Source organism: Seohaeicola sp. 4SK31 (assembly GCF_028802875.1).
Lineage (GTDB): Bacteria > Pseudomonadota > Alphaproteobacteria > Rhodobacterales > Rhodobacteraceae > Seohaeicola.
The window spans coordinates 1-56,845 of sequence record NZ_JARAMP010000005.1; the positions used below are offsets into that span (position 1 = coordinate 1).

General features: G+C 62.9%; 51 protein-coding genes and 1 pseudogene (1 of these 52 cut by a window edge). 27 read left to right on the forward strand and 25 right to left on the reverse strand.

Annotated features, from left to right (window positions below; translation table 11 throughout):
- The first annotated feature begins 125 nt into the window (after positions 1–125).
- Positions 126–1,496 carry a hypothetical protein gene (locus PVW27_RS05420; RefSeq protein WP_274555824.1) on the forward strand — a complete coding sequence of 457 codons (1,371 nt, stop codon included), beginning with the start codon at positions 126–128 and terminating at the stop codon, positions 1,494–1,496.
- 677 nt (positions 1,497–2,173) lie between these two features.
- Complete coding sequence (locus tag PVW27_RS05425) at positions 2,174–4,765, forward strand: UvrD-helicase domain-containing protein (RefSeq protein ID WP_338019942.1); 2,592 nt, start codon at positions 2,174–2,176, stop codon at positions 4,763–4,765.
- A 41-nt stretch (positions 4,766–4,806) separates the two neighbouring features.
- Here PVW27_RS05425 and PVW27_RS05430 read toward each other — a convergent pair whose 3' ends face one another.
- The 3 genes from PVW27_RS05430 to PVW27_RS05440 all read right to left on the reverse strand — a co-directional run bounded on the left by PVW27_RS05430 (position 4,807) and on the right by PVW27_RS05440 (position 6,554).
- Entirely contained in the window at positions 4,807–4,959 is a 153-nt protein-coding gene (locus tag PVW27_RS05430; RefSeq protein WP_274555825.1) for a hypothetical protein, read from the reverse strand.
- Positions 4,960–5,024: 65 nt separating this feature from the next.
- On the reverse strand, positions 5,025–5,696 hold the full coding sequence (locus tag PVW27_RS05435; protein WP_274555827.1) for a flavin-containing monooxygenase: 672 nt from the start codon (positions 5,694–5,696) through the stop codon (positions 5,025–5,027).
- 222 nt (positions 5,697–5,918) lie between these two features.
- Positions 5,919–6,554: a TetR/AcrR family transcriptional regulator gene (locus tag PVW27_RS05440; RefSeq protein ID WP_274555828.1), complete on the reverse strand. Its 636-nt coding sequence runs from the start codon at positions 6,552–6,554 to the stop codon at positions 5,919–5,921.
- A 251-nt stretch (positions 6,555–6,805) separates the two neighbouring features.
- Between PVW27_RS05440 and PVW27_RS05445 the strand changes: the two genes are divergently transcribed.
- Positions 6,806–7,633 (forward strand): alpha/beta hydrolase, encoded by an 828-nt coding sequence (locus tag PVW27_RS05445; RefSeq protein WP_274555829.1) that lies wholly within the window; start codon positions 6,806–6,808, stop codon positions 7,631–7,633.
- A 307-nt stretch (positions 7,634–7,940) separates the two neighbouring features.
- Here the strand turns inward: PVW27_RS05445 and PVW27_RS05450 are convergent, their stop codons facing one another.
- The 3 genes from PVW27_RS05450 to PVW27_RS05460 form a co-directional block, all read right to left on the reverse strand.
- Positions 7,941–8,216, reverse strand: coding sequence for a hypothetical protein (locus PVW27_RS05450; protein WP_274555831.1), 276 nt, complete (start codon positions 8,214–8,216; stop codon positions 7,941–7,943).
- Between the two features lie 303 nt (positions 8,217–8,519).
- Complete coding sequence (locus PVW27_RS05455) at positions 8,520–10,001, reverse strand: DUF6538 domain-containing protein (RefSeq protein ID WP_274555833.1); 1,482 nt, start codon at positions 9,999–10,001, stop codon at positions 8,520–8,522.
- A complete protein-coding gene (locus PVW27_RS05460; RefSeq protein WP_274555834.1) occupies positions 9,998–10,147 on the reverse strand; it encodes a hypothetical protein in 150 nt (49 codons plus the stop codon). The genes PVW27_RS05455 and PVW27_RS05460 overlap by 4 nt, the downstream gene beginning before the upstream one ends.
- Positions 10,148–10,315: 168 nt before the next feature.
- On the opposite strand from PVW27_RS05460, the gene PVW27_RS05465 reads away from it, so the two are divergent.
- Complete coding sequence (locus tag PVW27_RS05465; protein WP_274555836.1) at positions 10,316–10,900, forward strand: chromate transporter; 585 nt, start codon at positions 10,316–10,318, stop codon at positions 10,898–10,900.
- 265 nt (positions 10,901–11,165) lie between these two features.
- Here the strand turns inward: PVW27_RS05465 and PVW27_RS05470 are convergent, their stop codons facing one another.
- Positions 11,166–12,281 (reverse strand): Do family serine endopeptidase, encoded by a 1,116-nt coding sequence (locus tag PVW27_RS05470; RefSeq protein WP_274555838.1) that lies wholly within the window; start codon positions 12,279–12,281, stop codon positions 11,166–11,168.
- A 179-nt stretch (positions 12,282–12,460) separates the two neighbouring features.
- Between PVW27_RS05470 and PVW27_RS05475 the strand changes: the two genes are divergently transcribed.
- Positions 12,461–13,132 carry a winged helix-turn-helix domain-containing protein gene (locus PVW27_RS05475; RefSeq protein WP_274555840.1) on the forward strand — a complete coding sequence of 224 codons (672 nt, stop codon included), beginning with the start codon at positions 12,461–12,463 and terminating at the stop codon, positions 13,130–13,132.
- The gene (locus PVW27_RS05480; RefSeq protein WP_274555841.1) at positions 13,129–14,496 is read left to right on the forward strand and encodes a sensor histidine kinase; all 1,368 of its coding nucleotides are present in this window, start codon (positions 13,129–13,131) and stop codon (positions 14,494–14,496) included. The genes PVW27_RS05475 and PVW27_RS05480 overlap by 4 nt, the downstream gene beginning before the upstream one ends.
- A 261-nt stretch (positions 14,497–14,757) precedes the next feature.
- Here PVW27_RS05480 and PVW27_RS05485 read toward each other — a convergent pair.
- Positions 14,758–14,886: pseudogene (locus tag PVW27_RS05485) on the reverse strand (transposase domain-containing protein); the annotation flags it as partial.
- A gap of 557 nt (positions 14,887–15,443) precedes the next feature.
- Here PVW27_RS05485 and PVW27_RS05490 point away from each other — a divergent pair.
- The 7 genes from PVW27_RS05490 (at position 15,444) to PVW27_RS05520 (ending at position 22,795) form a co-directional block, all read left to right on the forward strand.
- Positions 15,444–16,163, forward strand: coding sequence for a hypothetical protein (locus tag PVW27_RS05490; protein ID WP_274555843.1), 720 nt, complete (start codon positions 15,444–15,446; stop codon positions 16,161–16,163).
- Positions 16,164–16,171: 8 nt separating this feature from the next.
- Positions 16,172–16,405 carry a hypothetical protein gene (locus tag PVW27_RS05495; RefSeq protein ID WP_274555845.1) on the forward strand — a complete coding sequence of 78 codons (234 nt, stop codon included), beginning with the start codon at positions 16,172–16,174 and terminating at the stop codon, positions 16,403–16,405.
- A gap of 276 nt (positions 16,406–16,681) precedes the next feature.
- Positions 16,682–17,299, forward strand: coding sequence for a TetR/AcrR family transcriptional regulator (locus PVW27_RS05500; protein WP_274555847.1), 618 nt, complete (start codon positions 16,682–16,684; stop codon positions 17,297–17,299).
- The gene (locus PVW27_RS05505; protein ID WP_274555848.1) at positions 17,296–18,891 is read left to right on the forward strand and encodes an acyl-CoA carboxylase subunit beta; all 1,596 of its coding nucleotides are present in this window, start codon (positions 17,296–17,298) and stop codon (positions 18,889–18,891) included. The genes PVW27_RS05500 and PVW27_RS05505 overlap by 4 nt, the downstream gene beginning before the upstream one ends.
- 3 nt (positions 18,892–18,894) lie before the next feature.
- Positions 18,895–19,689, forward strand: a complete 795-nt coding sequence (locus PVW27_RS05510; RefSeq protein ID WP_274555850.1) for a crotonase/enoyl-CoA hydratase family protein — start codon at positions 18,895–18,897, stop codon at positions 19,687–19,689.
- Positions 19,686–21,653 (forward strand): acetyl/propionyl/methylcrotonyl-CoA carboxylase subunit alpha, encoded by a 1,968-nt coding sequence (locus PVW27_RS05515; protein WP_274555852.1) that lies wholly within the window; start codon positions 19,686–19,688, stop codon positions 21,651–21,653. The genes PVW27_RS05510 and PVW27_RS05515 overlap by 4 nt, the downstream gene beginning before the upstream one ends.
- Positions 21,650–22,795, forward strand: coding sequence for an acyl-CoA dehydrogenase family protein (locus PVW27_RS05520; RefSeq protein WP_274555854.1), 1,146 nt, complete (start codon positions 21,650–21,652; stop codon positions 22,793–22,795). The genes PVW27_RS05515 and PVW27_RS05520 overlap by 4 nt, the downstream gene beginning before the upstream one ends.
- A gap of 71 nt (positions 22,796–22,866) precedes the next feature.
- On the opposite strand, the gene PVW27_RS05525 is transcribed toward PVW27_RS05520, so the two are convergent.
- The 7 genes from PVW27_RS05525 to acs form a co-directional block, all read right to left on the reverse strand.
- Positions 22,867–24,291 carry a 3'-5' exonuclease gene (locus PVW27_RS05525; RefSeq protein WP_274555855.1) on the reverse strand — a complete coding sequence of 475 codons (1,425 nt, stop codon included), beginning with the start codon at positions 24,289–24,291 and terminating at the stop codon, positions 22,867–22,869.
- A gap of 3 nt (positions 24,292–24,294) precedes the next feature.
- Positions 24,295–24,816, reverse strand: a complete 522-nt coding sequence (locus tag PVW27_RS05530) for a hypothetical protein (RefSeq protein ID WP_274555857.1) — start codon at positions 24,814–24,816, stop codon at positions 24,295–24,297.
- Between the two features lie 55 nt (positions 24,817–24,871).
- Positions 24,872–26,707 carry a DUF294 nucleotidyltransferase-like domain-containing protein gene (locus PVW27_RS05535; protein ID WP_274555859.1) on the reverse strand — a complete coding sequence of 612 codons (1,836 nt, stop codon included), beginning with the start codon at positions 26,705–26,707 and terminating at the stop codon, positions 24,872–24,874.
- 125 nt (positions 26,708–26,832) lie between these two features.
- Positions 26,833–28,650, reverse strand: coding sequence for a sodium:solute symporter family protein (locus PVW27_RS05540; RefSeq protein ID WP_274555861.1), 1,818 nt, complete (start codon positions 28,648–28,650; stop codon positions 26,833–26,835).
- 21 nt (positions 28,651–28,671) lie between these two features.
- Positions 28,672–28,932 carry a DUF4212 domain-containing protein gene (locus tag PVW27_RS05545; protein WP_274555863.1) on the reverse strand — a complete coding sequence of 87 codons (261 nt, stop codon included), beginning with the start codon at positions 28,930–28,932 and terminating at the stop codon, positions 28,672–28,674.
- Positions 28,933–28,998: 66 nt separating this feature from the next.
- Entirely contained in the window at positions 28,999–29,682 is a 684-nt protein-coding gene (locus tag PVW27_RS05550; RefSeq protein WP_274556121.1) for an adenylate kinase, read from the reverse strand.
- A gap of 5 nt (positions 29,683–29,687) precedes the next feature.
- Positions 29,688–31,652: an acetate--CoA ligase gene (gene acs, locus PVW27_RS05555; protein ID WP_274555864.1), complete on the reverse strand. Its 1,965-nt coding sequence runs from the start codon at positions 31,650–31,652 to the stop codon at positions 29,688–29,690.
- Between the two features lie 479 nt (positions 31,653–32,131).
- Between acs and PVW27_RS05560 the strand changes: the two genes are divergently transcribed.
- A complete protein-coding gene (locus PVW27_RS05560) occupies positions 32,132–33,376 on the forward strand; it encodes a cytochrome P450 (protein ID WP_274555866.1) in 1,245 nt (414 codons plus the stop codon).
- A gap of 3 nt (positions 33,377–33,379) precedes the next feature.
- On the opposite strand, the gene PVW27_RS05565 is transcribed toward PVW27_RS05560, so the two are convergent.
- Positions 33,380–33,892, reverse strand: coding sequence for a winged helix DNA-binding protein (locus PVW27_RS05565; RefSeq protein WP_274556122.1), 513 nt, complete (start codon positions 33,890–33,892; stop codon positions 33,380–33,382).
- A 228-nt stretch (positions 33,893–34,120) separates the two neighbouring features.
- Between PVW27_RS05565 and PVW27_RS05570 the strand changes: the two genes are divergently transcribed.
- From PVW27_RS05570 to PVW27_RS05600, 7 genes are all read left to right on the forward strand, one after another.
- The gene (locus PVW27_RS05570; protein WP_274555867.1) at positions 34,121–35,098 is read left to right on the forward strand and encodes a TRAP transporter substrate-binding protein; all 978 of its coding nucleotides are present in this window, start codon (positions 34,121–34,123) and stop codon (positions 35,096–35,098) included.
- Between the two features lie 78 nt (positions 35,099–35,176).
- Positions 35,177–35,701, forward strand: coding sequence for a TRAP transporter small permease (locus PVW27_RS05575; RefSeq protein WP_274555869.1), 525 nt, complete (start codon positions 35,177–35,179; stop codon positions 35,699–35,701).
- Between the two features lie 5 nt (positions 35,702–35,706).
- Complete coding sequence (locus tag PVW27_RS05580) at positions 35,707–37,020, forward strand: TRAP transporter large permease (protein WP_274555870.1); 1,314 nt, start codon at positions 35,707–35,709, stop codon at positions 37,018–37,020.
- A 2-nt stretch (positions 37,021–37,022) separates the two neighbouring features.
- Positions 37,023–37,955, forward strand: a complete 933-nt coding sequence (locus PVW27_RS05585) for a hypothetical protein (RefSeq protein WP_274556123.1) — start codon at positions 37,023–37,025, stop codon at positions 37,953–37,955.
- 4 nt (positions 37,956–37,959) lie between these two features.
- Positions 37,960–38,718, forward strand: a complete 759-nt coding sequence (locus PVW27_RS05590; RefSeq protein ID WP_274555871.1) for a 5-oxoprolinase subunit B family protein — start codon at positions 37,960–37,962, stop codon at positions 38,716–38,718.
- The gene (locus PVW27_RS05595) at positions 38,715–39,731 is read left to right on the forward strand and encodes a biotin-dependent carboxyltransferase family protein (protein ID WP_274555872.1); all 1,017 of its coding nucleotides are present in this window, start codon (positions 38,715–38,717) and stop codon (positions 39,729–39,731) included. Before PVW27_RS05590 ends, PVW27_RS05595 begins: the two co-directional genes overlap by 4 nt.
- Before the next feature lie 12 nt (positions 39,732–39,743).
- Positions 39,744–40,520: a LamB/YcsF family protein gene (locus PVW27_RS05600; protein ID WP_274555873.1), complete on the forward strand. Its 777-nt coding sequence runs from the start codon at positions 39,744–39,746 to the stop codon at positions 40,518–40,520.
- Between the two features lie 46 nt (positions 40,521–40,566).
- Here PVW27_RS05600 and truA read toward each other — a convergent pair whose 3' ends face one another.
- Positions 40,567–41,337, reverse strand: a complete 771-nt coding sequence (truA, locus tag PVW27_RS05605; protein ID WP_274555874.1) for a tRNA pseudouridine(38-40) synthase TruA — start codon at positions 41,335–41,337, stop codon at positions 40,567–40,569.
- Between the two features lie 178 nt (positions 41,338–41,515).
- Here truA and PVW27_RS05610 point away from each other — a divergent pair, with 178 nt between their 5' ends.
- The 3 genes from PVW27_RS05610 to PVW27_RS05620 are packed head-to-tail and all read left to right on the forward strand — an operon-like array spanning position 41,516 to position 44,423.
- Positions 41,516–42,931 (forward strand): YcjX family protein, encoded by a 1,416-nt coding sequence (locus tag PVW27_RS05610; protein WP_274555875.1) that lies wholly within the window; start codon positions 41,516–41,518, stop codon positions 42,929–42,931.
- Positions 42,928–43,386, forward strand: a complete 459-nt coding sequence (locus PVW27_RS05615; protein ID WP_338019940.1) for a GNAT family N-acetyltransferase — start codon at positions 42,928–42,930, stop codon at positions 43,384–43,386. Before PVW27_RS05610 ends, PVW27_RS05615 begins: the two co-directional genes overlap by 4 nt.
- On the forward strand, positions 43,383–44,423 hold the full coding sequence (locus PVW27_RS05620; protein WP_274555877.1) for a YcjF family protein: 1,041 nt from the start codon (positions 43,383–43,385) through the stop codon (positions 44,421–44,423). The genes PVW27_RS05615 and PVW27_RS05620 overlap by 4 nt, the downstream gene beginning before the upstream one ends.
- Positions 44,424–44,509: 86 nt before the next feature.
- Here the strand turns inward: PVW27_RS05620 and PVW27_RS05625 are convergent, their stop codons facing one another.
- Both PVW27_RS05625 and PVW27_RS05630 read right to left on the reverse strand, forming a co-directional pair.
- Positions 44,510–44,917, reverse strand: a complete 408-nt coding sequence (locus PVW27_RS05625) for a group III truncated hemoglobin (protein ID WP_274555879.1) — start codon at positions 44,915–44,917, stop codon at positions 44,510–44,512.
- 176 nt (positions 44,918–45,093) lie between these two features.
- Positions 45,094–45,336, reverse strand: a complete 243-nt coding sequence (locus PVW27_RS05630; protein ID WP_274555881.1) for a hypothetical protein — start codon at positions 45,334–45,336, stop codon at positions 45,094–45,096.
- 390 nt (positions 45,337–45,726) lie between these two features.
- Between PVW27_RS05630 and ileS the strand changes: the two genes are divergently transcribed.
- Positions 45,727–48,663, forward strand: a complete 2,937-nt coding sequence (gene ileS, locus PVW27_RS05635) for an isoleucine--tRNA ligase (protein ID WP_274555883.1) — start codon at positions 45,727–45,729, stop codon at positions 48,661–48,663.
- A gap of 92 nt (positions 48,664–48,755) precedes the next feature.
- Here ileS and PVW27_RS05640 read toward each other — a convergent pair whose 3' ends face one another.
- The 4 genes from PVW27_RS05640 to fsa are packed head-to-tail and all read right to left on the reverse strand — an operon-like array spanning position 48,756 to position 51,797.
- Positions 48,756–49,454, reverse strand: a complete 699-nt coding sequence (locus tag PVW27_RS05640) for a CDP-alcohol phosphatidyltransferase family protein (RefSeq protein ID WP_274555885.1) — start codon at positions 49,452–49,454, stop codon at positions 48,756–48,758.
- A complete protein-coding gene (locus tag PVW27_RS05645) occupies positions 49,451–50,395 on the reverse strand; it encodes a tyrosine recombinase XerC (protein ID WP_274555886.1) in 945 nt (314 codons plus the stop codon). The genes PVW27_RS05640 and PVW27_RS05645 overlap by 4 nt, the downstream gene beginning before the upstream one ends.
- Positions 50,392–51,099, reverse strand: a complete 708-nt coding sequence (locus PVW27_RS05650) for a DUF484 family protein (RefSeq protein ID WP_274555888.1) — start codon at positions 51,097–51,099, stop codon at positions 50,392–50,394. Before PVW27_RS05650 ends, PVW27_RS05645 begins: the two co-directional genes overlap by 4 nt.
- Before the next feature lie 44 nt (positions 51,100–51,143).
- Positions 51,144–51,797 carry a fructose-6-phosphate aldolase gene (gene fsa / locus PVW27_RS05655; RefSeq protein ID WP_274555890.1) on the reverse strand — a complete coding sequence of 218 codons (654 nt, stop codon included), beginning with the start codon at positions 51,795–51,797 and terminating at the stop codon, positions 51,144–51,146.
- Positions 51,798–51,887: 90 nt separating this feature from the next.
- Here fsa and PVW27_RS05660 point away from each other — a divergent pair, with 90 nt between their 5' ends.
- Positions 51,888–54,077, forward strand: a complete 2,190-nt coding sequence (locus PVW27_RS05660) for a primosomal protein N' (protein WP_274555892.1) — start codon at positions 51,888–51,890, stop codon at positions 54,075–54,077.
- A gap of 359 nt (positions 54,078–54,436) precedes the next feature.
- On the opposite strand, the gene purU is transcribed toward PVW27_RS05660, so the two are convergent.
- Positions 54,437–55,321, reverse strand: a complete 885-nt coding sequence (gene purU / locus PVW27_RS05665) for a formyltetrahydrofolate deformylase (protein WP_274555893.1) — start codon at positions 55,319–55,321, stop codon at positions 54,437–54,439.
- Positions 55,322–55,452: 131 nt separating this feature from the next.
- Positions 55,453–56,514, reverse strand: coding sequence for a YeeE/YedE family protein (locus PVW27_RS05670; protein ID WP_274555894.1), 1,062 nt, complete (start codon positions 56,512–56,514; stop codon positions 55,453–55,455).
- Positions 56,515–56,717: 203 nt separating this feature from the next.
- Between PVW27_RS05670 and PVW27_RS05675 the strand changes: the two genes are divergently transcribed.
- Positions 56,718–56,845, forward strand: the beginning of a protein-coding gene (locus PVW27_RS05675) for a cupin domain-containing protein (protein WP_274555895.1). It continues 334 nt past the right edge of the window; 128 of the gene's 462 nt are visible here — the first part of the coding sequence; it begins with the start codon at positions 56,718–56,720; the stop codon falls past the right edge of the window.

Below are 56,845 nucleotides of genomic sequence, written 5' to 3' on the forward strand. Positions count from 1 at the left end.
GTTCAACGGCTGCTCGGGCATAAGAGCCTCCAGACGACGTTGAACTACTATGCAGAACTCGACGAAAACTTGGTGTTCGGCAATTGGCAAGATTGGATCGATGGAAAAAGGAAAGGTGCGAAACCATGACGAACGAACATCCCTCATCATCCGATAGCCGAGCGGGTGCGGGCAACGCCCATCTGTTATTTGTAGATCAGATCCGCTCGGGCGGGCCGTTGTCGGCGGTTCCGTCCGTCAAGGAATTGACCGAGCATCTCCGCCTGAGACAGGCAGAGGTTGGGGGCGTCGCTTGGGCGGAATTCGCATATTTGCAGAAGATCGCTGCGGAAGTCTGGGGACCAGAGAAGACAGCGCATTTTGCGCGTGTTCTTCGGGATGCGCGTGTGGCGGAAAAGGCCAAGGACGGCTGCCGATGGGAGAGGGCAGTCACCATGGTGTCGCGGCTACCAGCAGAATGGCAGGCGTCCCTCCTGGAGCACATAAGAATTTCAAGACTCGGCAAGGCTGTCCTGGGACGGACAATCTGGAGCTTCAGTCACACTCAATCTGTCATCAGCGCGTTGGCGCGCTGGCACGCCTATTGCACGGAGATGGGCATACCTCTCACGCCGACAGGCGGATCTCTTCATAGCTACGCCACCGATCTGACATCCCGGATCGCGGATCGCAAGCCAGTCAGTGACAGAACGGCTGCGGACTACCTGCAGCGGATCATGTCGGGCCTGGGCATCCTCGCCCAACGTCGGTTTGTTTTGTTAGGATGTGACTATGTGGTCATGGATTGGTCTGAGCGAGCCAAGAGCCAAGGTTCGCACACAAAAAGCGGCGCGCAGCTTGTAGGTGCGAGCCGGATCTACACGTTCGGGTTCGAGTTGATGCAAAAGGCGCGCAGTCGAAATATCCGCGGCCTTCATGCGGCAAAGGATTTTCGCAACGGCCTTCTGCTCGCCTTGGCAGTGGCGCTTCCGGAGCGGGCTCGGGCCCTCTCGATCCTCGAGTTTGACACCAACCTTTGGCAGGTAGGGAAGGAGAGCGTTCGGATAGTGCTCCCCGGCAGTGCGCTGAAACTGCCGGAGGCCCAGAAGCACATGACGTCAGTCACCTTCATCTTGGAGAACCCGTCCTTGGCCGCTGCCCTGATCGAGTATCGCACGACATACCGGCCGTTGTTCGATGATGGGAACTGCCTGTTTCCATCGATGCATGGCAAAACCGGCCCGATCACAGAAAGGCATCTTGGCCGCCTTGCCGGAGACCTCCTTGAGGCCGAGTTTGGCATTCGCATTTCGCTGCATCGGATCCGGGACAATGTGGCAACCGAAGCCAGCGAAGTCCTGCAAGGCGGCGGGCGTTCTGCAACAGTCCTGTTGCGCCACCGCGATCGAGCGGTCACCCAGCGCCACTACGACCACTCCGAGGGTATCCTGGCGGCGGTCCAGTTCGGTCAGAGTATCGACGCGCGGAGGACAAAGCAGCCGGATCTGGCGTTTTAATTCGCACCCGCGTGTCACCGCCCAACAGTGCTTATTTCCGTTATTTCCGCAGCGAGTTGAAAACGGGTCAAGTCCATCCCCACGGGGTGGAACCCGCCCATTCTCAACTTTTTCCGCAAGTCGCTTTAACTTCCGTCAATCGCTTTCGAATTTGTGCCATGGCTTTAACTGAGGAGACAGGATTGGTCCTGGGCTCATTTCCTATTGGTCAATTCAACATCAGTTCCTCAAGGAAACTCACCGTTCTGGTTTGATCGTTTTTCGGCAACGGTCAGCAAGATGTCGCTACAGTCAAAGCCATAGCGACCCACGCATCTAAGCGATCGGCCCAAAGCTGATAGTCAGCATGAACTCTTTGCGGCGGCGCAGCTTCCCCGAACTGGTCACTCAGAATTGTCGCAGCATTTTAGTGATGTGTCGTTAACGTAGGCAAAGCGGCGATTTACATGGCATAGCGAAACCGTTCTTTATCAAGCGTCTTGGCCCCGTTACACAGATAGAAGCTGATGGCATCCACGTTCCATCGTGGCGTCTGCCACTCTACCCGAAGTGTTGCCTCGCAGCGGATCATGATCCCGCTCCTCGCCCTTGCATGCATCGTCAGTCAGGGTTGCAGCCAGGGCGTTTGCAGAGCATTTTTACAAAAGGTAACTTAAAAGGCTATATCATTGATTAAGTTGCAACAACGCCCTCTATACGGTTTTCTCTCCGCTCCCTTTGGCAAGTCTGCCCGTGTTCTGGAATTGCAGGGGGATCTCATCCAGATTACCCGACGTGGCCAGACTGTCGCCATGCCCTTGCTGTCTATGCAAGGTGCACCGTCCTTACGAAAGGGCATGTTGGGGACAGCGGTGTCCGTGCGTTTGGGCGACCGGGACGATGCGGTGTTAAAGGGCGCAGGCCACCAGGATGCCCATGCATTTTCGACACAGGTCACAGCCGCATGGACCCGTGTCAACCTTGCCGCCCTTGAGACTGAAGCGGCACGGCTGGAAAGGATACTTGCCGATGTCTTGTCGCTTTCGGCACCCTCCCGTTATCCCGCCGCGTGTCAGATTGCGCCATTGCTGGATGACGCCCGCGATCTGGATGCATCGCTTCTGTCAAAGCTGAATGCCGACGCTATCGGCCCCGTGGTCGTGGCCCGCATAGCCCCCGTTCGACAATTTGCAGCCGATCCACGAACGGCAAGGGCCAATGCCATTGCCGCCTTTGTCACCACCGAATTGGAGCGCTGGAAAGTTTTCTTTGACAGGATTGAGAGTAAGCCACTGACACCAGAGCAGCGGCTTTCGGTTGTGGTGGATGAGGATGCGACACTTGTGTTTGCCGGGGCGGGGTCGGGCAAGACCAGCGTCATTACCGCAAAGGCCGCTTATCTCGTCAAATCAGGCATCCGTCAGCCCGAGGAAATCCTGCTGCTGGCTTTTGCAAAAAATGCGGCAGAGGAAATGTCGGAACGAGTTGAGGCACGATCGGGCGTGCCCCTCGTTGCCCGAACTTTTCACGCCATTGCCTATGACATCATCGGGATTGTCGAAGGTTCAAAGCCCGCACTGGCCGATCACGCCACCGACGACTTGGCCTTCACGAACCTGATCAAGCAAATTCTCAAAGAACTGGTTCACAGCCTGTCCGAGGTGTCAAATGCCATCATACGCTTCTTTGCGCATTTCTTTGTCGAGCCGAAAACGGAATGGGATTTCAAGACCAAGCATGACTTTTACACCCACATGGAGGCGCAAGACCTGCGGACGCTGCAAGGTGAAAAGGTCAAAAGCTACGAAGAGCTGCAGATTGCCAATTGGCTTTATGAAAACGGCGTCGAATACGAGTATGAACCGAACTATAAGCATAAGGTCGCGGAAACTGGCAGGCGGGATTACCAGCCCGATTTTCGCCTGACGGAAAGCGGGATTTATATCGAACATTTCGGGGTGCGACGGGAAAAGACCGCCAGCGGCGAACGCTTGGTCACCGCACCCTTTGTGAACCGCGACGAATATCTGGCGGGCATGGATTGGAAACGGCGAATCCATGCGGAGCATCAAACCACTTTGATCGAAACCTACAGCTATGAACGGCAGGAGGGGCGATTGCTGATCAGCCTTGCCGAAAAGCTGGCCCCGCATGTCACCCTCAAACCCCGCCCCGTCTATACGATCTACGACCGGATCGTTGAGTTGAAACAGGTCGATGACTTTTCCAAACTGCTCGGAACCTTCCTGCGCAAATTCAAAAGCGGTGGTTACAGCTTGCAGGATTGCGAGACCAAATCCGACAAGATGAAGTTGGGCAAACGGGCACGGGCTTTCCTTGACGTTTTCGTCCCAGTTTTTGCGGAGTATCAAAAGCGTCTCGATGGCCGGATCGATTTTGAGGATATGATCCTGCGGGCCGCCCGCTATGCCGAGACTGGACGCTATGTCAGCCCGTTCCGCCATATCTTGGTCGATGAATTTCAGGACATATCGCAAAGTCGGGCACGGCTGGTGAAAGCACTAAAGTCCCAGCATTCCGATGTCCGCATCTTTGCGGTGGGTGACGACTGGCAATCCATCTTCCGCTTCGCAGGATCAGACATCCACCTGATGCGCCATTTCGGGCCGGAATTCGGCGGCAATTTCGATGGCGAAGCGGGCGTGCATCGGGCCGTTGATCTTGGCCGCACCTTCCGCTCTGTCGATCAGATCGCCTTTGCCGCCCGCACCTTTGTGCTGCGCAACCCCGCTCAGATCGACAAGCAGATCGTCCCAGCCGGCACCGCAAAGGAACTTGCGATCAGGGTCGTGACCGTGGCCAAAGGCGAGGATGAGGCGAAATTGTCCGAAGCGCTGAACGCCCTGTCAGCTACCAAGCCGTCAGGGGCAAATCCCACAACAGTGCTGCTCCTTGGCCGATATCGATTTATCGAGCCTGACATGCAAGTTCTGAGGCTGCGTCACCCAAGCTTGAAGATCACATTCAAAACCATCCATGCCTCAAAGGGGCTGGAGGCCGATCACGTGATCCTGCTCAATGCCGACAGTGGCCGCATGGGCTTCGCGAACGCTGCGTTCCGTATGCTGCCGGCACCAGCAAGGAATACCGGCCTGCTGTCTTTCGAAATCGAAGACCGGGGCGGCTACTTCGTTGCGCTCAAAACAATCGGCACCGTGATCTCCGTCGCACCGCTCTGCGAGGACTGCCAGTCAGAGCTCATAGAGCATGTGGAAAGGACGCTCCTGGTGCTGCTTGAGCAAGTCGACAAGCTTTTGGCGCGCAAGTAACTTTATCCCCCGGATAGCGCAGGCCATCCGGGGGATATCCGTCAGCTGCCGAGGTCTTTAGCTTTTGCCGCTGTAGCAATACTTTTTTGAAAACTGATATTTTTATCGTTATTTTTCATTACTTTGAATGATTTTCGCAAAAAATTTGGGAAATTCGCCGTTTTCTCTTTTCCGCTTTGCATCAGCAGTCCCATATTCCTTGTATGATCGCAGATGACCGATACGAGGTTTGACACCGATCTGATTTGAACGGACTCTATCACCCGATAGCAAGTATGAGTAGATCCAAGTCAGCCAGAAATTTTTCGGCATTTGGCTTTTTGTGTCTGAGTGAAGAGACCCATATCCTTTCAAGACGAGCAGGTGTCATCTGCATCCCCGATGAACCCGTGCCGATAATACCCACGCGCTTGCCATCGTAGCTGATCTCGTGACGCGGCCACTGGGCACTGACGATCACCTCGCCTTTGAAGCTGTCCTGTCCGGGGTAGTCGGGCATCTTTGGGGCCGACAACTGTCCAAGGCAAAGAAGCAGCACACGCGCCGACCACTGCGATCCGTCTTGTGTTGTAACAGTCCAGCGGGCAGCGCCCTCGTCATAGGCGGCCTCAGTAACCCGCGTGTTCAGGATGACATTGCGGCGCAGGTCGAAGCGGTCGGCCACATGGTTGATGTAACGCAGGATCTCCGGCTGGGTCGGATACCGCTCTGTCCAGCGCCATTCCTGCTCCAACTCGGGCGAGAAACTGTAGGAATAGTCATAGCTTTCCACATCGCAACGAGCACCGGGATAGCGGTTGTGGTTCCAGACGCCACCGATCTCGTTCGAAGCTTCCAGAACAACCGTCTCGAAACCCGCCTTCCGCATGGAATAAAGCGCCCGCAATCCGGCCAGACCAGCTCCTACGACAAGGGTGTCAATGTGTTTCAAGACTGGCCTCCTCCCCAGAAGACATGGGCTGCGACTCTTCAACCCGTCTGGCAATCACAAAAACATACTCATCAGTAGCTTTCAAGAACTATCTGAAAAAAATCTATCTGGTTGCCCTGATGATCGGGCGCATAGGCAAACACCGCGCCGTAGGGCGCGTTGGCAAGCGATTGACAGGATTAGGAAAGGGCGGAGGTTAGATCAAAGACCCAGCATCCCGGCTCAAGCCGCGTCAGCAGCGCTCCGACCATCGCGGACCAGATTCAGGATCACAGGGGTCATCCGGTCGGCGATCTGCGCCACCGATAGCGTGCCTGCCGGATTGAACCAGAAGGTCGCCCAGCTGACCGCGCCCACAATCGCAAAAGCCGACACGCGCGGGTCACTGACCTGAATATCGCCTGCCTCCTTGCCCGCCGCCAGCAACGACTCCACGCGCGACATAAACCGCTGCCGCAGCTCGGCCAGACGCTCCGCATCGGCCGGTTCGAGGTTTTTTTCCTCGCGTATATTGATCGCAATACTTTTTTGACGCCGCAGGATCGCGGTCACATAGCGGGGCACGAACAGTCTCAAGCCCTCGGCCGGAGGCAGATCCTGAGCAAGGACATACTCGATCTGTTCCAACGCGCCATGCACACCAAGGCTGCATATCTCTGTCAAAAGAGCGGATTTCGACCCGAAATTGGCGTAGATGAACGGCTTGGTTACACCCAGAACTTCTGCAACATCGTCCAGTGTCGTATTGGTATAGCCCTTGTCGTAGAACAGGTCCGTCGCCGCATCCAGCGTGCGCTGTCGTTTCAGCGCCGCAACCTCCTCGCGGATTTTCAAACGGTCTTCACGCGGCTTTGCCATCTTTCATGCTTCCGTCTACGGGCCTGACGCGGCCGGGTGTAGTTCTGGTGTGACTTGCCGCATCCGTTCAAAACCCAGAAGCGGCATCTTTCAATTCTTGTAAGGTTTAGCTACTTATGAGTAGATTTCAATACCTGCTTTGGGAAAGGTCCGAAATGCCCGTTGATCCCTGTTTTGCCGATCTGATCGCAGACCCACGCAACACAGTGCGTCAGCCACCTGAGCATGTGCCTATAGAAAAGGTCAGGCAGGTGGCTGACCGAGCCATGGCGCAGATGGCGGCACCCGACCTGGCAACTATCGTGAACTGTATGGTATCAGAAACAGATCGCGACATCCCGATCCGTCTTTACCGCCCGATGGTTGAGGGCTTTCTGCCCATCATCCTGTTCTGCCACGGGGGCGGCTGGGTGTGGGGCAGCCTCGACACCCATGACGGACTCTGCCGCAACCTTGCCGCACGGACCGGCGCAACTGTGGTCAGCGTCGGCTATCGCTTGTCACCCGAGACCACCTTTCCCGGTGCCGCCGAGGATGTGTTGGTCGTTCTGAACCATCTGCGACAGCAGGCCGCGACAATGCAGATCGACCCGGACCGCATTGCGCTGTGTGGCGACAGCGCAGGCGGCCATATCGTTGTCACCGCGACCCTGAAGGCAATGCGGGCGGGCGTGCCGATCCGGCATCTGGGGCTGTTCTATCCCGCACTCGATCCGGCATGCGACAGTGATAGTTTCCACGAATTTGCCGAGGGTCCGGTTCTTACAAAAGATGCCATGACATGGTTCTGGTCCTGCTATCTGGGCAAGGCCGGCGCGGAGACTCCGGGCTTCATCAACCCGATGCAGGTCGATCTGTCCGGTTTCCCCGCCACCACGATCATGGCTGCGGAATGCGACGTGCTTCGCGACGAGGCCCGCGCCTTTGCGGAAAGGCTTATTCATGTCCAGCCCGATGTTGTTTTTCGGACATGTCCAGGGATGATCCACGGGTTTCTGTCACTTACTGTTCAATCCCAGACCATCGAGGGCTCCATGGACGAAATGAGCCGAAGGATAGCACGCTCTCTGAAGGCTTGAAGAGGGGGGGCCATCTCAGAGTGCTGGCTCGCAAAAAGTTGCAGTAGCACGTCTTACGCAGAAGCGGAAATCTGAACCCTTTTCAGCAAATAGCCAACATGCTGCTGCGAGCACGAACGGCCGGTTCGGTGACGCTGTGCCGTAACATTTCGCTGTGCCTGAACGGCCGCAATGAGCCGATCATGACGATCAGGCGACCTCTCCTTAACGCGCGGAACGTAGACTAACGTGGTGCTGCAATTCATCTGCAGTATGGGTTCCTGTCTATCCTTTTCTATTTGACGGAGGAGATCTCCGCTGCATGCTGTTACCGCTTCGGGATCGTGATGGGTTGTCCCAAACGCGCCTGAGTTGCGATCCGGAACGGGGCGTTGGGTGCGCCATAGCCGTCGTGGCGATCTCTGCGCTGCACAATCTCGAAGCACAGGCCGTCGCCGAAGGGGCGACTGTAGAGTTGGAAGAACTGCCCGGTGTCGTCCTGATCGAACAGGATGTTGCCGGCCTTGAGGCGGGCCAGAAGGTCGGGCGGCAGATCATAGCGCGCGTCCAGATCGTCATAGTAGATGGCGCCGATGGGCAGCACGGCAAAGCCGTTCTCCGACAGCGTGAGGTTGAACGAACAGAAAGACAGACAGTCAGCTCAGATGGCATTCGGAGCCTGACATGAGGAATCTTCGTTCGCCGATTTCCGCGTCAGACCGGTCGAACCCCTCTCCGAGAGACAACCTCTTGGAGTCTTACATGCCACATCCGACACTTGCTGAACTAAACGACGCCATCGCATACGTCGCGGAGATGATCACAGGGCGCCCAGACGGCGACACCTACCTACCCATCTTCGAGCGGCTCGAAGAAGAGATCAAAGCCCACGCCGCGAAAGAGAGCACTATCGAGAGGGCAAAGCGAATAGCGCGGGAGACGACAGAGCGCGCTGCGGCTTGAGTTCAATAAGACGGTGATAGTGCAGTCGCTCTTCAAGTGTCAGACTATCACCGTAAACTTCCCGGCCCCGGATCTTCTTACGGCTATGACCCATCAGTTGAGCGACGTGCTCGTTCTTGACATTCGCTTTGTCGAGACGCTTGTCGAACGAGTGTCGAAGACCGCCGATCGTGATGCCTTCTGGCAGGATGTCGTTCTCGCGCAGAAATGCGTTTGCGGCGGCGGAGAAGGTGCCTTTACCTCGGTATCTGGGGAAACCTTCAGGATGACGGCGCATTGCTTCGAGAGCAACGCCGGTCAGCGGTATCAACCGCTTGCTGGCTGCGTTCTTGATCTCGCGCGCAAATGAACCCTTCTCGCGCTTGATGTCCAAGTGCGGGATCGGAGCATCAAGATGGATTGCGTGCGGCGGGATGTCAGTGATCTCGGATTGCCGACCACCAGTTTCGATCAGAACGAGAATGATGTCTCGCACCTCATCGTTCGTTCCGTTCAGCGCACCAGGCTGTATGAGCTTCAACAGAACATCATGCGGGACTTCGAGCTTCTGACCGTCTTCGTCAAGCCGCGCCATCCCGTCGCCGAGCGTTCTGAACGGAGATGGCGGAATATCAATGACATCGTATCCCTGGCTCTTGTGATACTTGTTCCAAAGCAGGTTCAGGTTCTGCAGCTCTTTCTGAGCGCTCTCACCCTTCATATCGCCTTCAAGGACGCGATCTTGCAGTGCATCGCGCAATGAGACAGCGTCAGCGCGCGTGATCTCAGACAAGATCGGATCCCCGCCCAGGAGTTCCTTGACCTTTGACGCAGGCCGAGTCCAGCGTGCTTTCCAGACTTTTTGCTGCTTCTCGTTCTTGTCTCGGACTTCGAGCGGAAACCGTTCTGCCATGCCCTCCGCAGCCGACATCAGCGTTTCTTTCGGACGCTCATAGCCGCCAATTAGAGCGGCTGCCTCAAGGCTTGTGGGAGCGTCGCCAGCATCTTTCAGAGACTTGATGCGCGACACAATCTCCGCCGATTTGTCATCCGCGGTCGCGAGTTCCTGGGCAGTGCGGTATGTGAAGCCCCGGGCCGCTGTCATCGCTGCGATGGCCTGATAGTGGCTCATCTTCGTAACAGATTTCCCGGGCGCAGCAGTTAGCTCGGCCCGGATTTCCGCCGCAGAAAGCTTCTCATCGAGTTCGGCCAGGATCATGCGCTCGACTACGGCCGCCCTCGACTTTGCTTCACGCTCGTCGCCTGTCTTCAGCGATCGGTGGATCTCTGTCGGCGGCTTGTCATCTGCGGCCCATATCGCGGCATAGCGTGCCGGGATCCGCATCCGCAGATGGTATGTTCCCTTTCGCTTGTTGAGTCCTGCCACGGTTTCCGCTCCTGATGCAGGATGCAGGATAGCGTGGGGCAGGGCGGTGGGCAACGTCATGGTTGTTCGTCCTGAGGTGCAAGGTCGGCGTCATCAGGCTTCACTGGTGGGACCTGGGCTGCAAAACGCTCGACGACACCGCGCAGCTGTTCGAGCTGCTCGGTGAGTTCGTCGCGGGTCATTTCGTCGGTGGGTTTCCAGGGCATGATGTCTGACCTCCCTCAATTAGCTCACAGAAAAACTGTTAGGACTTGGTCACCAGCACGATCTGCATACTCTGTAGTCGTCAATCCGAGTTCTGCCGCCATGTATTCGACGAATGGTGTGCTGACTGCGACGGGAGTGGGCTTTGCTGGCTCTGGCTGGCTGCTGTAGTGACCTTCGGCGGCGCCTACGCGGTTCTGGCCTATGTCGCTCAGGAGGCGGTGCAGAACTTCGGCTGGCTCGCTCCGGGCGAGATGCTGGACGGTCTGGGTATGGCGGAGACCACCCCGGGCCCGTTGATCATGGTGACACAGTTCGTGGGCTTCATGGGCGCCTTCCGCGAGGCAAGCGGCCTGTCGCCTCTGATGGCAGCAACGTTTGGTGGGCTTTTGACGACATGGGTGACATTCACGCCTTGCTTCCTGTGGATTTTCCTTGGGGCACCGTTCATCGAGCGTCTGCGCGACAACGCGGTGCTGAGCGGCGCGTTGACGGCCATCACCGCAGCCGTAGTGGGCGTCATCCTGAACCTTGCCGTCTGGTTCGGGATGCATGTAATCTTCGATGAAGTGACGACCGTGACAGGTATTGGCCTCAACATCGAGGTGCCTGTGCTGGCTTCTGTCAATCTTCCGGCGCTGGTTTTGGTGCTGGCGGCGGCGGTCGCGGTGTTTCGTTTCGGGTTCGGCCCAGTGTCCGTTCTTGCCGGATGCGCCGTCACCGGCGTCGCGTTGAGTGCCATGAGTATAGCGTAGCTTTTCGCTCACAGGTAGCCGCTTTGAACTCAGTAGCTTTGTTTCAATTCGCTATAACTGCCGCGCAGTTGAAGGGTCACGGAGATACTCTTCTGTCGCGGTTCCTACAGAACCAGTCGTGCTCGCCTGTGAAGAGGGCAGCAATGCTGCCCTCTTCAGCGGTCTCGCCCCGGTCATGGGCGTGCGATTGACTTGGGTTCGGTAATGCCGGTCAGCTTTTACCGTTTGCAAATTGACAGCACTTTACCCTGACTTTCTTGTGAGCTTAGGCGTCCTGTTTCGGCATCGTTCCAACTGTCACATTAACAAGCTTTTCAGACCCTTTGCGAAATATCCGAACAGGCACAACCGCTTCAGGATTTGCTGCCGCCACAGCACTGGTGAGATCTCGAAGGTCTGAAATCTCAGTTTCATTGAAGGACAAGATGATATCTCCCTGCTCCAATCCTGCTGCCTCGGCAGGGCCTTCTGCATTTACCTTTTCAATGATGGCGCCCTTGGGTTGATCGAAACCAAGCAACTGGGCGATTTCCTCCGGCATGGGTTTAATCTGAACACCAAGCCAGCCGCGGGTGATCATGCCGTCATCTGATAGATCCGTTACGATACGCTGCACCAACTCAGAAGGCACAGCGAACCCGATACCGACTGACCCGCCGTCCGGCGAGTAGATGGCGGTGTTCATGCCAATGACCTCTCCCGCGTTATTAAACAGCGGCCCACCCGAATTGCCTCGGTTAATAGCAGCATCCGTTTGGATGTAATCGTCATACGGGCCCGAGTTGATGTTGCGCGACAGAGCGGAGATGATGCCAGATGTAACTGTGCCGCCTAATCCGAAGGGGTTGCCCACGGCAACGACTTCATCGCCGGCCCGCATCGCGTCAGAATTGCCGAAAACAACGAACGGCAGGTTTTCTTCGGTTTTCAGCTGAAGCAACGCGACATCAGTCAAAGGGTCGCTACCGATTACATCCGCATCAAAGGTGCGGCCGTCCGCCAACTTGACTGACACAGTGTCAGCCCCTTCGACGACATGGTTGTTTGTCACAACCTTACCATCTTCGGAAATAATGAACCCCGATCCGAGACCTTGACGCGGCGGCTGCGATTGCCCCGGCGGCATCATCTGCTCAAACTGACGTCGAAGCGCGTCAGGAATACCTTGGGGCAATTGGTCAGACAAGTTAATCGGCTGAGCCTTTGCGGTGACCTCGATAAAGACGACAGCAGGTGCAACTGTCTCTACCAGATCCGCATAGCCTCCGGCCGGCACCGCCAGAGCCGGAGTGACGGTAGCAAGGTTGACGCCTGTCGCGCTCAGCACGGCAATGAGTGCAGCTGAGCTTACGAAACGGCGGTAAAGGGGGGTGGATGTCATCGTTGAACTCTCCATTGTTTTGTATGCAACGACATCGATATGCGACGCTTGTTTCACACCCACATGTGACCACCTATACAAATATTTTAACATGCCCGAAGGACTTGCTCTTGGACCAATGAGTGTTGATCTAAAGACCATGGCATTGAAATGGCATCGAATGATGCAGTGGGGATGAGATGAAGCTGCTTGTGGTCGAAGACGATGAAACGACAGGCGCCTACATCGCGCGTGGCTTGCGCGAAGAAGGGCAGAGCGTTGATTTGGTCGCCGATGGGCGCGAGGCTCTGGTCCAGGCTACAACCCGCAAATACGATGTGCTCATCATAGACCGTATGTTGCCGGAGATAGACGGAATGACGCTGGTAAAGACCCTCCGCGCAGCGGGCAACTGCACCCCTGTGCTGTTCCTGACCTCCCTCGGTAGTGTTGAAGATCGGATCAACGGGCTGAACGCAGGTGGTGACGACTATCTTGTGAAGCCCTTTGCCTTTGGCGAATTGTCGGCACGGGTTACGGCCCTGGCTCGCCGTCCGCCGGCGGTCGAACAGGACACCGTGTTGCGCGCCGGACCGCTTGAGATGGATCTAATCGCTCGCAAGGTGACTCGAGAAGGACAGGAGATCGACCTTTTGCCGCGCGAGTTCGCCATTCTGGAATTCCTGATCCGACGAAAGGGGCGGGTCCAGACGCGGACCATGCTGCTGGAATCGATCTGGGATATATCGTTTGATCCGGGCACCAATGTGGTCGAAACTCATATCAGCCGATTGCGTGCAAAAGTAGACAGACCGTTCGACAGCGAAATTATCAAAACAGTCCGCGGTGCCGGGTATCGGATAGACGCATGACACTGCCTCGCTTTGTCTTGCTTCGGTCCATGCCACTGCGGTTGGCGAGTGTGTTGGTGCTCGTGTTCTCTCTCGTGTCGCTCCTGGGGCTATGGGCCAGCTACGTTTATACTCAAGCGTCTTTTGAACAAATCCTGCGTGCCGACCTAACCCAAGACATGGCGGGATTTCGTGCTGCTCCTTCAACCTCAGCGCTGGCTGGATTGGTCGAAGCTGAAGCCCAGAGCACGGACCCCGAACGCGTCGTGCTGAGTTACTTCGCACCGAATGGTCAGCATTTTGGCAATGCCTTCATTGCGCGAGATGCTGATGGCTACCGGATTATATCTGAGTTGCCTGGCAATCCCGAGATTTCAGGTCGGTATCTCGCTTTAACGTCAACCCTCCGTGGTGGGCAGCTTACTATTGCGCGCAGTCGGGCCCAAATCGACGCGTTGCGCGACGTTTTCATGAACATCTTGGGTCTCTCGCTGGTTCCGACTATCTTGATCGCGCTGTCCGGCGGAATTGTGTTGGCTCAACGCGGTGCGCGCCATGTGGATGCTATCAACGGGACTTTAGAACAACTCACATCAGGGAAACTGCAAGCCCGCGTGGGGCACGTGAAAGATTGGTCGGACGATCTTGCCAGTATTGCGGGCAAGGTCGACAAGATGGCCCGTTCGCAAGAAGAGACTGTTGAAAGCTTACGGCAAGTATCGTCCGACATCGCGCATGATCTCAAAACCCCGATCCAGCGCGTTGCGGTCCATCTTGAAGAACTGAGTAAAAGCAATGACCTGACTATTTCTGGCCGCATGCAACTTGATAGTGCACTGCTGGAAATGGATAGGATCGTTTCGATCTTTCACTCGCTGTTGCAGCTTGCACAGATCGAAAGCGGCTCTCCACGAGAGCGGTTTGGTGCTGTAGACTTGGGTGCCCTTTGTGAGACGATGTGTGACGTATACGAGCCTTCGGCGGCAGAAAATGGACAATCACTAATCTGCGTTCTTCCCGACGAGCCTGTTAGACTCGTGATGGGCGATCGAAACCTACTTGGGCAGATCCTTGCGAACCTGATTGAGAATTCAATAAATCATACAGGACCTGACATCCAGATCACCGTTGCTTTGTCCCAAACACAGGATCATCTGGAGCTTTCTGTCACCGATTCTGGCCCTGGAATTCCCGAAAGCGAAAGGGAAAAGGTTCTGCGCCGGCTCTATCGACTCGACCGCAGCCGCAAAACGCCGGGTAACGGTCTTGGATTGAGCATGGTTGCAAGCATTGCGCGGGTGCACGGTGCATTTCTGAAATTGTCTGACGCGGGGCCTGGTCTTCGCGTTGCGATCAGCTTTCCCAGCGCAGCAACACCCCCCTAAACACAGAAGGCAAGATTGTGCAAAAGGCTTAAACTGCGACAAGCTTTTTAATTATTTTAGAAAGGCTTACCAGCAGCACAAGTGCTTTCTCGACATCAAAGGGAAGAGAAAGTCATCTTGTTGGCCACCACGGATGGTGGGCGTGGTGTGCGACCATTCTTCGATGATTATTTTGATTCAGCTGTCAGGTGCGTGCGGAGTAAGCCTCCGGGGGCGGCCGTCTGAACTTGTGTTCGCTCCGATGGTAATCCTCTTCAATTCGGTTGCGGCTTTCCAATGCCAAGGGAGCAATTCATGCACCCGTGACATCGGCATGTCCGGCAGACGTGCGAGCACATCGGCCAGCCATGCCTGCGGATCGATGTCATTCATCTTTGCCGTGACGATGATGATATGTGCTTGCTCGCTTGTTGAGACTTGCCACGGTTTCCGCTCCTGATGTCGACGGTAGGATAGCGTGGGGCAGGGTGGTCGGCAACGTCATGCACTTCTCCTCCTGGCGATCGGCCCGCCCTTTTGTGTGTTTCGCCGATACAGAGTATCTACTCCCCAGCATCAGATATCCAAAAATGCGCTACACAAAACGATACACACATTGCTACACATTGCTTGAGCCGCAGATTTGATAGAGCCATATAAATAAGTGGTTTAGCGCGTATGATGCCCGCGGTTGGATTCCGCCCCCGGGCACCACTTAAAACCCTGAACATGTCCAGTTTGCCACCTGTGGGTGATGGTCGGTAAGCGCGCTGTGCGGGCGTGCGGGCGTTGCGGAGGTTTGGCGTCGCGTGTGGCCAGAAGGCCACCGGATTCCGGTTGTGGCGGGCTGGTTGCGGTCAGGATCGCCGGATCATGAGAAAATGCTTTCGCTTTCCCGGGTATCCGGTTTAATCTGGTGTCGTGTTTGGTTGTGTTCACGGCTCTGCCGTGCAGATGGGTAAGAGTATATGGCACACAGGATTTCATGTATAGCACTGGCCGCGGTTGCGGTGATGGGGGCGGGTGTGGCCGCCCAGGCGCAGACCGTGGGGACTGCGGGCGTGCCTACGGGCTTTGGGCTGGCAGGCGGCGTTCTGGCGCTTTCCGCGTCGGGGTCTTACGGGCCAGAGCGCAACCCACCTGCCGATACGACGCGCTATGACGGGTCGGGATCGGTCCTTGTGGGGTTCGGCGATCCGGTCGCCGGGCTGGGCGTGCAGGGTGGGATCAACCTCACCTCATTCCGCGATTTCGGTGAATCGGGCTATCTGTCGCTGGGCGTGCACAAGATGTTCCAGACCAGCGAGGCGGGGGTGTATTCCGTCGCGCTGAATGTCAGTCATCTGGAGCCCTGGGGCGATGCCGACCGGCTGGATCCGGGTGTGTCACTGGTCGGCAGCTATCTGACGTCGTTCGGTGAGCGGCTGGCCATGGTCTCTCTGGGGGCGGCGACCGATACCAACGATGCCCGCGATGTCGAGGCCGTGTTCGGTTTTGGGGTCGGCCTGACCGATACGCTTGGGGTCAGTCTGGGGCAAGTGGGCGAGCGCACGGTGGTCGGTCTGACCGTCGCGCCGGCGATGCTGGGCGGAAATTCCCTCTCGGTGTCGGTCAATCACAACCATGACACCGGGGACAATATGCTTGTGGTCGATCTTGGCCGCGCATTCAGCTTAGGAAGGAAATGAGGTATTTCATGAAAAACGTTCTCATACTCGCCGCCGCAACACTTGGCTTTGCGACGGCAGGCCATGCCGGCTCTGATCCTGTCGTGCCGGGTGTGCCTGTGGTCATCACGACCTCAATCACGATCCCAACCGTAACGAGCGAAGTCGGTGTCCCCATTGGCGGCCGTATACCGGTCTTCTTCGTCGTGACCCCGCCTGTGACGCCGGGCGGCCAGTTCACCTTCCGACTGGTTTCGAACTGAACTTTCTGATGGCGCGTGGGACCGGCATGCGGCCGGTCCCCGCTATCTGACTGGCCGCGTTGTCTTGGGCGCGTCCGGCCAATCCGTCCGGGCGGGACCTCGCCGGACCAACCCTTATTCTGATTTCCCCCATTGGTCACTGCCCACCCACAATCGGGCTTGAAACCATCGCTGGCGATCCGCTGCATGACAAAGGCAGCGACGCGGGCGTCATCTTCGCTCTTGTCTCGATCCTCGAATCTACCTATCGTTAGGTAGAAAATGGGGGAGACTCGCATGGGACAGGCGCGGACGACCGGACTGCGTGGGATGGCTGAGGCCGTGACGCGGCCCGATCAGATCCTTGATATCGCGGCGGGGCAGTTCCGCACCAAAGGCTATGCGGCGGTCTCGATGCGCGATATCGCCACCGAAGCCGGGATGCGGACGCCCAGCCTTTACTACCATTTCCCGTCGAAGGACGATCTGGTCATGGCGGTGATGGACCGGGGCATCGTCGTGGTGCGCGAGGCGGTCATGGCGGCGCTGGACGACCTGCCACCGGACGCGGCGACGGTCACGCGGCTGGATACGGCCATGCGGGCCCATCTGCGCGCCTTGCACGGGGCCAGCGATTACACCTCGGCCAATGTGCGGATTTTCGGCCAACTGCCCGAAGCGTTGCGCCGTGCCAACATGCCCGAACGGCGGGCCTATCAGGCGATCTGGTCGGCCCTGCTGGCGCCGACCTGTGCCGCCGATCCTGCGGTGCTGCCCATGCGGGTGGCCTTTGTCATCGGGGCGCTGAATGCCACGCTGGAATGGGTCGATCCGGCGCGGATCGACATTGAGGCGCTGGCGGATCAGGTGACGCAGGTTCTGCGGCATGGTGTGCTGGGCGAGGGGGCGGCATGAGTTTTCGCAGCGCGATTCGACCCGATGAGGCCGGTTTTGCCAGTAACCGGGCGGCCTATGACGCGATGGCAGACCTGCTGCGCGCACGTCTGGCGCAGGTGACCCAAGGCGGCAGCGCGGCGCATGTGGCGCGGCATCTGGCGCGGGGCAAGCTTCTGGTGCGCGACCGCATCGACCGGCTGTGCGATCCGGGCACGGCCTTTCTGGAACTTTCGTCGCTGGCCGCCTGGGATCAGTATGACAACGAGGTGCCGGGCGCGGGGATCGTGACGGGGCTGGGCATCGTGCAGGGGCGGCCCGTGGCGATCATCGCGAATGACGCTACCGTCAAGGGCGGCAGTTTCTTTCACGAGACGGTCAAGAAACATGCCCGCGCGCAGGAGATTGCCGCGAATCTGCGTCTGCCCTGTCTCTATCTGGTGGATTGCGGCGGGGCTTATCTGCCCGAACAGGACCGGGTTTTTCCGGACCGCGACCATTTCGGCAATGCGTTCTGGCGGCAGTGCCGGATGTCGGCCTCGGGCCTTGCGCAGATCGCGTTGGTCTTTGGGGGCTGCACGGCGGGCGGGGCCTATATCCCGGCGCTGGCTGATCAGGTGATCATGGTCGAAGGGCAGGCGCGTATCCATCTGGGCGGCCCCTCCATCGTCAAGGTGGCGGTGAACGAGGATGTGGACGGCGAGACGCTGGGCGGTGCGCTGATGCACACGACCGTGTCGGGTGTTTCGGACCACCGGGTGCAGACCGAGGCCGAGGGATTGGCGTTGCTGCGCCGGCTGGTGGCCGAACTGCCGAATCCGCGGGCTGGCTGGCAGGCCCCCGGCTTGCCCGTGCCCCCCGCTTTGGACGCGTCCGACATCCCCGGCATCATCAGCGCCGATCCCAAGCGCCCCTATGACGCGCGCGAGATCATGGCGCGGTTGGTTGACGCCTCGGACCTGTCCGAGTTCAAGCCTGAATGGGGGGTGAGCGCCGTCTGCGTCTTTGCGTCCATCCATGGCTGCCCGGTGGGGATCATCGGCAACAACGGGGCGCTGGTCTCGGACGCGGCGCTGAAGGCGGCGCATTTCATCCAGATCTGCGATCAACGACGTATTCCTCTGATTTTCCTGCACAATATCACCGGCTTCATGGTGGGCGTAGAGGCAGAGCGCGGCGGGATCGCCAAGGACAGCGCCAAGATGGTCTATGCCATGGCCAATGCCCGCGTGCCCAAGCTGTCTGTGATCATCGGCGGCTCCTATGGTGCGGGGAATTATGGCATGTGCGGGCGCGGGTTCCGGCCTGATTTCCTGTTCGCCTGGCCCTCGGCCAAGCTGGCGACGATGTCCGCGGATATAGCTGCGAATGTGATGCTGGAACTGCGGCGCAGCAATCTCAAGCATCCGCCGACGCAGGACGAACTGGACAAGATCGAAGCGCAGGTACGCGCCCAATATGCCGCGCAGAGCGATCCGTATTACGCGACCTCGCGGCTGTGGGATGACGGGATGATCCTGCCCGAACAGACGCGCGATGTGCTGGGGCTGTGCCTGTCGCTTTTGGCCTCGCGCCCCGAGGATGCGCAATTCGCGCCGGTTTACAGGATGTGATGGATGATGGATTTCGAGACCCTGACACTTGAGGTTCAGGCGCGCGGCGTGGCGCGGCTGACGCTGAACCGGCCCGCGCGGCACAATGCGCTGAATGCAGGCTTGATCGCCGATCTGACCCGCGCGGCGGCTGTGCTGGCCGCCGATGCGACGGTGCGCGTGGTGGTGCTGACCGGGGCGGGCGAGAGTTTCTGCGCGGGCGGGGATATCGGCTGGTTCCGCGATACGCTGGCGCTGGACCGGGCGGGGCGTGTGGCGCAAAGCGCCGCTTTGGGCGATATGCTGGCCGCGCTGGCGCATCTGCCGAAACCCTTGATCGGGCGGATCAACGGGCCTGCCTATGGCGGCGGGGTCGGCATGATCGCGGTCTGCGATGTGGCGATCGGGGCCGAGGCGGCGCGTTTCGGGCTGACCGAGGTGCGGTTGGGGCTGATCCCGGCCAATATCTCGCCCCATGTGATCGCGCGGATCGGGGCGGCGCGGGCGCGGGCCACGATGCTGTCGGGCGCGCTGTTCGACGCCGCCCATGCCGAACGGATCGGCTTGCTGGACCGGGTGGTGCCGGGCGATGGTCTTGATGCGGCCGTTGCGGCTGTGGTGGCTGCACATCTGGAGGCGGCCCCCGGTGCCGTGGCCGCGACCAAGGCATTGATCCGCGATGTTGCGGCAGCAGCGCCTGCGGATCATGTGGCGTTGACGTCCGCGCGTCTGGCCGATGCATGGGAAAGCGCCGAGGGCCAGATTGGCATTGATGCCTTCCTGTCCCGCCAGACCCCTCCATGGCGGAGCGGATCATGAGGTTTGACACGGTCCTGATCGCCAACCGAGGCGAGATCGCGCGCCGCATCATCCGCGCCTGCCGCAGTATGGGGCTGCAGTCTGTGGCGGTCTATTCCGAGGCGGATCGTGATGCGCCCTTCGTGGCAGAGGCGGATCTGGCGCTGCCCATCGGTCCGGCCGAGGCGGCGCTGAGTTACCTTGACCCTGTGCGCCTGCTGGAGGCCGCCCGGCGTGCAGGGGCGCAGGCGGTGCATCCCGGCTATGGGTTTCTGTCCGAGAACGCCGATTTCGCCCGCGCCGTGGTCGAGGCCGGTCTGGTCTGGGTCGGCCCCGACGCCGATGTGATCGCCCTGATGGGATCGAAAGCTGCGGCCAAGGCCGAGGCTGCGGCGGCAGGCGTGCCCATCCTGCCCGGTTATCGCGGCGCGGATCAGGCGGACGCGACACTGGCGCGCGAGGCCAGGGCGCTGGGTGTGCCGCTATTGATCAAGGCCAGCGCGGGCGGGGGTGGGCGTGGCATCCGGCGGGTCGATGATCTGGCGGATTTTGCTGCCGCGTTATCAGCCGCGCGGCGAGAGGCGCAGGCGGCGTTTGGCAACGGGGATGTGCTGCTGGAACGCCTGCTGGACGGCGCGCGCCATGTCGAGGTGCAGGTGCTGGCGGATCATCACGGAACGGTGCTGCATCTGGGGGATCGCGATTGCTCGGTCCAGGTCAACCATCAGAAACTGATCGAAGAGGCCCCGGCGCCCGACATTCCCGCGCCCATTCGCGCAGCCATGGCCGAAGCGGCGGTGCGGCTTGCGGCGCGGATCGGCTATCGCAATGCGGGCACGGTGGAATATCTTTACGACCCTGTGACGGGCGACTGGCATTTTCTGGAGATGAACACCCGGCTTCAGGTCGAACATCCGGTCACCGAAGCGGTGACCGGGCTTGATCTGGTGGCCTTGCAGTTGCGCATCGCGCGGGGCGAACCGGTGGGGCTGGTGCAGAGGGAAATTCAGGTGAGCGGGGCCGCCATCGAGGCGCGGATTGCGCTGGACGGGGCAGGGGGACGGACTGTCACCCGCTGGCATCTGCCCGATCTGCCGGGTTTGCGGTTGGACAGTGCGGTCGAGGCGGGCAGCGTGGTGTCGCACCATTACGATCCGATGATCGCCAAGCTGATCGCTCATGGCCCGGACCGCGCGGCGGCGCTGGCGCGGCTGCGCGCGGGGCTGGCGGCGTTGGACGTGGGCGGGATCGGCACCACGGCCGCACAAGTGACGGCTGTGCTGGCAACACCTGATTTCGCGGCGGCCCGGCTGGGCACGGATTTCCTGACGCGCCATCCCTTGGCCGGGCCATTGGCGCCCACGGCCGACTTGCGGGCTCTGGCGGCCTTGGCCTTGGCGTTGACAGCGGCGCGGGACAATCGCGCGCCGGGACCTTGGGGGCAGTTGGGCGCGTGGCGTGTCACCGCCCCCGCAGGACGCGGCGGTGCAAGCTGGCACAGGGTCGAGGGCGAAGACTGCGCGGTGCGTGAAACCGCGGCGGGGCATGAGGTGACGGACAGCGCAGGCGCTGTGCTGCTGACCGCCGCCCATGCGCGCCTGCATGGCGACATGCTGGATCTTGAGGCGGATGGAGTCAGGCGGCGGATCACGGTGGCGGTGGCCGATACCGTGATCACCCTGACCGAAGGGCTTGTCACGACCCGCCTGACCCATGCGGCGCAAGCGGCACAGGGGGCTGCGGGGGCCACGGGGACCGAGATCACCGCCCCCATGCCCGGCCTGCTGTCCGAGGTGCTGCACGCCCCCGGCACCCGTCTGAAACAGGGCGATCCGGTGCTGGTCTTCGAGGCGATGAAGCTGATGCAGACCTTGACCGCCCCCTGTGACGGGACCCTGACCGATCTGCCCCATGCGCCGGGCGCCACCGTTGCGGGCGGGGCGCTGCTGGCCCGATTCACCCCTGACAAGGATATCCAGACATGACCGATTTCCCCTTTCTGACCGATGAACACCGCATCTTCCGCGACCAGCTCCGCCGTTTCGTCGAAGACGAAGTCCGCCCCCATGGCGATGCGTGGGAGGTGGCGGGCCAGACCCCGCGCGAGATCCTGCGGCGCATGGGCGAGCTGGGTTTTCTGGGCATCCGCTACCCCGAGGCCTATGGCGGGGCCGAGATGGATACGCTGGCCACCGTGATCTTTGCCGAGGAACTGGGGCGCTCGGGCTATGGCGGCTTTGCGATCACGGCGCTGGTGCATACGGACATGGCCTCACCGCATCTGGCCAATGCGGGCACGCCCGAGCAACTGGCGCAGTATATGCCTGATATCATTGCAGGAAAGAAGATCACGGCCGTGGCGGTGACCGAACCCGATGCGGGATCGGACGTGGGCGGCATCAAGACCCGCGCGCGGCTGGACGGCAACCACTGGGTGCTGAACGGGCGCAAGCTTTACATCACCAACGGGGTGCTGGGGGATGTGTATTTCGTGGCGGCGCGCACGAACATGGCGGAGAAATCCTCGCGCGGGACGACCATCTTCATCGTCGAGAAAGGGACACCCGGTTTCACCGTGGCGCGGCCTCTGGACAAGGCGGGCTGGCGCAGTTCGGACACGGCGGAACTGATCCTTGAGGATGTGCGCATCCCGGCGGATCAGGTGCTGGGCCAGATCGACGGCGGCTTTTACGCGATCATGCAGAATTTCCAGAACGAGCGGATCGTTCTTGGCGCGCAGGCCATGGGCGAGGCCCTGCGTGCGCTGGAGATCACGCTGGAGTACGTCAAGGATCGCAAAGCCTTTGGCGGCACGCTCTGGGAAAAGCAGGCGATCCGGCAGCGCCTGTCGCAGCGCTGGGCCGAGGTGGCGGCGGCGCGCGCGCTGATTTACCAGACGGCGCTGGCGATGGATGCCGGCACGGATTGCGTGCGTGAGGTATCGGCGATCAAGGCGCTCTGCGGTGATCTGGTCAACAAGGTGATGTATGACTGCCAGCAATTCCACGGAGGCTTCGGCTATATGACCGGGACCGAGATCGAACGCATGGTGCGCGATGCCCGCGTGCAGGCCATCGGCGGCGGCGCGACCGAGGTGATGCTGGAGGAGATCGCCAAGCGGTTGTGAGCCGCATACGGCTCGCCGGGGGCGGGCGGTGCCGTGAGTATTTGCAGCAAGATGAAGGAGGGCGGCGCGCCTTACCCCTTGGTCAGATCCTCGTTCAGGTCGGGCAGAAGGCGCTTGTGCTTGCGCATCTCGGTCAGGACCGCGCCAAAGGTGGTCAGGCCGCGCGCTTCCAGCATCGGGATCATCCGCAGGAACACGTCGCGGGTGGCGATGGCATCGCCAAGGGCGGTGTGGCGGACCTCGTCAGGCAGGTCGATTTCCAGCCGCTGCACGATCTCGTCCAGCGTATGACCTTCGGTTCCGCCGAACAGGATCGCGGATAGCAGCACCGTGTCCAGAACGGGATTGTCGAATGCCACGCCGATGGCGGGCGCATGGCGGTGAAAGAACGCCATGTCGAAGGGCGCGTTATGCGCGACCAGCACGGCGTCGCGGGCAAAGCTGTGGAAACGCCGCGCGGCGCGGGCCATGTCGGGCGCGTCTTTGACCATCGCATCGGTCACGCCATGCACGGCGGTCGAGCGGGCGGGGATCGGGCGGCCGGGATTGACCAGCGTATCCAGCACCTCGCCGCCCGCCTGCTGACAGTTCACCACGCGCAGCGCGCCGATCTGCACCACCTCGTCCCGGTCAGGCAGAAGACCCGTGGTTTCCGTGTCGAAGACCACGTAAGTGAGCGCGCGCAGCGGCACATCAAGGATGTTCCCGGTGCTTTCCTGGGTATTCAGTTCGAAATCATAGACCACCGGGCGGGCAGGCGTCGTCTCGCGCGGGACAGGGAAGGACAGCATGTAGCCCTGACCCCGGCCTAGATCATGCAGCGTCACGTCGAAGAGCGCCGCCCCGTCTGCGGTGACAAGCTGCTGGTCCAGCGTGCTGCGCCCGGTATCGGACAGGTTGGCGAGGGCCGCCCGCAGATAGGTTTCGTCGAAATAGTCGAAGATGCGCTGGCCCAGTCCCAGATGGTGCTGGTCATCCAGCATGGCGGCAGCGTGGCCGTCATAAAGGGTGATCCGGTGATCGGGGCCGACCATCAGCACGGCGGCGGGGATGGCGGACAGGATGCGCGTCAGATGTTCGCGTTCCGTCATCAGCCGCGCGGTGTGGCGGGCGATATCGGCATCGGCCCCCGAACGCGCCTCGCCCAGTTTCGAGGTCAGCGCCGCGGCGGCAGTGGCCAGATCGCCCAGATGCCGCGTCACGGTGGCGTCGATCCCGCCGCGCATGTCGGTGGCGGCGCGGGCATGCATGGCGGCGGCCAGCCGTTCGATGGGGCGGGCAACGGTTTCATCGAAGATCAGCCACATCAGGGCGCAAAGGCCAAGGATCGCGAACCCCGCCATCAGCCCGACCGAGACAAAGGCGGCGCGCGCCTCGGGCATGTCCAGCCGGGCATCGGCCAGCATCAATGATCCCGCCACGGCCCCGATGCAGCCTGCGGCCAGCACGCCGAAGAAGGCGAGGGTCCGTTGCCGTGGTCCAAGGCGGTCGAACATGGCTCAATCCTCCCGGCAAACAAGCGCTGTGGCCGGATCATCCAGCCCCGTCTGATCCCAGCGGGCCACGCGCACCGTGCCATCGTCGTTGAACATCGCGTCCGGGTCCAGCAGCGCGCTGTGGCCCTGCGCGCAGTCGAACACGGCGGGAAAGATCCGCACCGAGTCCCAGCGGGTGAAGAAGATCACGCGGCTGAGGCGCAGATCGGGCTGGGTGGCGTTGCGCTGGATCCCCGCCACATCCACGGCGACGAAACGATCCACGTAAGGCACCGCATAGGTCCATGGGCTGTAGATCGCGCGATGCTCGGCGGTCGAGATCACCTCGAACCCGGCGGGCAGCAATTCCAGCGTGCGCGGATACCAGCGGTATTCGTTGGTCAGGCTCATCAGGATCATGCCCGCTCCTGCACCTGCCGGAATGGTCCAGCGTGGCAGGCGTTTGCCGATCAGCCGGTTCAGGATCATCACGACCCCGGCTGCGGCAAAGCCAGCGGCGATGATCGTGATTATGTCAACATACATTCTGTCTTCTCCTCCTCCCCGATGAGGCGGCCCGGACGGGCCGCAGGCTGCGGGGTCAGCCGATCACACCGCGCCCCTGCGTGGCGGCGGATTGCATGGTGCGCACCACGACAAAGGCGTCGCGCAGGTGGCTGCGTTCGAACTCGGACAGCACATTGGGGGACATGAAATTGTCTGGCTTTCCCCCGGCGCGGATCAGGGTGGCCTGATGCTCCAGCCGGGTCTGCGCGATGAGGTCATAGGCGTCCAGCAGATCGCGCCCGCCGCTCTGGCTGATCAGGCCCGCGCCATGCGCGGCTTCGATCCGGGCGCGGGTGTTCACCACCTCAAGCTGGCCGCGCAGCGCATAGATGCGGCCCAGATCAACCACGGGGACAACGCCGTTCAGTTTCATGTCGATGCGGTTCTTGTGCTCGCCGCTGCGCAGGGTGGCAAAGCCGCGCAGCAATCCCAGCGGCGGGATATGCTTGAGCGAGTTCGACACCATATGCGCCACGAAGATCGAGTTGCGCGCGGCGGCCTCGAGCGTGTCGCGTTGCAGATCCTCGAACAATGCGCGGGTGCCCCCGATGGGGCGCAGGTCGAACATGACCGAGGCCAGCATCTGCGCCTCGGGGTTGGGGGTTTCGATCCAGCGGCGGAAATAGCCGCGCCAGACATGGACCGGCTGGCACCAGCGCGGGTTGGTGGCCATCATGTCGCCGGGGCAGTAGAAATAGCCCGCCGCATCCAGCCCGTCGCTGACGAATTTGGCCAGTTCCGCGAAATAGGGCATGTCGGCTTCGGTCACCGCATCGTCCAGCATCAGGCAATTGTCCTGATCCGATACGCCCGTCTGTTCCTGCCGCCCCTGCGACCCGCAGGCCAGCCACAGATAGGGGACGGGCGGCGGCCCCAGCCGTGCTTCGGCCAGCGCCAGAAGGCGGCGGGTCGCGGCGTCGGCTATGTCGGTGATGAGGCGGGTGACAGTCTCATGGCGGTTGCCGGCGCCCACCAGCTGCACCAGAAGGCGCGGGATATGGGCGGTCACGGCGGCCAGATCGGCGGGATCGTCGATGCGGGCCACGTCCCGCACCAGCGAGGCCGAGTTGGTGGCCTGAAACCGGGTCAGGTTGGTCTGGGTCACGATGCCGACGAACTTACCGTTGTCGACGACAGGCACATGGCCGAAGCGGCGCTCCATCATCATGTGCAGCACGTCCGAGCCGATGGCGGAGGGTGGCAAGGTTTCGGGATTGGCGGTCATGATCTGACGCACCGGACGGGACGGGTCCAGCCCTTCGGCCACCACGCGGTTGTTGATGTCATGCAGCGTCACGATCCCGGCCAGACGATCGCCCTCGGTGATCCCCAGCGCCGAGATGCGATGCGACCGCATGAGGCGGGCGGCATCCACGATCGAGGTCTCGACGGTGCAGGTGATCGGATCGCTGGCCATCAGCTGATCCACCCGCGTTTCCGTCAGGCTGACGGGGCGGGCGGCATCTGCGGCCTCGCGCGCGCGGCTGCGCGAAAAGAACCGGCGCGCGCCCTCATGCGCCGAGATCATCGCGCGGAATTCGTCGGCGGGCAGCATCAGCAGCGTGCCATCGCTGAGCGCGCGCGCATTGGTGCCGGTCAGCCCGCCGCGCATCAGTCCTCGCTCGCCAAAGGAATTGCGCGCACTCAGATGCGAGACGACCTCGCCTGTATCCGAGGTGATCTCGACCTCGCCTTCCATGATCACATAAAGCCCCTCGCAGGGTTCGCCGTAGCGATAGATCACGTCCTCGCGCCGGATGGGCACAAGGCGGAACTGCGCGGCGATGCGGTCCAGATCATCGGCGGCAAAGCTGTCATAGGGGTGAATGGTGCCGAGAAACCGGCGCTGGTCGTCAGCAGAACGTGGCATCGAACCGATCCTCGGACATGTTCCTGTGGCTGTGTCAGCCCCATGTCTAGCGCAGCGCAGGACAGGGGAACATCTGAAAAAGTGAAACGGGCGGCTCTTTCGAACCGCCCGTCCCCGTGTTTGTCTTAGTGGCCGGTGGCCGCGCCTGCGCCTTTCGGCACACGGATGGATTCCACCAGATCCTGGATCTCGCGCGGGGGCTCTTTGGTCATACCCGACACGATATAGGCGGTGCCGAAGTTCAGGATCGCGCCCACGGTCCCGAAGGAGGCGGGAGAGATGCCGAACAGCCAGTTGGCGGGAACGTTCTCAAGCGTGTTGGTGCCCGGAATGAAGAACCAGCCCAGATACAGGAAGATGTAGATGGCGGTCGAGAACAGACCCACCAGCATCCCTGCAATGGCGCCTTCCTTGTTGATGCGCTTCGAGAAGATGCCCATCATCAGAACCGGGAAGATCGTTGCCGCCGCCAGACCGAAGGCCAGCGCCACCACCTGAGCCGCAAAGCCCGGAGGGTTGAGGCCAAGCCAGGTCGCCAGCACGATGGCAAAGCCCATCGAGATCCGTGCGGCCAGAAGCTCGCCCTTTTCACTGATGTTCGGGTTGATAGAACCCTTGATCAGGTCATGCGACACAGCGGACGAGATCGCCAGCAGCAGACCTGCCGCCGTGGAAAGCGCCGCTGCCAGACCGCCAGCCGCGACCAGCGCGATCACCCAGCCCGGAAGCTTTGCGATCTCGGGGTTGGCCAGAACCATCATGTCGTTGTCGACCTTGGTCAGTTCGTTGCCAGTCCAGCCACGTTCAGCCGCAATGGCCTCCATCGCCGGGCTCTTGTCGTTGTAATACTGGATGAAGCCGTCGCCGTTCTTGTCTTCGAAGGCCAGCAGACCGGTGTTCTTCCAGGTGTTGATCCAGCTGAGGTTGGGATCGGTGTTGATCGCTTCCAGCGAGATCGGATCACCGGCCAGCGCCTCGCCAGCAACGGCGTTCGGCCAGAAGGTGGTCGACAGGTTCATACGCGCCATCGACCCCACGGCAGGTGCCACGGTGTAGAGCAGGGCGATGAAGACCAGTGCCCAACCGGCGGACCAGCGTGCATCGGCCACTTTCGGCACGGTGAAGAAGCGGATGATCACGTGCGGCAGACCTGCGGTACCGATCATCAGCGACATGGTGAAGAACACCATGTTCAGCGTCGAAGTGGTATGCGAGGTATACTGCGTGAAGCCCAGTTCCACCACGACCTGATCCAGTTTGGTCAGGAAGGCCACATCCCCGCCCGAGGGCGCGTAGGTGCCGAACAGACCCAGCTGGGGCAGGAAATTGCCGGTCATCTGGAGCGAGATGAAGATCGCCGGGATCGTATAGGCGATAATCAGAACGCAATACTGCGCCACCTGCGTATAGGTGATGCCCTTCATGCCGCCGAACACGGCATAGGCGAACACGATCGCCGCGCCGATATAGAGGCCGGTATCGGTGGACACTTCAAGGAAGCGCGCGAAGGTCACGCCCACACCGCGCATCTGGCCGATCACATAGGTCACCGAGATGACGATCAGACAGATCACGGCCACAAGGCGTGCGCCCTTGGAATAGAAGCGGTCGCCCACGAATTCCGGCACGGTGAACTTGCCGAACTTGCGCAGGTAAGGCGCCAGCAGCAGAGCCAGAAGCACATAGCCCCCGGTCCAGCCCATCAGGAAGGACGACTGGGTATAGCCGCCCGCGGGGGCCAGCGCGATGATGCCGGCCATCGAGATGAAAGAGGCCGCCGACATCCAGTCAGCAGCGGTGGCCATGCCGTTCATCACGGGCGGAACGCCCTGACCTGCGGCATAGAATTCAGCGGTCGAGCCCGCGCGGGCCCAGATCGCGATGCCGATGTAGAGCGCAAAGGACGCGCCCACCACCAGCAGGTTGAGAGTATACTGATCCATTGGTTCCCTGTCCCTTCGAGCTTATTCTTCGACGCCGTGTTCAGCGTCGAGCTTGTTCATGCGCCAGGCGTAGAAGAAGATCAGCGCCAGGAACACGAGGATCGAGCCTTGCTGTGCGAACCAGAAGCCCAGATCGGTGCCGCCCACCTCGATGCCCATCAGCATCGGCCGCAGGATGATACCGAATCCGAACGAAACCAGCGCCCAGATCGCAAGGCTTATCAGGATGATCCGCACGTTTGCGGCCCAATAGGCGTTGTTGTCTTTTGAGTTGTCTGCCATGAAAGGCGTCCTCCCTTTTTGCACATTTCCGAAAGGCGCTGGTGACCCTGCGCCTCCCCCTCCCGATTACGCGACCGCCCTCTGGACGATTGCGCTCAGCCCTTCGGCAATCGCAGGGATCTCGCCCATGGCGTCGATCCGTTGCAGATTGCCCTGTTCCTCGTAATAGGCGATCAGCGGTGCGGTCTGGGCGTGATAGGCCGTCAGACGCTGGCCCACCGTGGCCGCGTTGTCATCGGCACGCCGCGTCATGTGGGTGCCACCGCATTTGTCGCAAGTGCCTGCTATTGCGGGCGTTTTGTAATGATCGTGGTAGCCCTCGCCACAGGTGCCGCAGGTATAGCGGCCCGCCACGCGGGTCACCATTTCCGCGTCATCCACCTCCAGAGAGATGGCCGCGTTGATCCGCTGCCCGCTTTGTGCCAGCAGATCGTCCAGCGCCTTTGCCTGCCCCGCAGTGCGGGGAAAGCCGTCCAGGATCACGCCATTCGCCGTGTCGGGTTCGGCCAGACGATCCTTGAGGATGGCCAGAACGATCTCGTCGCTGACCAGATCGCCGGCCGCCATGACCGCCTTGGCCGCGCGGCCGGCATCGGTGCCCGCCGCCACCGCTGCGCGCAGCAGATCGCCGGTGGACAGTTGCACCAGACCGAAACGGTCCTGCAGCATCCGCGCCTGCGTGCCCTTGCCCGCACCCGGAGGGCCCAGCAGGATCAGAACGGCGGGACGGGTCATGGTCTGGCTTTCCATCCCGCTCACGCCTTGTTCATCCGGTTTTCGATCAGGTTGTCCACGACCGTAGGATCGGCCAGCGTCGAGGTGTCCCCCAGCGCGCCATAGTCATTCTCGGCGATCTTGCGCAGGATGCGGCGCATGATCTTGCCGGAACGTGTCTTGGGCAGGCCCGGTGCCCATTGGATCAGGTCGGGGCTGGCGATGGGGCCGATTTCCGTGCGGACCCATTTGACCAGATCCTTGCGCAGATCCTCGGACGGCTCTACCCCGTTCATCAGCGTGACATAGGCATAGATGCCCTGGCCCTTGATCGGATGCGGATAGCCCACCACGGCGGCCTCGGCCACATCGGCATGGGCGACCAGCGCGCTTTCGACCTCGGCGGTGCCCATGCGGTGACCGGACACGTTGATGACGTCATCGACACGGCCGGTGATCCAGTAATAGCCATCCGCATCACGGCGGCAGCCATCCCCCGAGAAGTAATAGCCCTTGTAATCGCTGAAATAGGTCTTTTCGAACCGTTCGTGATCGCCGTAAACCGTGCGCATCTGGCCGGGCCAGCTGTCTTTCAGGCACAGCACGCCCTCGGCGGCGGTCGTCGTGATCTCGGCCCCGGTCTGGGGGTCAAGGATCACGGGCTGCACGCCGAAGAAGGGCAGGGTGGCCGAACCGGGCTTGGTGGGAATCGCGCCCGGCAGCGGTGTCAGCAGGTGCCCGCCGGTTTCGGTCTGCCACCATGTATCGACGATGGGCACAGCACCTTTGCCGACCACATCGTTATACCAGTTCCATGCCTCGGGGTTGATCGGTTCACCCACGGTGCCCAACAGTTTCAGTGAGGACAGGTCGTATTTCGTGACCGGATCGGTGCCATGGGCCATCAGCGCGCGGATCGCGGTGGGGGCGGTGTAGAACTGGTTCACCTTGTGCTTTTCGCACACCGCCCAGAACCGGCCTGCATCGGGCCATGTCGGCACGCCTTCGAACATCAGCGTGGTCGCGCCATTGGCCAGCGGGCCATAGACGATATAGCTGTGCCCGGTGACCCAGCCCACATCGGCGGTGCACCAGAAGATGTCGCCATCATGGTAATCGAACGTGTATTGATGCGTCATCGAGGCATAGACTAGATAGCCGCCCGATGTATGCACCACGCCCTTGGGCTGCCCGGTCGAACCCGAGGTATAGAGGATGAAAAGCGGGTCTTCCGCCGCCATCTCGGCGGGGGCGCAGTAATCATCCGCCTCCATCGCCATTTCATTGTAGTCGTGGTCGCGCCCGTCCACCCATGTGGTCTGACCGCCGGTGCGGCGCACCACCAGACATTTCACGCTGTCCTTGCAATGCAGCAGGGCGGCATCCGTGTTGGACTTGAGCGGGGTCGCGCGCCCGCCGCGCGGGGCGTAATCGGCGGTGATCACGACCTTCGCGTCGCAGCCGTTGATCCGCGCCCCAAGTGCGTCGGGCGAGAAGCCCGCGAAGACGATGGAATGGACCGCGCCGATCCGCGCGCAGGCCAGCATGGCATAGGCCGCCTCGGGGATCATCGGCAGGTAGATCACCACGCGGTCGCCCTTGCGCACGCCCATGGACTCCAGAATGTTGGCCATCCGGCAGGTGCGCCGGTGCAATTCCTTGTAGGTGATGTGCTGGGCCTGATCCTTGGGATCATCGGGTTCCCAGATGATCGCGGTCTGGTCGCCGCGCGTGGCCAGATGCCGGTCGATGCAATTGGCGCTGACGTTCAGCGTGCCGTCCTCGAACCATTTGATATCGACCGCGCCGGGGGCGAAGCTGGTGTTCTTGACCTTCGTGAAGGGCTTGATCCAGTCGATCCGCTTGCCATGTTCCGCCCAGAACCCGTTCGGGTCCTTGATCGAGGCGTCATACATCGCCTTGTAGGAATCGGCGGTGATATGCGCATTGGCCGCGAAGGCGGCCGAGGGGGCATAGAGGCTGTCGGTGCTGGTCGGGTTGGTCATGAATCCTCCGTTCGTATTCTTGGCCCCGAAGGGCCAGTGACGTGCACCAATATAGGCCGCAGCGTCATCTCCTCGGGCGGGAATTTACCACAGAGATGCCATTTTTGTATAAGATACTGTTTTTTATTGCTTATTTAGTAAATAAATTATCAAGATTACAGCAAGTTTGTAAATTTTTGACCGGTAACAGAAAATTTACCTGCGTTTTTAGGGTTTGGCCGCGACATAATCTGTCGTGCGGAATGCCAAAGTATACCGATGTATGCGGTAAAGACCCTTCTGGTTGTGTTTTGGCCGCATCCCGTCTGCATGTCGTCCAAGGCTGATGTGACGCCGCGTCACGAATCTGTCAGCCAATCTGCCCTTTCTGAAAGAGGCTGGCCTTTCGGGGCAATCCCTCGCTGGGCGCGGCCCCTTGCGCCCCGCGATAGGCCCCTTACACTCGGCCTGTCCAATAGCGGGCAGGGGGCAATCCAGAGATGGACACGGACGTGATCATGGCAGAGCAGGCGCGCGGTTTCGTGCTGGCGCATCCGCCTGCGGGCTTTGTCGAGGACCCGTTTCCCACCTATGCCGCCCTTCTGACCCATGCGCCCGTCCTGCCGCAGCCGGACGGGTCGGTGCTGCTCAGCCGCCATGCGGATCTGGACCGCATCTACCGCGACACCACGCTGTTCCGGTCGGACAAGAAAGCCGCCTTTGCCCCCAAGTTCGGAGCGGGCACGCCGCTTTACCGGCATCACACCACCTCGCTGGTGTTCAGCGATCCGCCCCTGCACACCCGCGTGCGCCGGATCATGAGCGCGGCGCTGACCCCGCGCGCCATTGCGCGGATGGAGCCGGGTCTGATCACGACGGTGGATCACCTGCTGGACGGTCTGGCCATGCGTGCCGCCGCAGGCGACACCCCCGATCTGGTCGAGGATTTCGCCGCGTCCATTCCGATCCAGATCATCGGCAACCTGCTGGATATCCCGCATGAGGCGCGCGCACCGCTGCGGGATTGGTCGCTGGCCATCCTTGGTGCTTTGGAGCCGGTTCTCTCCGACGATCAACTGGCGCGCGGCCACCGGGCCGTGACAGAGTTCTGCGGCTATCTGAAAGGTCTGATCGCCCATCGCCGCGCCCATCCCGGTGATCCCGAAACGGATGTGCTGACCCGGCTGATCACCGGGGAGGGCGGCGATGGCGGCACCCTGTCGGAAGAGGAGCTTTTGCAGAACTGCATCTTCATCCTGAATGCGGGCCATGAAACGACAACGAACCTGATCGGCAATGCGCTGGCCGCGCTGCATGATCATCCCGATCAGAAGGCGCGGCTTCTGGCCGACCCCGCGCTTTGTTCACCCGCTATCGAGGAAGTGCTGCGCTTCCAATCGCCCAACCAGCTGGGCAACCGGGAAACGACCGCGCCCGTCACCATCGGCGGCATCGACATTCCCGCGGGCACCAACCTGCATCTGTGCATCGGGGCGGCCAATCGTGATCCGGCGCAATTCGCGGACCCGGATCGTTTCGACATCACGCGCCGCCCGAACCGGCATCTGGCCTTTGCCGGGGGGCCGCATGTCTGCGTGGGGCTGACCCTGGCACGGCTGGAGGGGCGGATTGCGGTGTCGCGCTTTCTCGCGCGCTTTCCGGGCTATGCGCTGACCCAAGGGCGCAGGCATGGCGGGCGCTTGCGCTTTCGCGGCTATGCGGCACTGCCCGCGCGGCTGGTCTGAGCCTCAGAACGCCGTGGCCGACCGTGCGGCCTGATCGTATTGACCCGACATGGTGCGCAAGAGCGTGGCCAGCTTGCTGATCTGTTCCGGCTCAAGCCCCAGTTCCAGCACGGGCTTCAGCAGCAGATTCTCGCGGATCTCGCGGTAGCGGGCGCAGGCATCCTGCCCGGCCTCGGTCGCCTCGACCGTCTTTTCCTTGCCGCGCCGCCCTTCCTTGACCAGCCCGTGCTTGGTCAGTTTCTTGATCGCGTAATTGACCGTATGCGTATCCTCGACATTCAGGACCAGACAGATATCGGCCAGTTTCTTGGCCCGTCCGCGATGGCGCACGGTGTGCAGCACCAGCACATCCAGTGGCGACAGATCGGGAAAGCCCGTAGCCGCCATGGCCCGCACCATCCAGCGGTTGAAGGCATGGCCCGCGATGATCATCCCGAACTCCAGCTCGGAGATTTCGGCAAAGGAACCCTCTGCCAGATGCGCGGATGAAACGATGGGGCCAAGCGATGATGACATGGGCATGAGGATGGGTGATCCTGATAAAATGTCAACATTTTGTTGACGTATTCTGAAAGTCAGGCAGTATGACCCTTGGAATCGGGTATCAGCCCGGCTGAACCAAGGCGCGCCTTGACCGGATGATCCCGCCTCTGCACCCTTGGGGGTGCAGTGACTGAACGGGGACGGGGCGCAAGATCCCGCCCAGACCGCCCGCTGCGCCGGGCCACAATCGGGAGACAGACCATGAAAACGATTACCAGCCTTCTGACCGCCACCGCATTGACCACGGCCATCGCGGCCCCCGCTTTTGCCGAGACATGGGATATGCCGCTGGCCTATCCTGCGACCAATTTCCATTCCGCCGTCGCCGCCGAATTCGGCAAATGCGTGACCACCGGCACGGGTGGCGACATCACCATCGCCACGCATCCGTCGGGCTCGCTGATCGCGGGCAATGACATCAAGCGCGCGATCCAGACCGGGCAGGTGCCGATTGGCGAGCGTCTGATGTCTGCCCATCAGAACGAGAACACCGTGTTCGGTTTCGACAGCATCCCCTTCCTGGCCACATCCTTCGAGGATTCGGCGAAACTGTGGGAAGCGGCAAAGCCGACACTGGAAAAGGTGCTGGCCGAGCAGGATCTGACGCTGCTTTACACCGTGCCGTGGCCGCCGCAGGGCATCTATTTCAAGACGCCCGTCACATCGGTCGCTGAAATGAACGGCATCAAGTTCCGCGCCTATAATGCCGCGACCGCGCGTCTGGCCGAACTGACCGGCATGCTGCCCGTGCAGATCGAAGCGGCGGAACTGAGCCAGGCGCTGGCCACGGGTGTGGCGGATTCGATGATCTCATCCGCCGCCACCGGCTATGACAGCAAACTGTGGGAAAGCCTGAATTACTTCTATGAGGTCGATGCATGGCTGCCGCGCAACTATATCATGGTGAACTCCGGCGTCTGGGAAGGACTGTCCGAGGAGAACCGTGCGATCATCACCGGCTGCGCCGAACTGGCCGAATACGCGGGTAACTGGCGCGCGCGGGAATACACGGGCTTCACCCTGCAAGGGCTGCGTGATGGTGGCATGACGGTGGAACCGGCCTCGGACACGCTGAAGGCGGATCTTGAGGCGATCGGCGTGACCATGACCGAGGAGTGGCTGGCAGCCGCGGGCGAGGATGGCCGCGCCATCGTCGAGGCGTATCGCGCCATGAAGTGATCCGGGCTTGGGGGTTGTCCCTGACGGGCGGCCCCCGGCACCGATCTACAACCCCGAGAGACCAGAACGGAGGGGCCGATGGCCATTCTTCGCGGACTGCGTATTTTCCTCGACACGCTCTACCGGGCAGGCAGCATCCTTGCGGCACTGGCCCTGATGGCCATTCTGTTCCTGATCGTGGTGCAGATGATGGCCCGCTGGACCGGCGAGGTGTTTCCCGGCGCGCCTGAATATGCAGGCTATGCCATGGCGGCGGCCTCGTTTCTGGCCTTTGCCGATGCGCTGAACAAGGGCAGCCACATCCGCGTGTCGATCCTGCTGAACGCCCTGCCGCCGCGCGGCAAATGGATCGTCGATATCTGGTGCTTTGCCATAGGCGCCGCGATCGCGTGGTATGTCGTCTGGTATGCGCGCAAATTCGTCTACTGGTCGTGGAAATTCGGCGATGTCAGTCAGGGGCAGGACCGCACCGCGCTCTGGATGCCGCAATCGCTTTTGCTGATCGGGGCGGTGATTTTGGCCATCGCGCTGACCGACAATCTGGTCTCGCTTCTGTTCCGCGGCAAATCCCGCGTCACCCGTGACCCCAGCGCCGTGGAGTAACCCTGATGGAAGATCTGTCGATCATCATCCTGTTTCTGTTCGTCCTGTTCGTCCTGCTGGGCTCTGGCGTCTGGGTCGGCCTGGCGCTGATGGGCGTCGCCTGGGTCGGGATGGAGCTGTTCACTACGCGCCCCGTGGGCGACGTGATGATGACGGTGCTGTGGCGTGCGTCATCCTCATGGACGTTGACGGCGCTGCCACTCTTCATCTGGATGGGCGAGATCCTGTTCCGCACCCGCCTGTCCGAGGACATGTTCCGCGGGCTTGCGCCGTGGATGGCGCGGCTGCCGGGCGGGCTGATGCATACCAATATCGCAGGCTGCACGGTTTTCGCCGCCGTGTCGGGCAGTTCCGCCGCCACGCTGACCACCGTGGGCAAGATGTCGATCCCCGAACTGCGCAAGCGCAATTACCCCGAAAAGATGATCATCGGCACGTTGGCTGGGGCGGCCACGCTTGGCCTGATGATCCCGCCCTCGCTGACGCTGATCGTTTACGGCGTGACCATCAACGAGAGTATCTCAAAGCTGTTCTTCGCAGGCGTCTTGCCCGGTCTGGTGCTGGCGGTGATGTTCGCGGCCTATGTGGCGATCATGTCCCGCGTGTCGCGCGACTGGAAACCCGACCCCGAACCGCGTCAGAGTTTTTCCGAAAAAGTGGCCAATTCGCGTTTCCTGATCCCGGTTTTCGCCCTGATCGGTGTGGTCATCGGCTCGATGTATCTGGGCTATGCCACCGCGACCGAGGCGGCGGCGCTGGGTGTCATCGGCGCGCTGGTGCTGGCGGCGATCCAAGGCTCGCTGACATGGGAGACGTTCACCCAATCGCTGATGGGGGCCACCCGCACATCCGCCATGATCGCGCTGATCCTGGCCGGGGCGGCGTTTTTGTCCATGGCCATGGGCTTTACCGGCCTTCCGCGCGGGCTGGCCGACCTGATCGGCAGTTTCAACCTGACCCGGTTCGAGCTTCTGATGGTGCTTTTGGTCTTCTACATCATCCTTGGCATGTTCCTTGACGGGATTTCCTCCGTGGTGCTGACCATGGCTGTGGTGGAACCCATGGTGCGCGAGGCGGGGATTGATCTCATCTGGTTCGGCATCTTCGTCGTGGTCGTGGTCGAGATGGCGCAGATCACGCCGCCCATCGGGTTCAACCTCTTCGTGTTGCAGGGCATGACGCAGCACGAGATGGGCTATATCGCCCGCGCCGCCTTTCCGATGTTCCTGATCATGGTGCTGATGGTCTTTGTGCTGATCTTCTTTCCGGAACTGGCCACATGGCTGCCCGAGAATGTCCGACAAGGGCCGGGCGGTTGAACATGATCGCGGAAATGCTGGCCAGTATCGCCCGTCATGGGCGGCTGGCCCTTGTCGCAGGGCTGTTGGCCGGGTTGACGCTGCCCGATCTGGCGGCGGTGATCCGGCCATGGCTGCCGCATCTTGTGGCGCTGTTGCTGTTCCTGACAGCGTTCCGCATTGGGCTGCGGCAGGCCGCCGGTTCGTTGGCCGAGGCACGCTCGGGTCTGGCCTTGATCGCGGTGTTCCAGCTTCTCATGCCGGTGTCGGCGCTGATGATCTTCTGGGCGCTGGGCCTGATGGCGACACCCTTCGCCATCGCCGTGATGCTGATGCTGACCGCGCCCGGTGTCTCGGGGGCGGCGGCCTTCACGGCGCTCTTGGGGCGTGACCCGGCCCCGGCGCTGCGCCTGCTGATCGCAGGCATGGCGGTGTTTCCGCTGACCGTGATGCCGATCCTCTGGGCCACGCCCGCTTTGGGCAACATGGCCGACGTGCTGGCGGCGTCCGGGCGGTTGCTGGCGGTGATCACGCTGGCGTCAAGCCTTGGCTTCGCCCTGCGTCGTCTGATCCCCGCACCCGATCTGCGACAGGTGGACGGGCTGAACGCTATTGCCCTTTTCGTCATCGTGATCGGGCTGATGGCGGCGGTGGGCCCGGCCCTGCGTGCCGACCCGGTGCTGGTGCTGAAATGGCTGGCTGGTGTCTGCGCGGTCAATTTCGGCCTGCAGATCGCCTGCTACATGATCCTGCGGGGACGGACGGTGATGGATCCGACCGGCCCCTCCATCATCGCTGGCAATCGCAACGTGGCGTTGTTCCTGCTGGCGCTGCCTGCGGCCACGACGGACCCGCTCTTGATCTTCATCGGTGTGTATCAGGTGCCCATGTTTCTGACCCCCATCGCGATGCGCTGGCTCTATGCACCGCGCCCTGATCCGAAAGTTGCCCACTGATCCCATGCCCCAGATTGACGCCCCAACCGCCTCGTTTCCCCGCATCGCCCCCGTTGGCATCGCGGGCCTGCTGGTCAGTTTTGCCGACCGGCTGAGCGAGCCTGCCAACCGTGCGGCCTTGGCCTTTCGCGCCGCGATCGAGGCCGAGGCGCTGGACGGGATCGAAGAGGTGGCGACCTCGCTCACCTCGACCTTTGTCCGGTTCGATCCGCTGCATCTGGATCATGCCACCTTGTCCAGGCATCTGGAAAGCCTTCTGAAAACGCAGGATTGGACCCGTGCCGAACTGCCCGGCGGACGGCGGCATTTCCGCATTCCCTGCGTCTTCGGCACAGATATGGCCCCGCAATTCGACGAGGCGGCGCAGGTGGCGGGCCTGTCCGCGCAAGAGGCCATCGCCAGCCTGACCGCCGCGCGCCCCCGCGTGCTGACCATCGGTTTCGCGCCCGGCCAGCCCTATACAGGCGAGCTTGGCCCCGAATGGGACATCCCGCGCCAGACCGCGCTGACCCCGCGTGTGCCCGAAGGCGCGCTGGTGGTGGCGATCCGGCAGCTGATCATCTTCTCCGCCCCTACCCAGACCGGCTGGCGGCATATCGGCCAGACGGCCTTTCGCTGCTTTCGCCCCGAGGCGGAGGAGCCTTTCGCCCTGCGCCCCGGCGACGAGATCTCGCTGCGCGCGATCAGCCCCGCTGAACTGGAGCGTATCCGCGCCGAGGATCAGACCGGCCAGGGTGGCGCCGATGTGGAGGTGATCCGATGAGCCGCCAGTTGATCATCCACCGCGCCGGGCCACAGGTGACCGTGCAGGACCGGGGCCGTCCGGGCCTTCTGGGACAAGGGTTGTCGCAGGGCGGGGCGGCCGATCCCGTGGCGCTGGCCGAAGGCGCGGCGCTACTGCGTCAACCTGCCAGCCATGCGGCGCTTGAAATGGCCGGGATGGGCGGCAGCTTTGAGGTGACGGAGGATACCCGCATCGCCCTGACCGGCGCGCCGATGCAAGCCAGCATCGACGGGCAGGCCGTGGCGTGGAACGCCAGCCATCTGCTGCGCGCGGGTGAACGGTTGGAGATTGGTGCGGTGATGCGTGGCCTCTACGGTTATCTGCATCTGGGCGGCGGGGTGGCCACCGAAACGGTGCTGGGCGCGCGGGCGGCGCATCTGGCCGCAGGTATCGGCCGCGCCCTGCGCCCCGGTGACCGGCTGCCCTTGGGCGATGACACCCGCGCCGAGGTGGGCATGACGCTGGACCCCGAGCCGCGCTTCGCAGGCGGTTTGGTGCGGATCACCCGGTCCATGCAGACGCATCTTTTCACGGCCGAGATGCTGGAGCGGTTCCAGAATACAGCCTTCAAGCGCGATGCGCGCGGCAACCGGATGGGCGCGCGGCTGGAATTCGAGGGGGCACCCTTCGCGGCCTCGGGCCAGCTCAGCATCCTGTCCGAGGTGATCGTGCCCGGTGACATCCAGATGACCGGCGACGGTACGCCCTTCGTCCTGCTGCCCGAATGTCAGACGACCGGCGGCTATCCAAGGATCGGCACGGTCATTCCCGCCGATCTGCCCCGCGTGGTGCAGGCGGGGCCGGGCGTGACCCTGCGCTTCGAGGTGATCGACCTGCCCGACGCCATCGAGGTGCATCGCCGTCATATTGCGACGCTGGCAAAACTGCCCGCCACCATCCGTCCCCTCTTGCGCGACCCTGCGCAGATGCAGGATCTTCTGTCCTATCAACTCATCGGCGGCGTGATCTCCGCCCATGATGACCACCTGTAAGGAGCGTGAGCCATGACCTTGCCCCCCCGCCTGAGTGTCGATCTGAATGCCGATATGGGCGAAAGCTTTGGCCCCTGGCGGATGGGCGATGACGCCGCGCTGCTGGATATCGTCACCTCGGCCAATATCGCCTGCGGTTTTCACGCGGGTGATGCGGATGTGATGTTCAAGACGATGCGGCTGGCCGTGCAGAACGGTGTCGGCATCGGCGCACATCCCGGCTACGGCGACCTGCAAGGCTTTGGCCGCAACCGGATGCAGGTGCCGCGCGCCACGCTGCAAAACCAGATCCGCTATCAGGTGGGCGCGGCCCAAGCCATGGCGCGCGCGGTGGGCGGGCAGGTGCGGCATCTGAAACTGCATGGCGCGCTGGCCAACACGGCAGCCGAGGATTTCGAACTGGCCACGGCCCTTTATGACGCAGCCCTCTCGGTCGCGCCCGATATCGCGATCATGGTGCTGGCCGCCACAGAGCAGCAGGCCGCTGCCCATGCGCTGGGCTGCAAACATGTCTGCGAGATTTTCGCCGACCGCGCCTATAACGACGATGCCACGCTGGTGGATCGCTCGATCCCCGGTGCCGTGATCCATGACGCCGCGCTCGCCGGCAGGCGCATCACCGATATGGTCCTGCGCCGGGCCATCGTGACCGCCTCTGGCCACGAAATCCCCACGCGGATCGACACGATCTGCCTGCATGGCGACACGCCCGAGGCTGTCGACATCGCCCGCGCCGTGCGCCACGAACTCGAGGCCGCCGGGATCACGGTCACCCGGTTCCCGGTGTGACGGCCTGCCTGCTTCATCTTGCCTCAAATACTCAAGAACCGCGGGATCAGCCCGCGAAAGGGTCGATGGGGTAGCCGACACCCGCCAGATAGAGCCCCTGCGGCGGGCAGACTGGCCCGCAGGCGGCGCGGTCCCGCGCCTCCAGCGCCGCTTTCACGTCATCCGGCTGCCATGCGCCCGATCCCACCCGCTCCAGCGTGCCCACGATGCTGCGCACCTGATTGTGCAGGAAGGATCGCGCCGATAGGCGGAACTGCAATTCCGGCCCCGACAACCCGTCGCGGCGGTCGATGGTGAGGCTGTCCAGCGTCTTCACCGGGCTGGTCGACTGGCACATCGTGCTGCGGAAGGTGGTGAAATCATGCAGCCCCAGCAGATGGGCCGCCCCCGCGCGCATCGCCTCATGATCCAGCTCGCGCGGCACCTGCCAGACCAGCCCCGCATCATGGGTCGCAGGCGCGCGACGCATCAGCAGGCGGAACAGATAGCGCCGTTCCAGCGCCGAGAACCTGGCATGCCAGTCATCCGCCACACGGGCGGCCGCGACAACCGCCACGGGCAGGGGTTTCAGATGATAATTCAGCGCCTCTGACAGGCGAAACGGGTCCCAGTCGCGTGCCATGTCGCAATGGGCCACCTGCGCCAGCGCATGCACGCCCGCATCCGTGCGCCCGGCGGCGGCGATGCGGTGGGGGCCGGGTTCCAGCCGCGCCAGCGCCTGCTCGATCGCGCCCTGCACGGATGGCTGATCCGCCTGCGCCTGCCATCCGGCAAAGGGCGCGCCATGATATTCGATCCTGAGGGCATATCTGGGCATGGCAAGGCTCATAGAGGGTTTCGTCGTCCGGCTCAATCCATCCGGCGCGGTGCGTGCCGATGGGGCGGATGCGCTCCGCGCGGGGATATTTCCGGCAAGAAGAAACGCAGGCGCAAGGCTCTGGTGATCCGGGGGACGCGCGCCTATCTTGGGGAAGAACGGAAGGCAGGGCAGAGACTTGGGCATCACCGATCTGGCAGACGGGATCACGCGGCGCGTCGAGGCACTGGGCGATACGCTGTCCGGTGCATTCATGGAGCCGGTGATCCGCTTGGGCGTCACCGGCCTCGCGCGCTCGGGCAAGACAGTGTTCATCACCTCGCTGGTGGCCAACCTGATCGACCGGGCCCGGATGGGCGCACTGGCCGCGCAGGCCGAGGGCCGGATCGAGGCCGCCTATCTGCAGCCGCAACCCGATGACACGCTGCCGCGCTTTGATTACGAGACGCATCTGGCGGCATTGACGGCGGCGCAACCGCATTGGCCCGACAGCACGCGGGCGGTGTCGGAACTGCGCCTGTCGCTGCGGGTGCGTCCGACGGGGCTCTTGTCGGGCCTGTCCGGGCCGCGCACCCTGCATCTGGATATCGTGGATTATCCGGGCGAATGGCTGCTGGATCTGGGGTTGATGGACAAGACCTATGACCAGTGGTCGCGCGAGGTCATGGCGCGGATCGCGTCGCGGAGCGAGGCGGCGGAATTTATGGCCCGTGTCTGCGCTGTCGATCCGGCCAGCCCGCATGACGAGCCACTGGCGCAGGATCTGGCGCGCCGCTTCACCGGCTATCTGAACGCAGCAAGGGCGGCGGGATATTACGACTGCACGCCGGGGCGGTTCATTCTGCCGGGCGATCTGGCAGGCTCGCCCGTGCTGACCTTCGCGCCCTTGCCGGGTGAGGGGGAGGGGCCGCGCAAATCCCTGCGCCGCGAGATGGCCCGCCGGTTCGAGGCGTATAAGGCGCAGGTCGTCAAACCCTTCTTCCGCGATCATTTCTCGCGCATCGACCGTCAGGTCGTGCTGGTCGATGCCTTGGGCGCGATCCACAAAGGCCCCGCAGCGGTCGAGGACATGCGCCAAGCCATGGCCGAGACGCTGGGGGCGTTCCGCCCCGGCGGCAACGCCTTTCTGAGCCGCCTTTTGCGCGGCAAACGGGTGGAGCGTATCCTGTTCGCCGCCACCAAGGCTGATCATCTGCACCACAGCCAGCACCCGCGCCTGACCGCGATCATGCAGGCCCTCACGCGCGAGGCCCGGTCGCGCGCCGATTTCGCAGGGGCCCAGACCGCCGCCATGTCCATCGCCGCCCTGCGCGCCACGGTGGAAGAGACGATCACCCACGCGGGCAAGCCCCTGGACTGCGTGCGCGGCACGCTGCTGGAGACGGGGAAACAGGCGGCCTTCTATCCCGGCGATCTGCCCGAGGACCCGAACCGCCTGCTGGGGCCGGCCCGCGCCGGGGCGCAAAGCTGGCTTGATGAGGACTACAAGGTGATGAATTTCGCCCCCGCCCCCCTGCGCCTGCGCCCCGGAGAAGGGCCGCCGCACATAAGGCTGGACCGCGCGGCGCAATTCCTGATCGGGGACCGGCTGTGATCCGGCCCGCACAACCCACTGATGCGGGGGCTGTGGCGGCGATCCTGTCGCAGTTCATCGACACGACCGACTGGATGCCGCGTCTTTATACGCGCGCCGAGGAATTGGCCTTTGCCGGGCTGATGGTGGATCGCGGCTGGGTGCGCGTGGCGGAACCTGCGGGGCCGGGCCGGGGCATCGCCGGTTTCATGGCGCTGGATGCGGGCTTCATCCATGCGCTTTACGTGGCGCAGGAGCAGCGGAGGCAGGGTGTCGGGCAGGCCTTGCTGGACCATGCCAAATCACGAGAGACGCGGCTGGAGTTGAACACCTTTCAGGCCAATGCGGGCGCGCAGCGCTTTTATGCGCGTGCCGGGTTTCGCGAGGCTGGGCGGGGCGACGGTTGCGGGCAGGGGTCTGTCAATGACGAGGGCCTGCCGGATATCCGGCTGATCTGGGAAAGGGACATGGCATGAGCGATCACCCCACTGCGGGCAAACGCGGCCCTGTGCTGATCGAACTGGAGGATCGGCCCGCCGCAGGTCCGGACCTGGCACCGCCGGTGCCTGATGCCGACGGGGCCGCCGATCTGCCGCAAGGCCGCGCGATGCAGCGCATGGCGCAACTGGCGGCACGCCCACCGTCGCGGCTGGCGCGCTGGTTCTGGGGGCTGGCGCTCACGCTGCTGGGGGCCGTGATCTCGGTCGCGGCCTATGATTTCGTGACCGATCTGATCACCCGCGCGCCGGTGCTGGGCTATGCGGTGACGGTGGTCACGGCGGCGCTGCTGCTGGTGCTGCTGGCCATCGCCTTTCGCGAGGCGGCGGCCTTCGCCCGCCTTGGCCGGATCGACAAGCTGAACCATGCGGCCCGCATCGCGCTGGCCGAAGAGGATCTCAAGGCGGCGCGTGACGTGGTGGCGCGGCTGGAGGTGCTCTACAAGGGGCGCGCGGCGCTGGACTGGGGGCGCGCCCGTCTGGCAGAGCGCGCGCCCGAGCAATTCGACGCCTCAAGCCTGTTGGGACTGGCCGAGACAGAATTGATGGCGCCGCTGGATGCCGCAGCACGGCTGGAAGTCGAAGCGGCGGCGCGGCAGGTGGCCACGGTCACGGCGCTGGTGCCCATCGCGCTGGCCGATGTGGTGGCGGCGATGACATCCAACCTGCGCATGATCCGGCGGATTGCCGAGATCTATGGCGGTCGGTCCGGCACGCTGGGCAGTTGGCGGCTGACCCGCGCGGTGCTGACGCATCTGGTGGCGACAGGGGCGGTCGCCATCGGGGATGACATGATCGGGTCGCTGGCGGGTGGGGGGCTTTTGTCGAAACTCTCGCGCCGCTTCGGCGAGGGGGTGGTCAACGGTGCCCTGACAGCCCGTGTCGGCATCGCCGCGATGGAGGTCTGTCGCCCGCTTCCCTATATCGGATTGCACCGCCCCTCGGTGACGGCACTGGTGCGGCGGGCGCTGACGGGGCTTTTCGGACAGGGTGGCGAGAACTCCGCCAAAGATTGAGTATTCACTATGTCGCGCTGTGGATATGTGGATAACGTCCCGTTTCTGACGATCAGGGACAAGCGCTACACCGGGTCTTTCAGGGATCACACCAACCGTGGCGGGCCACCCGGCGCGATATCGCGGTCGGCCACGCCCATCCGCAAGCCCCGCCCGATCCGATGGGCCAGCGCCGACCACGCGGCGGCGGTGTCAGGCGGCAACTGCCGGCGCAGCACCCCGTCGAACAGGGCCAGCCACACCTCGAACTGGCCCGCGCGCACGTCGCCGGCCTGCACATGCACCCGCTGCGGATTGCCGTCATACGCGCGCTCGAACAGGATCGCATTGGCCCAGAAGCGCACGATCTTGGCCTCATGCGCGGGCCAGTCCGTGACATGGGCCGCAAAGACCGGACCCAGACCGGGGTGGCGGCGGATCAGGTCATAGAACTCGGCCACAACGCCTTCGATCTGTGGGCGGGTGATGGTGAATCGTGGCGGCAGGGCAGTCATCCGGGGGCTTTCACAGGCTGAACCCGCGGACCCTGCACCCTGTGGTCCGGCGGTGCAAGTGCAGGTCTGTCGCATGCCTGCACCCGCTTGCCGCGTGGCCCAGATAACCAAAACCGCCCCGTCAGGTCCGTGGACCCGTCAGGGCGGCTTCTGCGGTCAGGTCGGGCCGATGGCGCTTACTCTTGCGGCGCGGGAGTCGCGGGGGCCGTCTCCTCGGTCATCGGGGCGGTCGCGGGGGCGGTTGCACCATCCTCACCGCGCTGGTCCGCCGGGCCGACCATCATCGCAAGGCCCAGCAGGCCAAGCAGGACAACCAGAACGACCGCGAGACCCCAGGCCGAGCCGCCTGTGGGCGCATGGGCCCCAACCGGATGGGTGTTGGTTCCGGTGGGCGTGTAATGATCCTCTCTATAAGTCATCTCATCCTCCTTCGTTTGGTATGGAATAATTCTACGCCCGGTGCCTTTGGATTTCACCAATTCGGTCCGGATCGGCCCTTTTCGGCATCTGATTGCTGAAATCCGGGTGCGGGGCCGGCTGAATCCTGCTGAAATGGCCCCGGTTCCCCGCAAATGGGACACTGAGAGGGCAAGTAGTCCCCCCCGGCCGCCAGATGATCCCGCCTCTGGACGCTTGGTGCGCATCGGCCTATAACGCGCCCATGCACAAGGAATTTGCGACAATTCGGCGAATTACCGGCCCGGCGTCCTGATCCAGCCGATGGATCATCAGGCCGCCGGGACAAGGCGCATGGAGTGCCGCGCCGCCCCCATCCTTACCGCCCATTCGCTGACCGAAGGACGCCTGATATGAGCGCCGACACAACCGAAGTTCACGATTACAAAGACACGCTGAACCTGCCCCGGACCGAGTTTCCGATGCGAGCGGGCCTGCCCCAGCGCGAGCCTGACTGGCTGGCGCGGTGGGAAAAGATCGGCGTCTATGACCGCCTGCGCGACAAGGCGAAAACCTCGACGCGCCTACCCTTTACCCTGCATGATGGCCCGCCCTATGCGAACGGGCACCTGCATATCGGGCATGCGCTGAACAAGATCCTCAAGGATATGGTGGTGCGCAGCCAGCAGATGATGGGCCGCGACGCGCGCTATATTCCCGGCTGGGATTGCCACGGCCTTCCTATCGAGTGGAAGATCGAGGAACAGTATCGCGCCAAGGGTCTGGACAAGGATGACGTGCCCGTCGTCGATTTCCGGCAGGAATGCCGCAAGTTCGCCGAAGGCTGGGTCGATATCCAGCGCGAGGAGTTCAAGCGTCTGGGCATCACCGGCACATGGGACAAGCCTTACCTGACGATGGATTTCCACGCCGAAGCCGTGATCGCGGCCGAGTTCCAGAAATTCCTGATGACGGGCACGCTCTATCAGGGATCGAAACCCGTGATGTGGTCGCCGGTCGAGAAAACAGCTCTGGCCGAGGCCGAGATCGAGTATCACGAGCATAAATCCCATACGATCTGGGTGCCGTTCCGTATCCGCACGACGGCAGGCACCGGGGCGCAGGATGCCTCGGACCTGCGCAACGCACGGGTCGTGATCTGGACGACAACGCCCTGGACGATCCCGTCCAACAAGGCCATCGCCTATAACCCCAAGCTGACCTATGGCCTGTATCACGTCGACGGCACGCAAGAGGAAAGCTGGACAAGTATCGGCGATCTTTATCTTTTCGCCGATGCGCTGGCCGAAGAATGCCTGACCAAGGCGCGTGTGACGGCCTTCACGCGCATCCGCACGGTCGGTGCCGAGGAATTCGACGGCATGGTCTGCGATCATCCCTTCCACGGGATCGACGGGGCCAATGGTTTCTGGGATTACGACGTGCCGATGATCGACGGCGATCACGTGACGGATGATGCGGGCACGGGTTTCGTGCATACCGCGCCCAGCCACGGTGCCGATGACTTCGACTGCTTCGTCAAGCGCAACTGGCTGGACCGGATGACCCATAACGTGGGCGAGGAATCCGAATTCCTGTCCCATGTGCCCTTTTTTGCGGGCCTCAAGGTGCTGGACCACAAGGGCAAGGAAGGCAAGGCGAACACCGCCGTGATCGAGAAGCTGGTCGAGGCCAAGGCGATCATCGCGCGCGGGCAGCTCAAGCACAGCTATCCGCATTCCTGGCGCTCGAAAGCGCCGGTGATCTTCCGCAATACGCCGCAATGGTTCGCCGCCATCGACAAGCCCGTGGGCGACGGGCAGGACGAGTATGGCAGCACGATCCGGGAACGCGCGCTGACCTCGATCGATCAACTGGTGACATGGACGCCGCCCACCGGGCGCAACCGTCTGTATTCGATGATCGAGGCACGGCCCGACTGGGTGCTGTCGCGCCAGCGCGCCTGGGGCGTGCCGCTGACCTGCTTTACCAAACGGGGCGCGCTGCCGACCGATCCCGATTTCCTGCTGCGCAACACCGATGTGAACGAGCGCATCCTGGCCGCCTTCGAGGCGGAAGGCGCAGACGCCTGGTACAAGGACGGTGCCAAGGAACGCTTCCTGTCCGGGATCGTGAACCCGGATGACTGGACCAAGGTCGATGACATTCTGGATGTGTGGTTCGATTCAGGCTCCACCCATGCCTTCGTGCTGCGCGACCGCGCCGACGGGTCCGAGGATGGTCTGGCCGATCTTTATCTGGAAGGCACCGACCAGCATCGCGGCTGGTTCCACTCTTCGATGCTGCAAGCCTGCGGCACGCGGGGGCGGGCGCCCTATCGCGGTGTGCTGACCCACGGGTTCACGCTGGACGAGAAGGGCAACAAGATGTCCAAATCGCTTGGCAATACCGTGGCCCCGGAACAGGTGGTCAAGCAATATGGCGCGGATATCCTACGGTTGTGGGTGGCGCAGTCGGATTACACCGCCGATTTGCGGATCGGGCCGGAAATCCTGAAAGGCACCGCGGATGGCTATCGCCGCCTGCGCAACACGATGCGCTTCCTGCTGGGATCGCTGGCTGATTTCACGGAAAGCGACCGCGTCGATCCCGCCGAGATGCCGGAACTGGAACGCTGGGTGCTGCACCGTCTGGCCGAACTGGATGCGCGCGTGCGCAGCGGCTATGCCGCCTATGATTTCCAGGGCGTGTTCCAGGCCGTGTTCAACTTCGCGACCGTGGACCTGTCGGCCTTCTACTTCGACATCCGCAAGGATGCGCTTTATTGCGATGGCGATACGCCCCGCCGCCGTGCCGCGCGCACGGTGCTGGATATCCTGTTCCACCGCCTGACCACATGGCTGGCCCCGGTTCTGGTCTTCACGATGGAAGAAGTCTGGCTGGAACGCTTTCCCGGCGAGGACAGCTCGGTCCATCTTCAGGATATCCCCGCAACGCCGGTGGAATGGCTGGACGAGGCGCTGGCCGCCAAATGGGCCCGCGTGCGCGCCGCACGCCGCGTGGTGACGGCGGCACTGGAAGTGCAGCGCACCGCCAAGGTGATCGGCGCCAGCCTCGAGGCCGCGCCCATGGTGCATGTCCGCGATCCCGAACTGCTCGAGATCCTTGGTTCGGTCGCCTTTGAGGATGTCTGCATCACATCCGCCATCGGGCTGAGCGGGGCCGAGGCCCCGGCCGAAGCCTTCCAGTTGCCGGATGTGCCCGGCGTGGCCGTGATCTTCCGCGAGGCCGATGGCGACAAATGCGAGCGCTGCTGGAAGATCCTGCCCGATGTGGGCAGCCATGCCCACGCGGGTGTCTGCGCGCGCTGTGACGAGGCGCTGGCCTGATCTGCGTCCCGCCTGCGTCGCGGGCGGGACATGGATATTTGAAGCAAGAAGAAACAAGGGGCGGTGCGCAGGCATCGCCCTTTTTTTCAGGCTCAGGCGGTGTCGCGCGCTGGGATGATCTGCTGCACGATCCCCACGAGCAGCAGATAGACCGAGGTCACCACCAGCCCCCAATGTGCCCAGCTTTCCGGGTGGAAATCCACCCAGGCGGCCCAGCCCGCGAAAAAGGTCCAGGCCAGCGCCATGGGCAGCGACAGCATCCGCCAGCGTTCCGTGCGCACGGGGTGGATGAACTTGAGCGGAAAGAACATCGCCACCGCCAGCGCCGAGACAAGGACGAGGATCACCCAGAAACTGGGCGACAGCGCAAACAGCACCAGCACCAGCATGTTCCAGCAGCCCGGAAAGCCGGAAAAGGAATTGTCTTTTGTTTTCATCCGCGTATCGGCGAAATACATCGCGCTGGCGAAGGTGATCACGATGATGGCGAACCAACCTGTCCAGCCGGGCAGCAGGTCGGACTTGAACAGCGCGAAGGCGGGGATGAAGACATAGGTCAGATAATCGATGATCAGGTCCAGCAAGACGCCATCGAACTCGCCCGCGTACTTTTTGACCTCGTATTTGAGCGCCAATGGCCCGTCGATCCCGTCCACGGCAAAGGCCACGACCAGCCAGAGGAACATCAGGTCCCACTTGCCATCGACCGCCGCCAGCATCGCCAGCATGGCAAAGACCGCGCCCGTGGCGGTGAACAGGTGAACGGCCAGCGCCTTGATCTGCGGTGTCATGCGGCCCCCTCGGCTTTGGTGGTGGCGCGGGGATGGCTGGCCTCATAGACCTGCATCAGCCGCGCCGTATCGACAGCCGTATAGGCCTGCGTGGTCGAGAGCGAGGCATGGCCCAGCAACTCCTGTATCGCGCGCAGATCGCCGCCCGCATTCAACAGATGCGTGGCGAAACTGTGCCGCATCGCATGGGGCGTGGCGCTGGCGGGCAGGCCCAGTTGCAGCCGCGCCTGTTCCATCACCTTCTGGATCGCGCGCGGGTTCAGCGCCCCGCCCCGCGTGCCGCGAAAGAGCGGTTCTGCGGCCTCCAGCGGATATGGGCACAGCCTGGCATAGCGGTTGACCGCATCGCGCGCGGCGCCGATCACCGGGACGACACGTTCCTTGCCGCCCTTGCCGATGATCCGCAGCACCGGCGGCAGCGGCAGATCCGCCCCGGTCAGGGACAGTGCCTCGGAAATCCGCAGGCCACAGCCATAAAGCACCGTGACCACCGCCATGTCGCGCGCGGCCACCCAGTCATGCCGTGATTGCAACTCGACCCGGTCGATCATGGCGCGCGCCGCATCCTCGGCCAAAGGCCGGGGCAGCTTGCGTTGGAACTTGGGGCTGCGCGTGGACAGGACGGCGGTCGGCTCGAAGCCTTCACGCTCGGCCAGCCAGCGATAGAAGGTCTTGACCGCCGACAGTTTGCGCGCCAGCGACCGTGCGCCCACGTCATCCGCGCGGGTCGCGGCCATCCAGGCCCGCATGTCCGAAACCGTGATCCGCGCCAGTGCCGCCAGACCCTGCGGCGCCCCGCTATGCGCGGCCATGAACCCCACGAAATCCAGAACGTCGCGGCGATAGGCTTCGATCGTGTTGTCGGACGCGCCCTTCAGGGTCTTTTGTCCCTCAAGCCAAGCGCGCACGGCTGCGGCGGCGGCGTCGGAGATCAGGCTCATGAGAGCCAGCGGCGCATCGATCTTTCGAAAACACCTGCAAAGAAGGCCAGCAGGTCGGTGCCCTGGCTGGGGTTGAACTGATGCGGGTCTTCTGCCCCCATGACCAGCATGCCGGGCAGGCGTCCTGCGCCGAAATCCAGCCGCAGGCAGGCTTCCGAGCGGATCCAGCCCGCCTTTTCGCCATAGATGGCGGCGCTGCCGTCCTGCATCTGGCGCAAGGTGACCTGACGCTGTGGCGCATCGCGCCCGCCGCTCAGGTAGTCCTGCACGAAACCGGGTTGCGCCACGCGCAGCACATCGCCAAGGCGCTGCACCACCGCGTCCTGATCATTCTGCACCGTTTCCAGCACCAGACGGATGCAATCCACCCGCAGGATTTCCGCAACCGGCCCGCCCAGATCGCGCAGGAACACCTCGAACTCGGTCGGATCAAGCATCCGCAGGATGGCGCGATGCACCTGATTGGTCCCGGCCAGATTGTCATAGGCGGCGGCGATCACGCTGCGATGCGTATCCTCCAGCCGGTCCAGCCGCGCCTCAAGGCGTTCCATCGCGATGCCGCGCAGGTCGATGATATTCGCGCCCATCATCCGCTCGTTCGCGGCAATCAGGGCGCGCATCAGGTCCCGATCCTCAAGGATGACATCGGGCTGCGCCATGATCTTGTCGCGCAGCGCGCTGTCCATTCCGGGTTTCGTGCTCATATGCCTCGGGTCCGTTTCTTGATTTCAGGGGTTATAACACGGGGTCAGAGGATTTTCTGCCCCGTTTTTTCCCAATCCTTCAAAAACGTGGCCAGACCCGCATCGGTCAGCGGGTGGCTTGCCAGTTTCTTGATCACCTCGGGCGGCGCGGTCATCACATCCGCACCGATCCGCGCGCAGTCCAGCACATGGTTCACCGTGCGGATGGACGCGGCCAGAATCTGGGTCTCGAAGCCGTAATTGTCATAGATGGTGCGGATATCCGCGATCAGATCCATGCCATCAAGATTGATATCGTCCAGCCGACCGATGAAGGGGCTGATGAACGTGGCCCCCGCCTTGGCCGCCAGAAGCGCCTGATTGGCGCTGAAGCACAGCGTCACGTTCACCATGAATCCGTCACCGGACAGCACTTTGCAGGCCTTCAGCCCGTCCCATGTCAGCGGCAGTTTCACCGCGATATTGGGGGCGATGGCGGCCAGCTTGCGCCCTTCGGCGATCATGGCATCGGCCTCCAGAGCCACGACCTCGGCACTGACGGGGCCATCCACCAGCTCCGCGATTTCGCGTGTCACTTCAATGATGTCGCGCCCGGACTTGAGGATCAGCGAGGGGTTGGTGGTCACACCATCGACCATGCCCAACGCGTTCAACTCGGCAATGGCGGCGATATCGGCTGTATCAACAAAGAACTTCATGACGCTCCCTCGGGGCTTGGCCTTTCGTTGCCTTGGCTTTACCCCATAGAGCGGAACCCTGAAACCCCTTTCACCCAAGGCCGATGCCCCGTGAGCGATTTCTTCCAACATGGCGACCTGATCGCGGTGCTGACCACGCAGCCGCTGGACCGGGTGCTGGATTACCGCGCGCCCGAGGGAGGCTGTCATCTGGGCGCTTTCGTCGAGGTCCCGCTTGGTCCGCGCCGGGTGCTGGGCGTGGTCTGGGGGCCGGGCCGGGGCGATTTCGATCTGGCCAAGGTGCGCTATGCCGCGCGCGTGCTGGATGTGGCCCCCATGCGCGAGGAGATGCAGGATTTCCTGACCCGTGCGGCCGATTACACGATGACGCCACTGCCCGCGATGCTGCGGCTGGCCACCCGCGCGCCGGGCTTGGGCGATCCGCCTGCGATGCGGCGGATCTACCGGCTGGGCGAGGGCCTGCCCGACCGCATGACGCCCGCACGCGAGAAGGTGCTGGAGGTCCTGCGTGACTATGGCGGGCTGGCCTTCACCTTGCGGGAACTGGCCGAGATGGCGGGCGTGTCCACGGGTGTGGTCAAGGGGCTGGCGGCGCAGGGTGCCGTGTCGGAGGAGGACAGCCCCCGCGATCTGCCCTTTCCGATGCTGGATCCGGGCCAGCCCGGCAAGGCGCTGAACGACGATCAGGCAGCCGGGGCCGAGGCGCTGCGCGCCGCTGTGGCAAAGGGCACCTATGGCACGACGCTTTTGCGGGGTGTGACAGGGTCGGGCAAGACCGAAGTCTATCTTGAGGCGGTAGCCGAGGCGTTGAGGCAGGGGCGGCAGGCTTTGGTTTTGCTGCCCGAGATTGCCCTGACCGCCGAATTCCTGACCCGCGTCGAGGCCCGGTTCGGGGCGCGGCCCGCGGAGTGGCATTCCGGCGTGACCGTGACCGAACGCCGCCGCATCTGGCGCATGGTGGCGGAAGGCGGCGCTCAACTGGTGGTGGGGGCGCGGTCGGCGCTGTTCCTGCCCTACCGCGATCTGGGCCTGATCGTGGTGGATGAGGAGCACGACACCTCCTACAAGCAAGAGGACGGGGTGCTTTACAACGCCCGCGACATGGCGGTGCTGCGCGCCGCGATTTGCGGGGCAAGGGTGGTGCTGGCCTCGGCCACGCCAAGCCTTGAAAGCTGGGCCAATGCGGAAGCGGGCAAGTATGACAAGCTGGTCCTGACCGACCGTTTCGGCGCGGCGGTCCTGCCCGAGATGCGGGCGATCGACATGCGGGCGGAAACCTTGCCGACGAACCGCTGGATCTCGCCCACGCTCCAGCGGGCCGTGACGCAGCGGATCACGCTTGGCGAGCAGGCGCTGCTCTTCATCAACCGGCGCGGCTATGCGCCGACGACGGTGTGCCGGGCCTGCGGGCATCAAATCGGCTGCGATCACTGCGACGCGCGGATGGTGGAGCATCGATTTCTCAAGCGTCTGGTTTGCCACCAATGCGGCGAGACGAAGCCGATGCCGGAGGCTTGCCCCGCCTGCCATGTGGAGGGCAAGCTGGCCCCTGTCGGCCCCGGTGTGGAGCGGCTGACCGAAGAGGCGCAGGCCCTGTTCCCGGAGGCGCGGGTGGCGACGCTGTCGTCGGATATGTATGCCTCGGCTCGTGCACTCAAGGCCGAGATCGAGAGCATCGCCAGCGGTGGGGCGGATGTCATCATCGGCACGCAGCTGGTGGCCAAGGGGCACAACTTTCCGCTGCTCACGCTGGTGGGGGTGATCGACGCGGATCTGGGCCTGCAAGGATCGGACCTGCGCGCGGCCGAGCGGACGTTCCAGCTGATGCGGCAGGTCGCCGGGCGGGCGGGCAGGGCCGAGAAGCGGGGGCAGGCGCTTCTCCAGACCCATCAGCCCGAACACCCGGTGATCCGCGCCATCCTTGCGGGGGATGAGGAGGGGTTCTGGCGCGCCGAGGCCGAGGAGCGGCGACAGGCGGGGGTTCCCCCTTACGGGCGGATGGCGGGGATCATCATCTCGGCCACCGAGGCGCAGGCGGCCTTCGATCTGGGCACGCATCTGGCGCGGCAGGATGCCCCGCTCAGGGCCATCGGGGCACAGGTCTATGGCCCCGCCCCGGCCCCCATCGCCCGGATTAGGGGGCGGCACCGGGTCAGGCTGCTGGTGCGGGCCGACAAGGGCGCGCCATTGCAGGCCGCATTGGGGCGCTGGCTGGGGCAGGTAAGGCTGACGGGGAGCCTGCGGCTGGCCGTGGATATTGATCCGCAGAGTTTCTATTGAGGGGGTTTGGGGGCGTGTCCCGCCGTGGGACATTTTATGGATTGTGGAAATTCAATGGGTTACGCGGGCGTGTTAGGGGAATTTTAACGATCTGGCGGAAAGTCGCGTTGGTCGGCTATGCGGGACAAGGCGGGCGTTCGACTAGAGCGGCGTTGGGATAGTAGTCGTAGGGTGCGTGCTTGCACGCACCACTCCCCCGCAACAAGAAACGGTGCGTGCAAGCACGCACCCTACGGTTCGCTCCCCCTCGCATCAAGAAACGGTGCGTGCCAGCACGCACCCTACGGTTCGCTGGCGTTGGATCGCCACCCCGCGTGTCGGCGAGGGCGCCGCCTGCGCTGAGCGTCGTGATTGCGCCCTTACCCCATCCGTTCCGAGGCATAGCTTCCGGGGCTGGCGGGGAAGACCACGGTTTTGTTGCCGTTCTGGAAGACGCGGTGATGGATATGGGCGTGGATCGCGCGGGAGAGGACCTGTGCTTCCACATCGCGGCCAAGGCTGACGTAGTCATCCGCACTTTGGGCATGGGTGATGCGGACGGTGTCCTGTTCGATGATCGGGCCTTCGTCCAGATCGGCGGTGACGTAATGGGCGGTGGCACCGATCAGTTTCACGCCGCGTTCATAGGCTTGCTTATAGGGGTTCGCCCCCTTGAAGCTGGGCAGGAAGGAATGGTGGATGTTGATGATCCGGCCGGACATTTTCTGGCAGATCGCATCCGACAGCACCTGCATGTAGCGGGCGAGCACGATCAGCTCGGCCCCCGACTCCTCGACCAGCGCCATCAGGCGGGCTTCGGCCTCGGGCTTGTTGTCCTTGGTGACCTTGATCTGGTGGAAGGGCAGGTCGTGGTTCACCACCACTTTCTGATAGGTCATGTGGTTGGACACCACGCCCACGATGTCGATGGGCAGCGCGCCGATGCGCCAGCGATAGAGCAGGTCGTTCAGGCAATGGCCGAAATTCGACACCATCAGCAGAACCTTCATCCGCTGGCCGGCCTCATGGATCGCCCAGTCCATCGCGAAGGTGGCGGCAATGGGGGCGAAACCCTCGCGCAGCGCGTCCGGCCCGGTGCCGGTTTCCGCCAGAAAGGTCATCCGCGCAAAGAACATGCCCGTCAGCGGGTCGTCGAACTGGTGGCTGTCGGTGATGTTGCAGCCATTCGCCGCCAGAAACCCCGAGATCGCGGCGACGATTCCGCGGGTCGACGGGCATTGGACGGTCAGCACATGATGGGTCATCGGTCTCTCCGGGTCACTCTGTTGCCCGGTTGGTAGCAGCAGGCCCGAGGGCAGGACAGCCCGGAAACGACCGCCCCATGCGCCCGCGCGACGCAGGTGCAAGAGCGGGGGCCTCCGGGGCCTGTCGCGGGTCAGGCGATGACGGTGCGGCCCTGCTGATCGACCACGAGATCGGTCAGGATCGCGCCCACCCACATGGCGCAGAGCGCGGCCCATGCGGTGCCCACGAAGATCGACCCGCCGGTGACGCCCGCGCCGATGGCGCAGCCTCCGGCCAGCATCCCGCCGAAGCCCATCAGGGCCGCGCCGAACATGGCGCGACGCATGTTGCTTTCATTTTCGAAGCCCTGAAACTTGAACTCGCGCGTGATGACGGCGGCCAGGAAAGAGCCGAGGAACACACCCGGCACCAGCCCGACATCGAATTCCAGCACCGCCGCGCGGTCCAGCGTGAACATCAGCATCCGGGCCGAGGGTCCGGTGAAGCTGGCGCTTTCGATCTGCACGGGGTCAAAGGCGATCTGCGACAGACCGAAGGTCAGCACCCATCCCAGCGCCACGGCAAAGCCCACGCCCGAGGCGAAGACCAGCCGCATCGCGCCGATCCGGTTGCGGCGGGACAGTTCCAGCGCCAGCAGGGCCATGGCGGCCCCGAAGGCCAGTCCCGCCCAATCGGGCAGGTGCAGCGCTAGCAGGATATCCATGTTGCGCCCGCCCGACGTGACCCATAGCCCTGCCAGCCCGTCGCGAAGGGGGCCGAGCCAGCCGGTGATGCTCATCTGGGCGACCACGGCGAAGATCAGGCCCGACACGATGGAGCGCAGGTTGCCGGTGGCCCCCAGCACCAGAAGCCGGCCCGAACAGCCGCGCGCCAGCACCATGCCGATGCCGAAGATCAGCCCACCGATGATGGCGCCTGACCAGCTGCCCGGCACGGCCATCATGCGGGCATCGGCGGCGCGCATCAGGCCCAGCATCTGCGCGCCCTGCACCCAGACGATGGCGGTCGAGATGGTCAGCAGCCAGACGGCCACCTTGTCGCCCAGCTGGCCGCGGGCGAATTCCACCGTCGCCGCGCGCAGGCAGAAGCGCGAGCGTTGCGCGGCGGCGCCGAACACGACGCCTGTGAGCAGCCCCAGAAGGGCGGCGGTTGGCTCTTCGCCGATGCGGTCCACCACGCTGAGCAGGTCCATGGCACCAATCCCGTTTCCATTATGTGCCATGGGCAATGACAGGGGCGGCGGGCCCTGTCCTTGATCCAGATCAGAGGGGGTGTTCTGGGGCGTCAGGCAGGTCGAAAGCGTCGGTCGCGGTGTCGCTTCTGTCCGCGAAATCCGGCGGGCGGCGCTGTATCCGCTGTCGGGCAGGCAGGGCGCGCGGCAGAAGGATGGCGGGCATGGAGCAGATCGGAGTGCCGGAGGTAGGCCAGATGGAGGGGCAGGCCGGGATGCTGGCCGCGGCCTTGATGGCGATGGCGGCCTTGCCGGTGCGGGTCGATCTGGCCACGCTGCCGCTGGAGGGGGG

Bases quoted from the DNA above. Each gene is read 5' to 3' on its own strand.
- PVW27_RS05420 (WP_274555824.1), top strand. From the start codon at position 126: ATGACGAACGAACATCCCTCATCATCCGATAGCCGAGCGGGTGCGGGC.
- PVW27_RS05430 (WP_274555825.1), bottom strand. From the start codon at position 4,959: ATGGGACTGCTGATGCAAAGCGGAAAAGAGAAAACGGCGAATTTCCCA.
- PVW27_RS05440 (WP_274555828.1), bottom strand. From the start codon at position 6,554: ATGGCAAAGCCGCGTGAAGACCGTTTGAAAATCCGCGAGGAGGTTGCG.
- PVW27_RS05455 (WP_274555833.1), bottom strand. From the start codon at position 10,001: ATGACGTTGCCCACCGCCCTGCCCCACGCTATCCTGCATCCTGCATCA.
- PVW27_RS05460 (WP_274555834.1), bottom strand. From the start codon at position 10,147: ATGCCCTGGAAACCCACCGACGAAATGACCCGCGACGAACTCACCGAG.
- PVW27_RS05470 (WP_274555838.1), bottom strand. From the start codon at position 12,281: ATGACATCCACCCCCCTTTACCGCCGTTTCGTAAGCTCAGCTGCACTC.
- PVW27_RS05475 (WP_274555840.1), top strand. From the start codon at position 12,461: ATGAAGCTGCTTGTGGTCGAAGACGATGAAACGACAGGCGCCTACATC.
- PVW27_RS05480 (WP_274555841.1), top strand. From the start codon at position 13,129: ATGACACTGCCTCGCTTTGTCTTGCTTCGGTCCATGCCACTGCGGTTG.
- PVW27_RS05490 (WP_274555843.1), top strand. From the start codon at position 15,444: ATGGCACACAGGATTTCATGTATAGCACTGGCCGCGGTTGCGGTGATG.
- PVW27_RS05495 (WP_274555845.1), top strand. From the start codon at position 16,172: ATGAAAAACGTTCTCATACTCGCCGCCGCAACACTTGGCTTTGCGACG.
- PVW27_RS05500 (WP_274555847.1), top strand. From the start codon at position 16,682: ATGGGACAGGCGCGGACGACCGGACTGCGTGGGATGGCTGAGGCCGTG.
- PVW27_RS05505 (WP_274555848.1), top strand. From the start codon at position 17,296: ATGAGTTTTCGCAGCGCGATTCGACCCGATGAGGCCGGTTTTGCCAGT.
- PVW27_RS05510 (WP_274555850.1), top strand. From the start codon at position 18,895: ATGATGGATTTCGAGACCCTGACACTTGAGGTTCAGGCGCGCGGCGTG.
- PVW27_RS05515 (WP_274555852.1), top strand. From the start codon at position 19,686: ATGAGGTTTGACACGGTCCTGATCGCCAACCGAGGCGAGATCGCGCGC.
- PVW27_RS05520 (WP_274555854.1), top strand. From the start codon at position 21,650: ATGACCGATTTCCCCTTTCTGACCGATGAACACCGCATCTTCCGCGAC.
- PVW27_RS05525 (WP_274555855.1), bottom strand. From the start codon at position 24,291: ATGTTCGACCGCCTTGGACCACGGCAACGGACCCTCGCCTTCTTCGGC.
- PVW27_RS05530 (WP_274555857.1), bottom strand. From the start codon at position 24,816: ATGTATGTTGACATAATCACGATCATCGCCGCTGGCTTTGCCGCAGCC.
- PVW27_RS05535 (WP_274555859.1), bottom strand. From the start codon at position 26,707: ATGCCACGTTCTGCTGACGACCAGCGCCGGTTTCTCGGCACCATTCAC.
- PVW27_RS05540 (WP_274555861.1), bottom strand. From the start codon at position 28,650: ATGGATCAGTATACTCTCAACCTGCTGGTGGTGGGCGCGTCCTTTGCG.
- PVW27_RS05545 (WP_274555863.1), bottom strand. From the start codon at position 28,932: ATGGCAGACAACTCAAAAGACAACAACGCCTATTGGGCCGCAAACGTG.
- PVW27_RS05550 (WP_274556121.1), bottom strand. From the start codon at position 29,682: ATGGAAAGCCAGACCATGACCCGTCCCGCCGTTCTGATCCTGCTGGGC.
- acs (WP_274555864.1), bottom strand. From the start codon at position 31,652: ATGACCAACCCGACCAGCACCGACAGCCTCTATGCCCCCTCGGCCGCC.
- PVW27_RS05560 (WP_274555866.1), top strand. From the start codon at position 32,132: ATGGACACGGACGTGATCATGGCAGAGCAGGCGCGCGGTTTCGTGCTG.
- PVW27_RS05565 (WP_274556122.1), bottom strand. From the start codon at position 33,892: ATGTCATCATCGCTTGGCCCCATCGTTTCATCCGCGCATCTGGCAGAG.
- PVW27_RS05570 (WP_274555867.1), top strand. From the start codon at position 34,121: ATGAAAACGATTACCAGCCTTCTGACCGCCACCGCATTGACCACGGCC.
- PVW27_RS05575 (WP_274555869.1), top strand. From the start codon at position 35,177: ATGGCCATTCTTCGCGGACTGCGTATTTTCCTCGACACGCTCTACCGG.
- PVW27_RS05580 (WP_274555870.1), top strand. From the start codon at position 35,707: ATGGAAGATCTGTCGATCATCATCCTGTTTCTGTTCGTCCTGTTCGTC.
- PVW27_RS05585 (WP_274556123.1), top strand. From the start codon at position 37,023: ATGATCGCGGAAATGCTGGCCAGTATCGCCCGTCATGGGCGGCTGGCC.
- PVW27_RS05590 (WP_274555871.1), top strand. From the start codon at position 37,960: ATGCCCCAGATTGACGCCCCAACCGCCTCGTTTCCCCGCATCGCCCCC.
- PVW27_RS05595 (WP_274555872.1), top strand. From the start codon at position 38,715: ATGAGCCGCCAGTTGATCATCCACCGCGCCGGGCCACAGGTGACCGTG.
- PVW27_RS05600 (WP_274555873.1), top strand. From the start codon at position 39,744: ATGACCTTGCCCCCCCGCCTGAGTGTCGATCTGAATGCCGATATGGGC.
- truA (WP_274555874.1), bottom strand. From the start codon at position 41,337: ATGCCCAGATATGCCCTCAGGATCGAATATCATGGCGCGCCCTTTGCC.
- PVW27_RS05620 (WP_274555877.1), top strand. From the start codon at position 43,383: ATGAGCGATCACCCCACTGCGGGCAAACGCGGCCCTGTGCTGATCGAA.
- PVW27_RS05625 (WP_274555879.1), bottom strand. From the start codon at position 44,917: ATGACTGCCCTGCCGCCACGATTCACCATCACCCGCCCACAGATCGAA.
- PVW27_RS05630 (WP_274555881.1), bottom strand. From the start codon at position 45,336: ATGACTTATAGAGAGGATCATTACACGCCCACCGGAACCAACACCCAT.
- ileS (WP_274555883.1), top strand. From the start codon at position 45,727: ATGAGCGCCGACACAACCGAAGTTCACGATTACAAAGACACGCTGAAC.
- PVW27_RS05640 (WP_274555885.1), bottom strand. From the start codon at position 49,454: ATGACACCGCAGATCAAGGCGCTGGCCGTTCACCTGTTCACCGCCACG.
- PVW27_RS05645 (WP_274555886.1), bottom strand. From the start codon at position 50,395: ATGAGCCTGATCTCCGACGCCGCCGCCGCAGCCGTGCGCGCTTGGCTT.
- PVW27_RS05650 (WP_274555888.1), bottom strand. From the start codon at position 51,099: ATGAGCACGAAACCCGGAATGGACAGCGCGCTGCGCGACAAGATCATG.
- fsa (WP_274555890.1), bottom strand. From the start codon at position 51,797: ATGAAGTTCTTTGTTGATACAGCCGATATCGCCGCCATTGCCGAGTTG.
- purU (WP_274555893.1), bottom strand. From the start codon at position 55,321: ATGACCCATCATGTGCTGACCGTCCAATGCCCGTCGACCCGCGGAATC.
- PVW27_RS05670 (WP_274555894.1), bottom strand. From the start codon at position 56,514: ATGGACCTGCTCAGCGTGGTGGACCGCATCGGCGAAGAGCCAACCGCC.